Raw genomic sequence first — 57,671 nt, forward strand, 5'->3', positions numbered from 1 at the left:
GGAATGCGGGAACGACCAATACACTAAGGTGCGCCTGGAACGAAGGCAGGTTTGATTGTTTTTGCCGGCGATGTATTGAAGTGTATTGTTGCTGTAATGATTTGCACCAACACATTTGAGAAGGCTTATCCGGATATGACTTATCTTCTTAAAATGTATGCGGCAGCAGAAATTTATACTTGGACATAACTTTCCTTTTTACTTGAATTTTAAAGGGGGTGGGGCATTGCGGCTACAGCAGGCTTAATTTTATCCTTTCATCCCAACTTTTTAGTGGTAGGTGTTGTTATGTTCTTCGGTGCCTTTTTGCTGACCCATTATGTATCCATGGGATCTTTGCTTGTTTATGCGGCATTTATGACTCAGATTGTAGTATCGGAATGACTCGGATTATTCAATTGAGATGAGCCAGTCGCTGCTTCTGGAAATGTATGCGATTGCTTTATTTTTGACAGCAATGGCATACTATAAGCACAGAGAGAATATCGTGCGTCTGCTAATAAAGGGAAGAAAGAAAAACCTATCTGTTTAAAAGGGTGAAGTCATAGCAGAAATATTGAAAAAATGTAACTGTGAGGATACTGAACAGTTACAAAAAAAAAAAATAATGTTTGGAGGTAAAGAAATGGCCGAATGTAAAGGTAACATTATTGAATTTACTTGGAAGTTGGGGAACGGCTTTATGAGCATTGCTTCATAAAAACGGACATAAAAAAAAGGTTACTGTATGGTCGATTGTGGAATCAGAAGTTGAGATGCTGAATAGGGAAAGAGAACATAAGGATAAGCTCCCGGAGTGTGCGCGAAACTGCCGGAGGATATGATATTTACCACAGATCTTGCAGAGGCGGTAAAAGGGAAAGATGTACTCGTTCTTGCGGTACCTTCGCCTTATACGAGAAGCACCACACACATGTTAAAAGAATATGTGGAAGAAGGGCAGATTATCGTCAATGTAGCAAAAGGGATCGAAGAGGATACCCTTCTTACCTTATCCCAGATTATCGAAGAAGAGATTCCTGCAGGCTTGTGTCTGCGTAGCACCAGGTCCCTCTCATGCAGAGGAGGTCGGCAAGGGAATCCCTACCACGATTGTTGTTGGCTCTCATAAGAAGGAAACGGCGGAATATTTACAGAACCTATTTATGAATGAGGTGTTCCGTGTATATATTAGTCCGGATGTACTCGGCATTGAGCTTGGAGCTGCGTTAAAGAATGTAGTGGCTCTTGCAGCAGTGTTAAGATGGACTTGGATATGGAGATAATACGAAGGCTGGCTCTTATTACGAGAGGAATTACAGAAATCTCCAGACTTGGTATTGCTATGGGCGGCCGCTTTGAGACTTTCGGCGGTCTGACAGGAATCGGCGATTTGATTGTTACTTGTGCATCCATGCATTCGAGAAATAGAAGAGCCGGTATTTTGGATTGGAAAAAGGATATACGATGGAAGAGGCTATGAAGGAAGTGAGGAAGATGGTCGTTGAACAGAGAGCGTGTATTCTGCAAAAAGCGGCTATAAGTCTTGCGAAGAAGTACGATGTACAGCTTCCGATTATCGAACAGGTCAATCAGGTATTATTTGAAGAGGAAAGCCGGCGGATGCTGCAGTAAAAGAGCTGATGATGTCTAAGAGATAAGAAGCTGGAAAACTCTTCACTGGAAAGTGGAAGCGTAACGCATATGAGCGGACAGAACAAAGGATTTGCCGGCACTTCAGGAATATGTAGCTTCCGAACAATTGATGGCGAGCATAAATGTAGCGGTAGCGCTGCAAAAGCCACTGTTAATTAAAGGAGAAAGCACGGAACCGGTAAGACGATGCTCGCAGAGGCGGTTGCGAAAGTCAACAGGGAAGAAATTAATTATATGGAATATTAAGTCTACGAGAGAGCAAAAGGCACAGGATGGTTTATATGTATACGATACGATTCAGCAGCAGCACATGATGGACAATTCGGGGAAGAAGGGGTAGATGATATTTCCCGTTATATCAAGCTCGGTAAGTTAGGAGAAGCCTTCGATAGCGAAGAACAAGTTGTTCTATTAATCGATGAAATCGATAAGGCGGATCTGGAGTTTCCTAATGATTTGTTATAGGAATTGGATCAAATGGAATTCTATATCCATGAGACGAAGAGAACGGTGAAAAGCGAAACAACGGCCAATTGTTATTGTTACGTCCAACGCGGAGAAGGAATTGCCGGATGCCTTTTTAGAAGATGTATGTATCTTTCACTATATCGATTTTGGATGAAGAGTTAATGGAAGAAATCGTAAAAGCACATTTTCCCGGATATCGAAGATAACCTGTTAAAAAATGCGATGGAGGGGGGGAAGTATTCTATTGGGTTCGCTCCATTAGGGATGTCCGTAAAAAACCGAGTACCTCGGAGTTAAATCGGTGGATCAATGCATTGCGTATCGGAGGTATTCCTTTTGGATACCTTACGAAATAAACTTCCGTTTCTCGGTGTGATCGTAAAGAAGGATGAGGATCTTGTTACTGTTAAGGAACAGTGTGAATTAATGAGAGTATAAAGGATACATGAGGGACTGATATGTTTGTCGAATTCTTTGATATATTAAAGGCGAAAGGACTTAAAGTTACCTTAAGCGAATGGTTGACGTTGCAGGAAGCCTTGGATAAAGGGCTGTGTAACAGCAGCTTGACCGAATTCTATTACGTTGCCCGAATGATATTGGTGAAAAGTGAAACCGAATACGATAAGTTCGATTTGGCATTTGAGGAATGCTTTAAAGGGATTACGTCGGATAATGAAATAACTGCTAATGGCTTAGATGGCTGGATAAATCCAGATCTTGAATGAACTGTTTCACGAAGAAGAACGTCATCAGATGAATCCGGTCAGAAGACTTACAAATCGATAAAGACGACGTAGAAGAGAAGTTCAAGAAAGCAGCGCCTTAAGGATCAAGACAGCCGAGCATAACGGCGGCAGTTATTGGATCGGCACTATGGGGAAACACTTCTTTTGGCAATACGGGAGGCAATATCGGAGGAATTCGCGTCGGAGGAACTACCGGCTATCAATCGGCTTTTCCGGGTAATCGGGCCAGGAAGTACAGAGATTTTCGCGATGATAAAATTATCGATCAACAGGCAGTTTCAACTGGCCCTTCGAAGACTTCGCCAATTCTCCACCAAGCTGGATATCCCGAAAACGGAGCTCGATATTGACGGCACCATCGATAAGACTTTTAATAATGGCGGCTGCCTGCGAATGGTAATGGAGAAACCGAGGAAGAATTCGGTGAAGCTTTTTGCTATTGATGGATTCCGGAGGAACGATGATTCCTTATACTAAAATTATTGAATAAATTATTTCAATCGGTTCATAAATCCAATCATTATAAGGATGTGAAAACTTATTATTTTCACAACTGTATTTACCAGTAAGCTATATAGAACACCGGAGATGTGAGAATGGGGACTGGATTGATACGGAATGGATGTTCAGGAATCTGGACAGCGATTATAAAGGGGGGGAAATGATTATTGTAGGCGATGCAGCGATGGCACCTGAGGAATTATATTCCGATACGGGTAATTACAGGGGGCCTAACGGAGGTCTTTCGGGAATGGATTGGCTGCTTCTTATGAAGGAAGAATTATAAAAAGATTGTCTGGATGAATCCTAAGATGGCATACGGACACGCACCTTGGAGAGAAGCGGAGACGGCGATTAAAAATCTGCTCCCTATGTATTAAGCTTACGGTAGACGGATTATGAATCAGGCGATGAGAAACATGTCTGATGGTCAATAAATATGAAAACTGCTATTGACAAGAAAAAAGAAGTGAGGGCTGGTACAGGTAATTTAAGAGATAAAAGCGATGAACAGAATAAGTAGTGAGCAAGGATAACACAGAAAGTAACCGGTCGATGAGAGGTGCAAGGGAATTTGCTTATGAATACATCTGGGAGCTTCATAGCAGAAGAAAGTTTTCTAGAGATTTTTGGTAGGCTATGACGTGTTTCCCCGCGTTATGGAGGAGGAGTATCGCCGCTTGACGGTGGCCGTACTTGCGAAGGCAGATGATGTGAGTCATTTGTGAAGTTAGGTGGTACCGCGGATTATTTCCGTCCTATTATGAGTTTTCATAGTAGGGCGGTTTTTTATGTAATAGAAAAAAGTTTCCTATTACATAATAATGGATGCGCAGTTGGCAAAGGAGAAAATAGCCGTAAACGGCACTGCTGGCGCGCGAAGAATCTGCGGAGCACATTCTTTATTTTAAAAAAGGAGAAGAAAAATGACTATTTTTGATGAATTAAAGGCGAGAGAACTTCTGGCTCCAGCTTACCGATGAAGAGGAGATTAAAGGAATGTTAATAATGGAAAGGCAACTTTTTATATCGGATTCGATCCGACGGCTGACAGCTTTCATGTAGGACACTTCATGGCACTTTGTCTTATGAAGAGATTACAGATGGCAGGAAATAAGCCAATAGCTCTTCTTGGCGGAGGGACGGGTATGATCGAGGAGACCCTTCGGGGAGAAGCGATATGCGTACGATGATGACGCCTGAGATTATTCAGCATAACTGCGATTGTTTCAAGGAACAAATGAGTAAATTTATTGATTTCTCCGAAGGAAAGGCCATATGGTGAACAATGCGGACTGGTTAATGGATCTGAATTACATCGAGATGCTCCGCGAAGTGGGTTCTCATTTCAGTGTAAATCGTATGCTTACGGTGGAATGCTACAAGCAGCGCATGGAGAAGGGACTTAGCTTCCTGCAATTCAACTACATGATTATGCAAAGCTAGCTATGACTTCTACGTGTTATACCAAAAGTACGGCTGCAATATGCAGTTCGGAGGGGATGACCAGTGGAGCAATATGCTGGGAGGAACGGAACTTATCCGCCGGAAGTTAGGTAAGAATGCATATGCTATGACAATTACTCTGCTTCTTAACTCGGAAGGAAATAAGATGGAGCCAAAACACAAAAGGGTGCGGTATATGCTCGATCCGAATAAGACTACTCACTTTTGAATTCTTCCAGTATTGGAGAAATATAGCGGATGCGGATGTATTGAAATGTATTCGTATGCTTACCCGGCTTCCTGCCTCTTGAGGAAATCGAACAGATGGATCAATGGGAAGGAAGCCAGTTAAGCATAAGGCGAAAGAGATTCTTGCTTTTGAATTGACAAAGATGATTCATGGAGAAGAGGAAGCGAATAAATCGCACTGGAAAGTGCACGTGCTTTATTTACAGACGGCAACGCGGCACAGATGCCTACAGTTGTTCTGAAGAGGAAGATTTTGAAGAAAACAAGATAGATATTTTATCGATGTTAGTTGCTTCCGGACTTGTAGCTTCTCGTTCCGAGGACGCCGTGCAGTAGAACGGGGCGGCGTGACTGCGGATGGAGAGAAGGTTGCAGATATTAAAGCGGTATTTGAGAAAGAGCAGCTTGCCGGAGATGGTATCGTATTAAAGCGCGGTAAGAAAAACTTTAAAGAGAATTACTTGCTAAAATTAATAGAATAATGTTTTTTCCCCTTGCATATATTGTAACAGCAAATATGGAAGGGAAACTTTTTTATGGACGCTTCACATACATACACATAACTTATACAAAGATATACAATTACGTACTGGAGGAGAAATCTACATAGGGGTGGTAGGTCCGGTAAGAACTGGAAAATCCACTTTCATCAAACGTTTTATGGATGTAATGGTACTTCCCTATATGACGCAAAGAGCATGAAAGAATGCGCGCTCGGGATGAGCTTCCGCAGAGCTCGGGCGGGAAAACGATTACGACAACAGAAGCCGAAGTTCATCGAAAGAAGCTGCTAAGATTACATTAGGAGAGGATATTAATGTTAATGTCCGCTTGATTGACTGTGTTGGTTATATGGTGGAAGGTGCCAGCGGACACATGGAAGAAAGATGTGGAAAAGATGGTGAAGACCCCTTGGTCATCACAGGAGATTCCCTTCACTCAGGCGGCAGAGATAGGAACGAAAAAGGTAATCAATGATCACTCTACAATCGGTATCGTGATTACTTGTGACGGAAGCTTTGGAGAGATTCCGAGGGATAAGCTATCTTGCGGCAGAAGAACGTACCATTGAAGAACTTAAGAAAATACCATAAGCCTTTTATTGTGCTCGTGAATACAGAAAAGCCATATTCAGAGTGCTATAAGGCTTTCAGAAGAAGATCGGCAGGAAATATCAAGTGAGCACCATGCCGGTTAACTGCGAACAGTTAAAAAAAGAAGATATCAATGCCATTATGGAAAAGATTTTATATGAATTCCCTCTCTCACTATGGATTTGAATTCTATATGCCTAAATGGAGTGGAGATGCTTCCGAATACCCATCGGATGAAAGCTGATATTATAGGAAAGATTAAAGAACTAATGGGGCAGATCGGCTGTGTTAAGGATGTGGCGGCAAATGGCATCCCAATGGAGAGCGATTATATCCGTAAAATGTAAAGTGGATGGAATCAATATGGCTAATGGATGTGTAACGGTATCCATGGAAGTGGACGATTCCTACTACTATGAAATGTTAAGTGATTTAATCGGAGAAAATATGCTAGCGAATATCAATTGCTATCGGTACTTCAGCAGATGGCTAAAGATGAGAACGGAATATGTAAAGGTTCTTCATGCGGTAGATTCTGTACGGGGCAAAGGATATGGTGTGAAGCAACGCCGGAGAGGATGAAATTACCTTGGATAAACCGGAGATGATTCGCCATGGTAATAAGTTCAGGGTTAAGATTAGGGCAGAAAGCCGAGTATTCATATGATACGGGCGAATATAGAGACAGAGATTTCGCCGATCGTAGGAACGGAAGAACAGGCACAGGATTTAATTCGTTATATTTCCGAAGCAGAGAACGGGCGAAGAAGGTATGTGAGGAAACCAATATTTTTCGGCAAAACGGTGGAACAACTTGTAAATGACAGAATTATGGGAAAAATTGCACAATGATAATGGAGACGAGCCAAGTGAAGCTGCAGGAGACAATGCAGAAAATTGTCAATGACAGCAACGGTGGAATGGTTTTGCATCATTATATAAATTAGGGAGGTGACTGTTTGGCTTTTCGAGCTGGGCAGTTACTTTTTAAGGATGAAATGTGTACAAAATTATGAACTCGTGTTATATTTACTTTATTGATAGTTTAGTAACTATTCAGCAGATCTGCGCATTTACTGCGTGGATCGTATGGATCGTGAAAATTGGGAGGTATATATGATGAATGCGAATTATGAAAAATTACAAAAATGCTTGGAAAGTATTAAGGAGAAAATAGATTTTAAGCCGAAGGTGGCTATTGTGCTCGGCTCAGGTCTCGGAGATTTTGCTAACACGATCGAGGTAGAAAGCGGAGCTTTCCTACAGTGAAATCGAAGGCTTTCCTGTATCTACGGTTCAAGGACACATGCCGGCAAGTTCATTTTCGTATGTAGGGAATGTGCCTGTAGTATGTATGAAGGAAGAGTACATTTTTATGAAGGATATCTCCGATTTCAGATGTAGTGCTTCCGATTCGTCTGATGAGATTGATGGGTGCTGATACTTTGTTCTTAACGAAAAGATGCTTCCGGCGGTGTGAATAATGAGTTCAAGGCAGGAGATTTAATGATGATTACCGACCAGATTTCTTGCTTTGCTCCGAATCCGCTTATTGGGGCGAATATGGACGAGCTGGGGAACTCGTTTTCCGGATATGAGTACTGTATATGATAAGGGGTACAGGATATTTTTAAGGGAGACGGCGAAAGAAAACCACATTCCGATGAAAGAAGGGGTATACTTACAGTTAACAGGATTACCTCCTTCGAGTCGCCGGCAAAATCCGCATGATTCGTACTTTGGGTGCGGATGCGGTAGGTATGAGTACCGTAGTGGAAGCAATTGTAGCAAATCATATGGGAATGAGAATTTGCGGCATTTCCTGTGTATGCAACCTGGCTGCAGGAATGACGGAGAATCCCTTGACTCACGAAGAAGTACAGGAAGCAGCGGATCAGGCAGCGCACCACTTTTCACGAAGCTCGTATCCGAAGCAGTAGGAAGAAATTCTAACGAGGTATAAAAAGTGATAGAACAAAATAAAGATAAAGCAATTAATCGCCAATCCAGCTCTTAAGGCCAGGGAGTTTTCTATGTGCCATATTCTCATTTTGCGGTAGGGGCAGCTCTCTTCTTACGAAGGAAGGGGATGTTTATTCGGGTTGCAATGTGGAAAATGCTGCCTACGGCCCTACCAACTGCGCGGAGCGGACAGCCTTTTTAAGGCGGTGAGCGAAGGTGTGAAGGAGTTTGCTGCAATTGCAATTGTCGGATCGTTACAAGGAGAGAAATGTAAGCGGGTATGCTGCTCCTTGTGGTGTATGCCGTCAAGTGATGGCTGAGATTTGCGGACCATGATTCCCGATATTATCGTTTGCGAGAACGACAGAGGACTATTATATGAAATCCCCTAAAGGAAATGCTGCCGGAGAGTTTTGGACCGGCTAATCTGGCTTGATAAAGGGAAATGGGAAGGAGAACCTGCCGCTATGAATATTCGTTTATGGAATGCGAGAATATTAACGATGGAGGAAACTGTACCGATCTTCGAAGGTGAGATATGGGTACAGCAGGATAGAATTACTTATGTAGGTGCCGGCAAGGAAGAAGAAGTACCTGTATGGGATATGGAGATCCGATTGTAGGGAGAGGAACCTTTTAATGCCGAGAACTTTAAAAATGCGCATACGCATTCGGGGATGACACTTCTTCGTTCTTATGCGGATGACCTTCCATTGCATGAGTGGCTGCATGGTCAAGTGTTTCCGGTAAGAAGCTAAAATGAGATCAGGAAGATATTTACTATTTGACGAAGCTGGCGGTGCTGGAATATCTGACAAGCGGAGTTACCTCCATGCTTCGATATGTATTTGACGCCGGAATCCATAGCGAGCGCTTGTTCGGACACCGGAATGCGCTGCGTGTTGGACCAGGAAGCAGATTCAATAATTTTAGTCAGTCGGTACCAGGCAGATGGAGTCATGGTATGAAAAAATTTAATGAAAAAGAATCTCTCGTAGCTTTCTTCCCGGTTTTTCATGCGGAGTATACTTCTTCGAAAGAAGTTAATGGCGCAAATTGCCTTTCTTTAGCGCATCGATTGAAAAGCCCCGTCTATGTACATCTTTCGGGAGACGAAAGAGGAAGTGGAAGGATGCGTAGAACGTTATGGTATGACGCCCGGAATCTTCCTCGATTCTCTCGGAATATCATTTGAATATGGTGGCGGCATTTATCATGGTGTGTATTTGACAGAAGAAGAAATCGCCCTTTTCAAGAAGAAGAATATCCATGTAGTTACCAATCCCGGTTCGAATACGAAGCTTGCAAGCGAGAGTATCCCGCACCGATTCAAGATTTCTTAAAAGCAGGGAACTCAATGTGGCGATTAAGGGACGAGATGGTCCGGCAAGCAACAATTCTCTGGATATGTTTCGCTGAGATGTTCCTGGTTACCGGACACTTGCTAAGTTAAAGAGAAAAAAGATGCTTCAGCGGTAGATGCGATGGAAGTTCTGAAAATGGCCACAGTAAACGGAGCAAAGGGCGATGTGTCTTGAAGATGCGGATGTACTGGCACCGAGGAAACTGGCCGATCTTATTATGATCGATTTGCAGCAACCCTAATATGCAGCCGATTAATAATATTGCCAAGAATATCGTGTATAGCGGAAGTAAGCAGAATGTGAAGATGACGATGATTAACGGTCGTATTCTTTTATCGCGATGGAAAGTTTTATGTGGGGAAGAAGCACATGATATCTATGAAAAGGCTAATGAAATAATTAACCGCCTTAAATAGTAGATGTGAAATGAAGGGATTGTAGGAATTTCATGCACGATTTTAATGAATCTTCACATGTAACTGAGAAGGAACGGAACAGTTACAAGGTAACTATATTTATCACAGCTTGGATTTGCTGTGGAACTTGAAGACTTGTGTTCTCCTATTCGATCGTATTATAAAGGTGAACTGTTTCTAGTTGGGAAGAGAAGCCGATATATATATTCGTATCCCATAAGCATGGTGACCATTTTCAGTCTTAAAATATTTGACCTGGTCAGTCAATATGACAACGTTCACTTTTTTCCTATCGAGCAGTGATGTGAAATTGAGCGAAAAATATCTGGAAAAAAATCATATCTCCCCTGCCGTGAAGGAGAAAATAACTACGATTAGGAAAAATCCAGAAGCTATCTTTTCCGGTTGTAGGAGCTGAAACGAAGATGATTCACCTTAACAATCGAGACCTTACGCTCTACCGATGAAGGAGTGGCCTTTATTATAGAGATAGAAGGAAGAAGACACTGTATCATGCAGGTGATTTAAATTGGTGGCACTGGGAAGGGAACCATCTCCTTTTAATGAGAATATGGAGAGGGACTATAAAAAGAGATCGATCGATGATAAATGGAAGGAATTTTGATTTAGCCTTTGTGCCGCTCGATCAAGGCTCCAGGAAGACGCTTACGGAGGCAGCATGGATTATTTTCTCTCTCCCATACAGAAGCAAAACGGATTTTCCCCTAATATGCATTTGTGGGAGGAATACGGCTATATCAGGAAAGTATAAAAGCACAGAAATCGGTAGCAGATTTAATGAAAATATTATTGAGATTTCTGCACCGGGACAGAAGGAATTTGAATTATGGAATATATAGTATTTGCCTTGACGGTACTTGTTTTTCTTTTTGTTGATTATGGCCAAGGGGATTTGGGATGAGAAAAGAAAAAGGCTGAGTTTATTCGATGGCTTCATGAAAACTATGGAGCGCTTCCCAGGCAGACAGCACAGACCGTGGAAGATACCTCCAAAGGATTGCCAGTTACTTTAAAAAGCTTGCGGTAAGGAAGACTTTTGGATCGAAGTGATATTACGTGGAATGATTTAAATATGGATGCCGTGTTCCGACAAATGAACTACGCTTATTCTGCGGCAGGGGAGGAATATTTATATTATCTTCTGCGCAGTCCGAAGGGCAAAAAGTAGGAGAGCTTAAGCGGATGGAAGGAAGCACGTACGCATTTTCATGGAGAATAAAGAAGGCCGAATACAATGCAGATATTTTTTGCAGAGGCGGGAAAGACTGGAAAAGTATTCTATTTATGAAGCTATTTGGACCATTTAGAGCTTCTCGGGGAGAGGAAAAATACTACTCATTATCTCGGGAACCTGCTCACTCTTAGCTTCTATAGTATTGATAGTTTGCGTCAGTTCCTGTAGGGTGTCACTTTCTTTTACTGACTGTTATTTTGTTCTGGAATATTATCACTTATTTTAGGGTAAAGGGTGAAATTGACACCTTATATTATAAGCTTCAGCTATATTCTGAGATTGCTGCGAAGTGCAAAACGTAATGAGTAAGCTGCCGATGCGCAGGAAGAGGTTCGAGGGGAGTTTGAGGAATTGAAAAACTGCCTTAAGAGGATGAATAAATTTCAAGCCGGTTCTTATATTATTATGTCGCCCGGCAAGAATGAGAATGCATCCAATAATCCGATTGAGCTTCTGCTCGATTATATACGTATGACCTTTCATTTCAGATTTTGATAAAGAGTTCAATAATATGCTGGCAGAAGTAAGGAAAAATAAAGGAAATAAATCGACCGTTGCTAGCAACTTTCTCTTGTATTAGCGGATTATATGGAGGCGGTGATTGCCATCGGTGCATACCGCGCATCTTTGTCCTCTTACTGTTTGCCGGAACTAACGGAGGAAAGGACACTTCAGGATTGGAGAATGTGTATCATCCGTTAATTGAACATCCGGTTAAAAACAGTAAATTGATACGGAAGCGGGGCGTACTGCTTACAGGATCTAACGCTTCCCGGTAAGTCAACCCTTTTTAAGGACGGTGGCGATCAATGCCATTTTAGCGCAGACCATTCATACTTGCCTTGCGGATTATTCTATAGGGGGACTCTATGCCGCGTCCTTTCTTCCATGTCACTTAAGGATGACCTGGCCGGCGGGGGACAGCTATTATATTGTTGAAATTAAAGTCATTGAAGAGAATTCTGAATCAAGCGGCAGAACAAGAAATCATCAAATACTTTGTTTTGTAGATGAGGTACTGCGGGGAACGAACACGGTGGAGCGTATTGCGGCATCCACTCAGATTTTAAAAAGCCTTTCCAAAGACAATGTCATTTTGTTTTGCGGCAACTCACGATATCAATTAACTTATCTTTTGGAAGAGAAATATAACAACTTCCACTTTGAAGAAGAAATAAGAGGATGACGTAGTGTTCAACTATCGTCTGATGGAAGGACGGGCGACAACAAGAAATGCTATCAAGCTTTTTGCGCGTTATGGGATATGAAGAGAATATTATTCTGGATGCAGAAGAATTTGGCAGAACACTTTTTACAAAGTGGTGTGTGGACAAAATAAAGAGCAAGGAAATAGAAAGAATGAAGGTAACAATTTATACGGACGGAGCAGCAAGGGGAATCCAGGAAGGACCTGGAGGCTATGGAACGGTATTGCAATATATTGATGCAAAAGGAATGCTGCATGAGAGGAATATTCGGCAGGATATAAGAAAACGACGAATAACCGAATGGAGCTAATGGCAGTTATTATCGGCCTGGAGGCACTCACTAAACCTTGTGAGGTAGAGGTTATCTCTGATTCCAAATATGTAACTGATGCCTTTAACCAGCACTGGATTGATGGCTGGCTTAAGAAGAACTGGAAGACAAGTACAAATAAACCGGTGAAGAATATAGATCTATGGAAGCGCTTATTGGCAGCAAAAGGACAGCACCTGGTGACCTTTACATGGGTAAAGGGGCATGATGGCCATCCGGAAAACGAACGGTGTGATATGCTGGCGACAACGGCAGCTGATGGAAGTGAACTGCTTGACGATTATGTACAGGAAATGGTATGATAAAGGACAGATGGACAGACGTATTTGAACGAGGAGGCTTGGGATGACAAATTTGATTTTATTCATGAATGCTTTCTTATCCTATCTTTTGTGGTTGTAATAATTACGATATTAGTGATTGTGGCATGTATTCTCGGAGTGAAATGGAAGAAGAGTTCAGAAATGAAGGACAAGGGGCGCGCACAGGAGTGAAATGCTTAAGGGTGTTCAAGTATGAACGCCTTTTTGTATGGAAATTTGCATGGAGATTAAGGAAGAAAAAGGGGTCAATATGGGAACATTTAAGATTATATTATGGGATGTGGATCAGACTCTGCTCGATTTCAAAAAGTCGGAAAGCTATGCAGTTGCACATTGTTTTGAGCAATTTGAATTTGACAGCTACGGAAGAAATAATCGAATTATATTCAGGAATTAATGAAAGCTTTTGGAAACGTATTGAAAAGGGGGAAATCGCCAAAAAGATGCGCTCATAGAACGCTTTTGTACTTTGTTCGATAAAGTTGGGATAAAGAATATAAATCCGGAAGTATTTCAAGAAAAATATGCTGATGCTTTAGGAAGTGTATATTACTTTCAGGATGATTCTTATGAGTTATTAAAGAGCTTAAAGGGACGTTATCGGCAATATCTTGTTACGAATGGGATTTCTTATACACAGAGGAAGAAGTTGGGTTTATCCGGATTTGATCAACTCGTCGAAGATATCTTCGTATCGGAAGAGATCGGAGTACCTAAGCCGCAGAAAGAATACTTTGATTATTGTTTCTCACGTATTCCTGATTTTAGATTGGAGCAAACGATTATTGTAGGTGATTCCTTAAGCAGCGATATGTTGGGCGGCAATCAGGCCGGAATTACAACTTGCTGGTATAATCCGAATGGCTTTAAGAATAATTCCGATATAAAAATTGATTATGAGATCAGAAATTTACAAGAAATCAAAACAATTTTATAATTGTAATAAACTGTAAAAATATGGATGAATTTTTTGGTGCGTTTTTATACCAGCCTCTTATTGACACAAACTGTTTAATATTCTATACTATGGATACCACAAAATGTTGAATGATTTTACATGTTTGTTACAATATATAGTATTTATATATGATAAAACGAATGTGTATACGCATTGCGGGTGTGTTTGTTATTCGACACACGCTATGCGTATTTTTATCATTAAATGAAGGGAAAGGGATGGTGATTAATATGGACAGGGATGTTGTAGTGGAATTTGATTATGGCGAAGCATTTAAGCCGCCAAGAGAAGTAAAAGTCATTAAAAAAGACGGAAGCCTGGAAGCATTCAACGTACAGAAGGTAGTGGATGCAGTAGGTAAAAGTGCATACCGTGCATTGACGAAGTTTACGGAAGAAGAAAAGCAGCATATTTGTAAATATGTGGTGGATAAAGTAATGGGGTTGGGACAGGATGAAATCCCGATTCCGATTATGCATAATATCGTGGAGAAGGCTTTGGAAGATATTAAGCCGATCGTTGCCAAGAGTTACCGTGATTACCGCAATTATAAGCAGGATTTCGTGCGCATGATGGACGATGTATATAAGAAGAGCCAATCCATTATGTATGTGGGAGACAAGGAGAATGCTAATACGGATAGTGCTCTTGTATCCACTAAGAGAAGTCTTATTTTCAATCAGTTCAATAAGGAATTGTATCAGAAGTTCTTTATGACGACGGAGGAGATCCAGGCATGCCGCGATGGTTATATTTACGTCCATGATATGTCGGCTCGCCGTGATACGATGAATTGTTGTCTTTTCGATGTGGCTAATGTTCTGACCGGCGGCTTCGAGATGGGAAATATATGGTATAACGAGCCTAAGTCTCTGGACGTGGCGTTCGATGTTATTGGTGATATCGTATTGAGCGCGGCCAGCCAGCAGTATGGCGGTTTCACGGTACCGGAAGTCGATAAGATTTTAGAACCCTATGCGGAGAAAACTTATAAAAATAGCTTAGAGAAATATCAAAGACTTGGTATTAGTGAAGAAAAGGCTATGGAAGAAGCGAATGCGGATGTGTTGCGCGAATTCGAACAAGGATTTCAGGGATGGGAATATAAATTTAATACCGTAGCGAGCAGCCGTGGTGATTATCCTTTCATTACGGTAACTGCAGGTATCGGTACGGGACGTTTTGCTAAACTGGCGACAATCTGTTTATTGGATGTAAGAAGAAAAGGGCAGGGGAAGAAGGGCGTAAGAAGCCGGTACTGTTCCCTAAGATCGTATTTTTATATGATGAGAACCTTCATGGACCGGGCAAGGAACTCGAGGATGTTTTTGAAGCAGGCGTAAGATGTTCCGCTAAGACAATGTATCCTGATTGGCTGAGCCTCACCGGAAAAGGGTATATTGCCAGCATGTATAAGCAATATAATAAAGTGATTTCACCTATGGGTTGCCGTGCCTTTTTATCTCCTTGGTATGAAAGGGGGGGAATGAATCCTGCGGATGATAAGGATACTCCCTATATTCGTAGGCCGTTTCAATATCGGTGCAGTATCTTTGCACCTTCCGATGATTCTCGCTAAAGCAAGGCAGGAAAGTAGAGATTTCTATGAGGTATTAGATTACTATTTGAATCTGATTCGTCAGCTCCATAGGCGTACCTATGCCTATTTGGGAGAAATGAGAGCCTCTACCAATCCTCTGGCATATTGTGAAGGAGGATTCCTCGGCGGTAATTTGAAGCTTTCAGATAAAATTAAGCCTATTTTAAAAGCGGCAACAGCAAGCTTCGGAATTACGGCATTCAATGAATTGCAGGAACTGTACAATGGAAAATCGCTGGTAGAGGATGGTCAATTTGCTCTTGAAGTATTAGAACACATCAATAAAGAGAGTGATGGAATACAAGCAGGCGGATGGCAATCTGTATGCGGTATATGGCACGCCGGCAGAAAACTTATGCGGTCTGCAGGTAAAGCAGTTCCGTGCAAAATACGGTATTGTGGAAGGGGTATCGGATAAGGAATATGTTTCCAACAGTTTCCATTGCCATGTGACGGAAGATATTACGCCGATTGAAAAGCAAGATTTGGAATACCGATTCTGGGAATTGACCAATGGCGGCAAAATTCAATATGTGAAATATCCGATCGATTACAATATGGAAGCCATTAAGACGTTGATTCGAAGAGCCATGGATATGGGCTTCTATGAAGGGGTGAACTTGTCCTTAGCGTATTGTGATGACTGTGGTCATCAGGAGCTGGAAATGGATGTATGCCCTAATTGCGGAAGCAAAAATCTGACGAAGATTGACCGTATGAACGGTTACTTGTCCTATTCTCGTGTGCATGGAGATACAAGACTTAACGATGCGAAAATGGCAGAAATTGCGGAAAGGAAGAGTATGTAATTGCATGTGACCGAAAGTTACATACTTTAGGAAAGTAAATATAAATGAGATATCATAATATAACCAAGGACGATATGCTGAATGGGGACGGTCTTCGGGTCGTTTTATGGGTCTCTGGCTGTGCGCACTGTTGCAGGGAATGCCACAATTCTGTTACTTGGGATCCGGATGGAGGGCTGCTTTTCGATGACAATGCAAAAAAAGAAATCTTCGAGCAGTTGGACAAATCCTATATTTCCGGTATTACTTTTTCAGGAGGCGATCCGTTGCATGTGGCCAACCGCTCGGATGTACGCGAATTCATGAAGGAGATTAAGGAGAAATATCCGACGAAAACTATCTGGCTCTATACCGGAGATTCGTGGGAGGATATCTATCACTATCCGCTTCTTCAGTTTGTGGATGTGCTTGTGGACGGCGAGTTCAAGGTAGAGTTAAAAGATCCTAAGCTTCTGTGGAAGGGGAGCAGCAACCAGAGAGTAATCGATGTGAAGCGCAGTTTGTTGAAGGAAGATGCGAACATCCCGGTCCTTCACTGTGAAAACTATTCCAGCTAAGGAACAGACAAAAGAACGACAGGAGAATAAATGCGTGAAAACGATAAAAATTAAATATTTTACGGATGAAATTGACAAATTAACTTATATTGAGGGAAAATCCGATTGGATTGATCTACGTGCCGCTCAGGCTGTAGACTTAAAGGCGGGGGAATTCAAGTTAATTCCCCTCGGTGTGGCAATGGAACTTCCGAAAGGTTATGAAGCACACATTGTACCAAGGAGCAGCACTTTTAAAAATTTTGGTATTATTCAGACCAATCATCAGGGTGTAGTTGACTGCTCCTATTGCGGAGATAATGATCAATGGTTTATGCCCGCATATGCTCTTAGAGATACACATATTTCAGTAAATGAAAGAATTTGTCAGTTTCGTATCGTAGAAAATCAGCCAATAGTGCATTTCGAAGAAATGGAATCTCTTGAAATGAAGATAGAGGCGGAATCGGCAGTACAGGAAACAATAAGGTATTCAAAGACAGAGAATTTGTATAAAAGCTCTTTCCAAGACATAATAGAATGTGATTATAATTCATGCACATTTTATGATGAAATGGAAGGAGCTTTTTTATGGAGACAGAGTCAAAGGGAACAAGAAGCGGAGGAGAACAAATCAAAAAAGGGACAATATCCGCTTCCCTTGAAGAGAATATGGCATACTTAAATAAAGAATTGGGAATACCGGAGAACTTTGATATGGTATACCGGGTAATACAAATAGGCGGAAGAAGCGCTTGTCTTTATTTTATTGACGGTTTTGTAAAGATGAGCTGATGCAGAAGCTGCTGCAGCATTTCATGTCCTTAAAGCCGGAAGATATGGCTGAGGATGCCCATGGGATGTCAAAGAAGAACATACCATATGTGGAAGTGAACTTAGTGGATGAGTGGGAGCAAATCATTTATTTTATTATGTCAGGTGTCTTTGTCATTATGATAGATGGCTATGATCAATGCTTGTTGATCGACTCGAGAACTTATCCTGCAAGAAGTGTATCGGAGCCGGAAAAGGATAAATCCCTGAGAGGTTCTAAGGATGGATTTGTGGAAACTATAATTTTTAATACTGCTTTGATTCGAAGACGCATTAGAAGTACGGATCTTCGCATGGAGGTTTTTCTGCAGGAGAGGCTTCAAAGACGGATATCGTGCTTTGTTATATGGCTTCCAGAGTGGATAAGGATTTCCTGAATGAATTACAGGAGAAAATTCGTAGAATTCATGTGGATGCATTGACTATGAATCAGGAAAGCTTGGCGGAATGTCTATATGATAAGAAGTGGTTCAATCCTTTTCCCAAGTTTAAATTTACAGAGCGGCCCGATACTGCGGCTGCACAGATTTTGGAAGGAGATATTGTTATTTTAGTGGATAATTCTCCATCAGCTATGATTACTCCAACTTCTATTTTTGATGTGATAGAAGAGGCGGATGACTATTATTTCCCTCCGATTACCGGTTCTTATCTTCGCTTAACGCGCCTTATTATTGCGCTCTTAACTTATTTTGTGACGCCCACCTTCCTTCTGCTGATGAACAATCCTACTTGGGTACCGGATAGTTTTCAATTTATTTCGGTAAAAGAGGTAAGTAACGTTCCTTTAATCTGGCAATTTCTTATATTAGAGCTTGCGATAGACGGCTTGCGTCTTGCAGCGGTCAATACGCCCAATATGTTAAGCACACCTCTTAGTATTATGGCGGCACTTGTCTTAGGAGAATTTTCAGTAAATAGCGGTTGGTTTAATAGTGAAGTAATGCTATATATGGCGTTTGTAGCAATTGCCGGCTATACGCAGCCTAACTATGAGTTGAGCTATGCGCTTAAATTTATGAGGATATTAAATCTGATCTTGACACAACTTTTTGGTATTTACGGATATATTGCAGCAATTATTGTTTGTATAGTGTCAATTTTATCGAATAAAACTATTTCAGGAAAGAGCTATGCGTATCCTCTCGTTCCATTTAATCTTAAACAATTAGGAAAAAGAATATTACGTTATCGACTTCCTCATTCTGAAAAACAATAAATTGAATTTTTCTGAGAGGAATGGTAAAATAGTGAAAATGGAAAAGATAAGGAGGAAAGGTGCTTGGCAGATTTTAAAATTATAACAAATACTACGGCAGATTTGCCATTAAGCTATATTGAAGAAAACAATTTGGGCCTGATGGTTTTTAATTATACTATTAAGGGAGAAACTTACGGTAAGGGGCATGAACTTGATTGGAAGGAATTTTACGAGTTGATGCGTCAGGGGAACATGACAATGACTTCTCAAGTGAATCCCGAAGAGTGTAAAGAATATTTTGAGGAATATTTAAAAGAAACGAAGGAATTATTGTATTTATGCTTTTCCTCGGGACTGAGCGGGACGTATAGCAGTGCTTGTCTTGCGGCAGAAATGGTGATGGAAGATAATCCCGGCTGCAAGATTACCGTGGTGGATACGAAGTGTGCATCGATGGGTGAAGGACTTCTCGTTGACAAAGCGGTACAACTAAAGAAGAACGGAAAATCCATGGAGGAGACAGTTGCCTGGGTAGAGGAAAATATTCCTCACCTGGTACATATTTTTACAGTGGATGATTTGAATCATTTATACCGCGGTGGGCGCGTAAGCAAGGCGGCGGCAGTCGTTGGAACGATTGTAGGAGTAAAGCCGGTGCTTCATGTGGATGATGAAGGTCATCTAATTCCGATTTCCAAAGTGAGAGGACGTAAAAAGTCTCTGAATGCATTGGTAGATTTTATGGAAGAAAAGATTGGAAAATATCGGGATGAGAATGATATTATTTTTATTAGTCATGGAGATTCATTGGAGGATGCGGAGTTTGTCCGGGATGAGGTCAAGGCGAGATTTGGAATTGACAATTTCATGATTAACCATATAGGTCCGACAGTAGGTGCCCATGCAGGTCCGGGAACGATAGCACTTTTCTTTATGGGAGAAACGAGATAGAAAAATAGCAGTGATATAGAAAACAGAAAACGACCGTTCTTATCCTGAAGGGATAAAAGCGCGGTCGTTTTCTGTTTTATGAAGTATTTAATCATTATAACTTAACTTTTTTGATTTAGATTATAACGTTTAAGCTGTGAAAAGCTGTGACCAATAAGGAGTGTTATTGGATACATAATAACCTACACCGATGGAAGTGAAGCTCTTATTTAATATATTAGCGCGGTGTCCTTCGGAGTTCATCCATGCGGTTACGACTTCTTCAGGTGTGGACTGTCCCCATGCAATATTTTCACCGGCAGTTCGATAGCTGATATTATTCTCTTTAAGAACAGTAGCGAAGGAAGTGCCGTTCGGTCTCGTGTGGGAGAAGGATTGGGTCGTTTCTTTCGCGCGGATCAATGCGGCAGCATTTAGATCATCCTTCATCGTAAGGGCAGAAAGTCCCGCTTTTTCACGCTCAGCATTTACAAGGTCCAGCACTTGCTCTACATAGCTCTTATTAGCGTTGCTTTCAGAGTTAGAACCTCCATTTCCCGGAGTATTGGTATCAGGAGCTTTAGTACCGCTGTCAGGGGTATTAGTACCTGGATTCTTAGTGCCGCTATCAGGGGTATTAGTACCCGGATTCTTAGTGCTGTTATCAGGAGTACTCGTACCCGGATTCTTAGTACCGCTGTCAGGAGTATTAGTATCGGGAGCTTTAGTACCGCTGTCAGGGGTATTAGTACCTGGATTCTTAGTACCGCTGTCAGGAGTATTGGTATCAGGAACCTTAGTACCACTATCGGGGGTATTGGTATCGGGAACTTTTATGTCGCAGTCGGGAGTATTAATATTAGGAGTTTCCGTGCCTGTTCCGGGAACCTTGATATCAGGAGCGTTGGCTTCGGGTTGAGTCGTTTCCGGCAGACAGTCCTTGATGGAACTAGCGTCAACACCCAATTGGTTCAAAATAGATTCCAAATCGGAAGCGCTTCCTACAATTGTCTGCTGTGTGGTGCGGTTACTATTCAGTTGGTTCTGTAATTGATTTTGCAGCTGGCTAGTATCAGGACAGGCGTTAGAAGAAAAGCTTCCTCCTCCGATTATGGTAGTGGCTACAAGTAAACTTGGTAATAGGTTCATATTTTTCCTCACTTTCCTTTTGTGAACTTTTTCATGAATTACTGTAATTTCTGTGAAATGAATCAGATGTAATGATACATTTCGCAAATATTACAAATATGTTACAAATATGTTACAAGCAGATATTATCATAAAAAAAATTCAATTACAATGGAAGTTCATGGCAGCATTACCAATTGAAGAAAAATAAATAGATAAGTATGAAATATGAAATAGATGTTGAATAAGTATTTTTGAAATGGTAGAATTCATATATGTGGTAATAGTAATCCAATATAATAAGAAAAAACAGGAGGTAGTGTTATGCTTAACAAAGAAATTGCGGCGAAAATAACGGATCAGATCAATTATGAATTATTCTCTGCATATTTATACCTTGATATTTCCAATTACTATGCGGACAACAATCTAAATGGTTTTGCCAATTGGTTCAAGATCCAGGCTCAGGAAGAGCGCGACCATGCGATGCTGTTCATGGATTATATGTTGAATAATGGCGAGAAAATACAACTCAAAGATATAAAGGCTCCGAATAAGACCTATAGCGATTTCAGAGAGCCTACTGTTGCTGCGTTCGAACACGAATTAAAGGTGACGGAGAGAATTCATGAAATTTATGGTCTTGCACATGAACAAAAGGATTATAGAACGATGCAATTTTTGAACTGGTTTGTTCAGGAACAGAACGAAGAAGAGAAGAATGCCGAAGAAAATATTAAAAAATATGATTTGTTCGGAACGGATGCTAAGGGATTATATCTTTTAGATTCAGAGCTTGCTGCCCGTGTTTATAGCCCGCCGTCTCTTACATTATAAAGAGCGTGGCAAGAAATCTTGCCGGAAAAGTTAAAATTTTCATAAAATTTAAGATAGCTATAGCATTTTTGGAGAATTTTCATTATAATAGACGAGGTGTATGTTTATTCTTAGTATAATCAACGAAAAAAACTCCCATTTAATTGTAAGTCGCGGGAATTATAGTCATTTTGCTGATACTGCTTAAATAGGGAGAAAATTATAAAAAGGAGATTAATATGACAGAGAACAAGAAGTTACTAGAGTGGGTTAAAGAAATGGCCGACATGTGTCAACCAGATGATATTTATTGGTGTGACGGTTCTGCGGAAGAAAACGAACGTCTGCTTCAGATGATGGTTGACAGCGGGATGGCAATCAAATTAAATGAGGAGAAACGTCCCGGATGTTATTTGTTCAGAAGTGATGCTTCTGACGTAGCACGTGTAGAAGATAGAACTTTCATTGCTTCTAAGGCTAAAGAAGATGCAGGAGCTACGAATAATTGGGTAGAACCTGATGAACTTAAAGCAACGATGAAGGGAGCATATAAAGGCTGCATGAAAGGCAGAACAATGTATGTAATCCCTTATTCTATGGGACCGATTGGCTCCCCGATATCCAAAATTGGAATTGAATTGACAGATAGTGCATATGTAGTTATCAACATGCGTATTATGACTCGTATCGGTGCTGAAGTATTAAAAGTATTAGGCGCTGACGGTGAATTTGTTCCTTGTCTGCATTCCGTTGGATCTCCTTTGGCAGAAGGACAAGAAGATTCTACATGGCCTTGTGCACCGATCGATAAGAAATATATCAGCCACTTCCCAGAAGAAAGACTTATCTGGTCTTATGGTTCCGGATACGGCGGAAACGCTCTTTTAGGTAAAAAATGCTTTGCTCTTCGAATCGCTTCTGTTATTGCACGCGATGAAGGCTGGCTGGCAGAACATATGCTGATCCTTAAGCTGACAAGCCCGGAAGGGGAGACTAAATATGTTTGCGGCGCTTTCCCAAGTGCTTGCGGTAAGACGAATCTTGCAATGCTCGTTCCTACAATTCCCGGATGGAAGGTAGAGACAGTTGGAGATGATATTGCGTGGATGAAATTCGGATCAGACGGACGTTTATATGCGATCAACCCGGAAGCAGGCTTCTTCGGCGTAGCTCCCGGTACATCCCTCGATTCCAATCCCAACGCTATGCACAGCATTGAGAAGAATACTATTTTCACTAACGTAGCTCTTACCGATGATGGAGATGTATGGTGGGAAGGCATTGGAACACCGGCTCCTGATCATCTTATTGACTGGAAAGGCAATGACTGGACACCGGATTCCAAGGAACCGGCTGCTCATCCGAATGCTCGTTTTACAGCACCGGCTTATCAGTGTCCTTCCATCGCTTCCGATTGGGAAGACCCTGCAGGCGTTCCGATTTCTGCTATCTTAATCGGTGGACGTCGTCCTAAGACGATTCCTCTTATTCATGAAAGCTTCGATTGGAAACATGGTGTATTCCTTGGTTCCATCATGGGTTCTGAGATTACAGCAGCAGCTATCTCTAACAATATCGGACAGGTTCGCCGCGATCCTTTCGCAATGCTTCCTTTCTTCGGATACAATGTATGTAACTACTTAAAACATTGGCTCGCAATCGGAGAGAAGTCCAGCGAAGATAAATTACCTAAAATATTCTATGTTAACTGGTTCCGCAAAGATGATGACGGCAAATGGTTATGGCCTGGATTCGGCGAGAACAGCCGTGTTCTGAAATGGATTTTCGAAAGAACGAATGGAAAAGATAATGCAGTAGAGACTCCTATCGGATTCATGCCTGCAAAGGATGCTTTAGATATCAGCGGACTTGAAGGCGTAAGCGAACACGATATGGAAGAACTGCTTAAGGTAAACAAAGATGAATGGTTGAGCGAAGTAGCGTCCGTTAAGGAGCATTATGCTAAGTTCGGCGATGAGCTTCCGAAGGAACTTCACAATCAGCTTGAAGCGTTAGAAAAGAGATTAAATGCATAATTTGCATTAGCTCATTGGACAAAATAAGTACAGCAAAACGGATTTCAATTCTACAAGATTTGAAATCCGTTTTTTATTCTATAAGAAATAACTCGCGACCTTTTTGCGTATAACAAGAATTGCGGTTATTTCGGACACCGGTCAAAGGCAGGATTGAAGGCATAGAAGTTCTTGGAATCCAGCTTATCCTGGACAATTCTCAAAGCTTCTCCGAACCGTTGGAAATGTACAATCTCCCTGGCGCGAAGGAAGCGAATCGGTTCGGCTACGTCATGGTCATGAATCAGTCGTAAAATGTTATCATAGGTCGATCTGGCCTTTTGTTCTGCAGCCATATCTTCCACTAAATCAGTGATGGGATCACCTTTTGACTGGAATTCACAAGAGTTGAAAGGAATACCTCCCGCCGCCATGGGCCATATTCCTACGGTATGATCCACATAATAATTAGCGAAGCCGGAATTCTCAATTTCTTCCATAGAGAGATTTCTCGTTAATTGGTGTACGATAGTAGATACCATCTCGAGATGTGCCAGTTCCTCTGTTCCTATATCAGTTAACAGGGCAGCGACCTCGTTGTAAGGCATCGCATATCTTTGTGAGATATAACGCATGGATGCACTCAGCTCGCCATCGGGACCGCCAAACTGGCTCATGATTACTTGGGCAAGTTTTGCATTGAAATTTGGGTGATTTTCACAGGAAACTGCAATCGTTTTTCATAATTCCACATTTACTAACATCCTCCTTCCCAAGGCATCGGTTGCACTGCCCATTTCCACTCTTTACAGCTTGTGTCTGCGACAGAAAGAGAAAGAGGTCCGTATTTGTTTGCATAATCACGCATCATCTGGTTTTTATGCGCATATAATGGTTAAAATATTCCATGGCCTCTCTGTCCATTGGGTGAGTGTCAAGATACAGCGTCATTTCTACCGTAACGAAATCGATAACGCCGATATTATGCAGCATATTTTCCTGCTCTGCACTCATTTTTTGATTCATTTTACGCATCTCCTTCCCGTGAAAGGTTTTGTCAGTTCCGGGAAAATGGTTCCAAGACAATAAGCTTTATCCAAGTCCTCGTAGATTTGAGTTAAATGCTGCCAGGGCACATATGCCATAGCTACAGGAAAGCGGTCAAAATATTCATTAAAATTATAGTCCTGCATAAAACTCCCTTCATTAAATTAGAATATATTTGATACATTATATGACAGGTACTTCTTGACGTGTTTGTATATATGCATATTTATCGAACATTCGGAATAGTACAATAAATCATAAGAAAACAAGACAAAAATATCATAAAAAGAGAAAAAATGCCTTGATTTCCTCGGGGGTTTATGTAAAAATAGTACATGCTGATAATGATAAAATGTTAACAATATTGTTTTAATTGTTATATGAGATGCGGGAATTTCCCGTTTGAGGATAAGGAGAACGTTATGAGAGGTATCGATACGCAAGTCCGAAAAATCAGAAGACGCATATTCAAGGAGGTTTCTAATTTAGCCTATCATTCAACGGATTTAATTAATGATGTGGAGGCGTTGCCTTACAAGATTGTGGATTATGATGAATCCCCATATGGAAATGTTTATAGGGAACGTGCGGTAGTAAGAGAGATGATCCGGTTGGCGATGGGACTTTCGCTTCGTCCGGAGGATGCACCGGTTCACGTAACACAGGGATTGGCAGAAAGCGATATCGATGAGAAATATTATGAACCTCCGTTAATGCAGGTGATTCCTTCTGCTTGTAACGCCTGCCCGGAGAATCGTTATGAAGTAACGGATAAGTGCATGGGTTGTCTCGCTCATCCTTGCCGGGAGGTATGCCCCAAGGAAGCGGTATCCATGAGGAATGGTAAGTCTGTAATCGATCAGGAGAAATGTATTAAATGCGGTAAATGCAAGGCAGTATGCCCTTATGATGCGATTTCTCATCAGACGAGACCTTGTCTCGATGCCTGTGGAGTGAATGCAATTAAAAATGACTATAGAGGAAGAGCGCTCATCGATAACGATTTGTGCGTTTCCTGCGGACAGTGTATGGTAAGCTGTCCTTTCGGTGCTATTGCCGATAAATCACAGATTTTTCAATTAATTCGTGCGATGCAGTCCGGTAGAAAGATTGTAGCTCAGGTAGCACCTGCTTTTGTGGGACAGTTCGGGCCGAAGGTATCGCCTGATAGAATTAAGGCATCCTTAAAGGAACTGGGATTTTATGATATTTATGAGACGGCTATCGGTGCCGATATGGGAGCGATGGCAGAAGCAGAGCACTATGTGCATGAAGTAGCAACGGGAGAGCTTCCTTTTCTGTTAACTTCATGTTGTCCATCATGGTCAATGTTGGCCAAGAAGTTCTTCCCTGAGACCATTGATAAAATATCAAATGCGCTGACGCCTATGGTAGCCACAGCCAGAAAGATAAAAGAAGATCATCCCGATGCCAGCGTTGTCTTCATTGGACCTTGTGCATCTAAGAAACTGGAGGCTTCCAGAAGAACGGTACGTTCTGATGTGGATTTTGTTATTACCTTTGAAGAACTTGCCGGAATGTTCGAAGCGAAGGGCATTGATTTGAATGAATTCAGCGAAATGGATAAGATGGAAGATGCTACAGGAGCCGGACGTGGATATGGTGTGGCCGGCGGCGTGGCAAGTGCCATCGAGGAATGTATTCGTGAGTATTATCCTGATACAGAAGTTAAGATTGAACATGCAGAAAGTCTTACAGAATGTAAAAAGATGTTGATGCTGGCGAAAGCAGGCAAGAAAAATGGCTGCCTGATCGAGGGGATGGCTTGTCCGGGCGGATGTATTGCCGGTGCAGGAACGAATATTGCCATTCCGCAGGCGGCAAAAGAAGTGGCCGGTTTCAAGGCCGCTGCGGCGAAGAAAATACCGGATAAAGAATAGAAGTAAAGGAGCAAGATTATAATTATGGATAAAATAAGAACGAGATATGCGCCGAGTCCTACAGGACGCATGCATGTAGGCAATTTAAGGACAGCATTGTATGCTTATTTAATTGCAAAGCATGAAGGAGGAGATTTCCTTCTTCGTATTGAGGATACTGATCAGGAACGTTATGTGGAAGGCGCAGTGGAAATCATCTACCGTACGATGGAAAAGACGGGACTGATTCACGATGAAGGCCCTGATAAGGATAAGGGAGTAGGTCCTTATGTTCAGAGCGAACGTCAGGCACAAGGAATTTATCTGGAATATGCGAAGCTGCTAATTGAAAGAGGAGAGGCCTATTATTGCTTTTGTGATAAGGAAAGACTTTCTTCTTTAACCCAGACTGTAGCCGGTAAAGAGATTAATATATATGATAAACACTGCTTACATTTATCCAAAGAAGAAGCGGAAGGGAAGCTCAAATCAGGAATTCCCTATGTTATCAGGCAGAACAATCCCACGGAAGGAACAACGACCTTTCATGATGAAATATATGGAGATATTACCGTAGATAATACGGAACTTGATGATATGATACTCATTAAGTCCGACGGCTACCCGACTTACAATTTCGCTAACGTTGTGGATGATCACTTGATGGGAATTACACACGTAGTAAGAGGAAATGAATATCTTTCTTCTTCTCCGAAATATAACCGTCTTTATGAGGCGTTTGGCTGGGAAGTGCCTGTTTATGTACACTGTCCGCTTATTACCGATGAGGACCATCATAAGCTGTCCAAACGCAGCGGTCACTCTTCGTATGAAGATTTGGTAGAACAAGGATTCTTATCGGAAGCAATCGTTAACTTCGTTGCGTTGCTCGGATGGAGTCCGGAAGGTACAGAGGAAATATTCTCGTTAGAGGATTTGATTCGGGTATTTGACTATAAGCATCTATCCAAATCCCCTGCCGTGTTCGACTATACGAAGTTAAAGTGGATGAATGGCGAATATATGAAAGCAATGGACTTCGACAGGTTTTATCAGATGGCGGAGCCATATTTGAAGAAGGTCATTAAGAAGAGCCTGGATTTAAAAAGATTGCTGAGATGGTAAAAACGAGAATTGAAGTATTTCCCGATATCGAAGGAATGATAGACTTTTTCGAAGAGTTGCCAGCCTACGATACTTCTATGTATATTCATAAGAAAATGAAAACAACAGAGGAATCATCGCTGGAAGTATTGGAAGAACTGCTTCCCCTTGTTGAAGAGCAGGAAGCTTTCAATAACGATTCTCTCTACCAGATGCTTGTTTCTTATGTGGAGAAAAAGGGCTGTAAAAACGGTTATGCGATGTGGCCGATTCGAACAGCGGTATCCGGCAAACAGATGACGCCTGCCGGAGCGACGGAGATTATGGAGATTCTCGGGAAAGAGGAGTCCATCCGTCGGATTCAGAAAGGTATTGAGCTGTTAAAAGATGCTGGCAGCAAATGAAAATAAGGCGCAGACCTTAGCAATAGAGCACGCTTCCGGTCCCCTGCAAGTTCTTGCAGGGCCGGGGAGCGGCAAAACATATCTTACTATCCGTCGAATTCGTCATCTGATTCGGCATCATGGGATATCTCCCGATCATATTCTTGTGATTACATTTACAAAAGCAGCGGCAATGGAGATGAAGGAACGTTTTTCTGCTCTGACACAGCAGGCTTATCCCGAAGTCCGTTTCGGTACTTTTCATGCGATCTATTATCATATTCTCAAACAATCGGGCTATTCAGGCCTGAGAATAATTACCCTCAAGGAAAAGCGAAACTATATCAACCATATTTTGCGTGAAATAAAAAGTGGAGAAGCAGAAAACGCAGAACTATGTAACGAACTGATTAAAAGTATCGCTCATATTAAAATAAATGGCGGATGTTCTGAAGATATGGAGAGTGTAAGTTTCTTTTATGATTTTGAAGAAAAGATAAAGGAACAATTTCCATTTATCTATAACGAATATTGTCGTATGATGAGAGAGGAGAATAAAATTGACTTCGATGATATGATTCTTTTATGTGATAAACTGTTAGAAGAAAGACCTGAAATCCTTTCCTTTTGGCAGAATACTTTTACTCATATTTTAGTCGACGAATTCCAGGATATTTCCCCTATGCAGTACCGTATTTTATGCCGACTTGCACTTCCTCAGAATAATTTGTTTGTAGTGGGAGATGATGACCAATCAATTTATGGGTTTCGCGGTGCAGGTCCCGGTATTATGAAGCAGTTTATGGAAGACTATGCACAGGCTTCACAGTTAACGCTTACTATCAACTACCGAAGTGGTCCTCATATTGTAGAAGCTGCAGGAATGGTCATTAATGGTAATAAGGAACGTTTTTGAAGGAGCTGAAAGCAAATAAGGCCGAGGGAGGCACGGTTAGCATCATTTCTTTTTCTACGAGAGAAGAGGAGCTTGCCTATCTTTCCGGTCAATTGCGAGGTAAAACAATAGAAGAACTTACTCAAAGTGCAATTATTTATCGCACCAATGCAGAGGTTGGTGCTTTATCCCGAACGCTAGCCTCCCTTCGGATTCCTTTTCATATGAAAGAGAGAGGAACGCATCTCTTTCAGCATGCGGTGGCGAAAGATATGATAGCGGTTCTTTCTTTTGCCAGGGATGTTTTTATAGGGGGTAAAAAGGGTGGAAATCGGAGTGATTTCCTTCGTTTCATGAATAAGCCATCCAGGTATATTAGCAGACAAGCAATTCCCGATCCACTGATAACGGAGCAATTATTACTCGATTATTATAAAGGCTTGGGAAGCTCTTCGCACTCCAATATGGGAATGCAAGAGACTGTAAAGCAATTATGGAGGGATCTTAAGAGAATTTCTTCGCTCCGCCCTTATCTTGCTATCGATTATATTTGCAAGAATATGGATTATAAAAAGTACATATGTGAAGGCAAAGACAAAGAAGAGAGAAAAGAAATGGAAGAAATCTTACAGGAACTGCAAAAGGAAGCGATAAAATATCGTAGTTTTTCTGCATGGAAAGAGGCGATCGATGAATATGTATCGCTGATGGAACGGGCAGGGAAAGAACCGGAACAAAGGGAAGGTGTTCAGCTTCTGACGATGCATGTTTCCAAAGGATTGGAATATAATAATGTCTATCTTCTGGATATCGGAGAAGGGAAGATGCCCGGGAAACGAGCGATAAAACCGGAGGAAATAGAAGAGGAGCGAAGGCTTCTTTATGTGGCTATGACAAGAGCCAAGGAACATCTTGAAATTCTATATTGCAACGAGCCATCGGCATTTATCGTCAAATTAAAAAAGACTCTTGACGGCAAATGAACTGAACTGCTCGTAAAAAGTCTTTTTATTCTATGGGAAATTTATATTATTCTACAACTTCATCAAATTCTACATTGTCCAAATATTCATCAAATGCATCGGCAACAATTTCATATTCTTCATCGGATTCAATGAATGAAAGTTCCGGTTCTGCATTTTCATCATCCTTATCTTCGATGTAACGATAGAACCATACTTCTCCATCTGTATTCTTTCCGTTTTCATCTAACGGTAAAAGAACAATATAATCTTTTTCCTGCACTTCAAGAATTGTAATAACCGCACAGACAACATGGGAACCGTCTTCTAAGTCTAGTTCGACAGTTATTTCCTCATCATCAAATTCTTCGCCTTCTACCTGGCTGTTCCGTTCTTTTTCCATAAAAACTCCTTTCTTTTCCGGTAGTTCAGATTTTATTAACATTGATAGCATGTTATATGTCTTTATTGTACTAGTGCACCAAACATTAATCAATAATTTTTTCCGTATTTTTACACATAAAAAATTTTTTATGATATACTTTAAAAATGACACAGGCAGAATATGCAGAAAAATGCGGATATTAGCGGATGGAGGAAAATATGTATACAATTGACAGAAATGCAATAGGCAGACCGTATCCGTTAGGAGTGACAATAGAGAATAATCGTACTTATTTTTCGGTTGCTATGAAAAGTGAGATGGAGTGTGAAACATTTTGTACGATAAAAATGTAAAAGAAGAGACGAGAATTCCTTTTGACAGGATAAATAAATTCGGCTCTATATTTTGTATGGTAATTAAAAACCTGGATGCTAAAAGATATGAGTATAATTTTTATGATGGAGGACGTATTGTTACAGATCCCTATGCCAAAGTCATCTGTGGCCATTCTAAATGGGGAACTTGTGATGAGGTGCTCAGAGGTGGATTTCTCATAGATTCTTATGACTGGGAGGAAGATGTTCTTTGAAGATTCCTTATTCAAACAGCATCTTGTACTGTTTGAATGTGCGGGCCTTCACGAAGCATAGGTCATCGGGAATCGCTCATAAAGGAACTTATCAGGGCCTTATAGAAAAAATTCCTCATTTAAAAGAACTCGGCATTACGGCGGTGGAACTAATGCCTGCTTATGAATTTAATGAGGTGAGAAGTAAAGAGGAGCGTGTCTATTCTTCTCAGGCAGCTACAATGGAAGAAGCGATACAAAGACTTGCCCTTCCTATGGAAGGCTTGAAAGAAGAAGGCTCCGAAAAGAAGAACGATATAATTGCTGGGGATATATAGAAGGCTATTATTTTGCTCCCAAAGCAGCATTTAGTTTTCATAAGGATGCTTCCATAGAAGTAAAGGATATGGTAAAGGAGCTGCACCGGAATGGAATAGAAGTGATTCTACAATTCTATTTTCCGAAATCTGTAAAGCCGGGACTTATTCTGGATGCCATCAAATATTGGGTGTTGGAATATCACATTGATGGCGTACATCTAAAGGGGGAGAGAATTCCGCTTCATGTTATAGCCACAGATCCTTTACTTTGCGAGACTAAGATATTCTATGATTATTTTCCTTTCGATGATATTTATGGAACACAGGAACCGGCATATAAAAATCTTGCCATTTATAAGGATGATTATATGTATGCGGCACGGCGTTTCTTAAAGGGTGATGATAATGCTCTTTCCTATTTTATGGAGTTACAGCGTCAGAACCCTTCTCGTCACGGTATCATTAATTATGTGACGAATTATTACGGGTTTACGTTGACCGATATGGTTTCCTACGATAGGAAGCATAATGAAGACAATGGGGAAGACAATGAGGATGGGAATGATTATAACTTCACATGGAATTGTGGTGTCGAGGGAATTACGAGAAAGAAGACAGTTCAGGAGCTTCGCCTCAGACAGATAAAAAATGCGCTTGTTATGCTTTTTTCGGCCCAGGGAACTCCGCTTATTTATAGTGGAGATGAGCTGGGGAATACGAGATATGGGAACAATAATCCCTATTGTCAGGATAATGAGATTGGTTTTATAAAATGGAATATGACCGGAATGGGGAAGAAAATTTTTTCTTATATGAAGGAACTGATTGCGTTGAGAAGGCAACATCCGGTGCTTCGCAATGAGAAGGAATTTAAGATTCTCGATACGATGGGCTGCGGCTATCCCGATATTTCTTACCATGGAGAAGAAGCGTGGCGGCCGGATTTCGGAGGTCACAGCCGTTATGCAGGAGTGATGTACTGCGGATTCTATGGGAAAACTGCGGAAAAAAAAGATGACAATTTCTTTTATATCGCCTATAATATGTATTGGCTTCCCAGCACTTTCGCGCTTCCGAAGCTACCCAAAGATATGGAATGGTGTCTGCTTACGGATACGAGCGAAACCAGCAATAAAATAGAAGAAGAAATGCAGATACAGGGAGGAGCAAGACCGCGCATCGAAGTACCTCCGCGTACAGTTCATATTTACATTTCAAGACAAAAGAAAGGACGTCACATCAAAAAAGGCAGTTAGAATTATGAAAATATGGAAGCATTTTAAAACAATTACTTATCATAGATATCTTGTGATGAAAGGCTGCTTTCGAGTGGGCCTTTATTGGCAGGGATTGGTTCATGACTTGTCCAAGTATAGCCTCACAGAATTCCTTGTAGGGGCGAAATATTATCAAGGGGATAGAAGCCCGAACAATGCGGAGCGGGAAAATATCGGATATTCCAGCGCTTGGCTCCATCATAAGGGAAGAAATAAACACCACTATGAATACTGGCTTGACTATAGTACGAAGAATATTGCCGGAGGCATGGCACCGGCGCCTATGCCTAATCGCTATATTGTAGAGATGCTGATGGATCGTATTGCAGCGTGTAAAGTATACCGTAAAGGAAATTATACAGACCGGGCACCTCTCGAATATTATCTGAAAGGCAAGGATCCGGCACCGCTCCATGAGAAGACAAAGGTGCTATTAGAGAAGCTTCTTCATATGCTTGCGGAAAAGGGAGAAGCAGAAACATTCGCTTACATTAGAAAAAAGGTCTTAAATTAAACATTGAAAAAGTAACCCTTTATGAGATGGCACATAAAATAAAGCATATCATAAAGGAGTTGAAAAATATGAATTGTCTTATTTTATTACTTTTACTTTGTTGCTGTGGCAATAATAATGGTGTGGGCGGCGATACGGATTGGAACCGGAAACCTTGCGGACGAAATGATGACGTACGTAGAGGTAATGCAGGCTGCAATGATACAGGCCGTGGAAATGTTTCGGGCAACAGAGGCAGTACATGGGGATGCAGTGAGGATATTCCGGACAAAAAGCCTTGTGAAGATGATAGAGGGTCACGTCCGGAGCAGCGCTTTGATAACAGACAGATGAATGAATTCTATGGTGATGATTTGCGCAGAGGATATAATCCCTATGCTCAGGGAACTACATGTGGATGTGAAGAGTAGCCTTGTTCGAAGGAAATAAAGTAAAAGTGAAAATCCGGGACGGTGTCTCGGATTTTTCATATCATAGGGAGTTCCTTCCTTGACGAATTCTTGCCGCAATGCTACACTTATTACATTCGAAAAATGCATATACTTAAACTTTGGAGGCAATATCATGATAGATGGTAAAAAGATACTTTTCAGCGGAATGCAGGCAACGGGAACCTTGACTCTCGGTAATTATCTGGGTGCACTTAAGAATTGGGTGACCTTAAGCGACGAATATGAATGTTTTTATTCCGTTGTAGACTTACATTCCATAACAGTCCGCCAGGACCCGGCGGAGCTTCGCAAAAGAGCGAGGAACTTACTGACCTTATACATTGCGGCAGGTTTGGATCCGAAGAAGAATTGTATTTACTATCAATCTCATGTATCCGGACATACAGAACTTTCATGGATATTGAATTGTTTTACTTATATGGGTGAGCTGAACCGCATGACACAGTTCAAAGACAAGTCTTCCAAACATGCGGATAATATCAATGCCGGCCTTTTCACTTATCCGGTACTTATGGCTGCTGATATTTTATTATATCAGTCGGATGTAGTTCCTGTTGGAAAGGATCAATTACAGCATTTGGAAATCACAAGAGATATCGCACAACGCTTTAATGCGATTTACGGAGATGTATTCACCGTTCCGGAGCCTTATATCGGCAAATCGGGCGCTAAAATTATGAGTCTGCAAGATCCGGTTAAGAAAATGTCCAAATCCGATGAGAATCCTAATGCGAGTATTTATTTGATGGACGATCCGGATACGATTATCCGCAAATTCAAGCGAGCGGTAACGGATTCGGAAGGGGCTGTAAGATATAGGGAGGAACAGCCGGGTATTCGTAATCTTATCGATATTTATTCCACATGTACCGGAAAGAGCGCAGAGGAAGTGGAGAAGGAGTTCGACGGCAAGGGATACGGCGATTTCAAGCTTGCGGTAGGCGAATCCGTAGTGAGTGTGTTAAAGCCTGTGCAAGAATGTTATCAGGAACTGCTTCAGGATAAAACATATATCGATGCCGTAATCAAAGAGAATGCGGATAAGGCGAATTATTATGCGACTAAGACCTTGCGTAAGGTTCAGAAAAAAGTAGGATTCCCTGAAAGAATCCGCTAAATAAAACGCAATTATGGATGAAAAGCGATTTGAAGAAGCAAAAAATAAAATAATCGGTATCCAAAGAAGCCGCGCAGGAATCGGAACTTTACAGGAAAAAACGGTACATGCAGTTTTAAAGAATTATTATGCTCCGGACGAAACAACACATGAGATTGTGTTGGAGCATTATGTTGCGGATATTTTCACGGGTAAGGAAATCATAGAGATCCAAAATGGGAATTTCAATAAAATACGTACGAAATTAGAGGTATTTTTGGAACGACATCCGGTAACAGTCGTCTATCCGATTCCTCATACGAAGTGGCTTATTTGGATCGATGAAGAGACGGGAGAATTTTCGAAGAAGAGAAAGAGTCCGCGGACAGGCAGCGCTTATCAGGCATTTAAGGAACTCTACCGTATTAAATCCTACTTAAAGCATGGAAACCTGAAGTTTTGTTTTCCCTTAATGGATGTGGAGGAATATCGCCTGTTAAACGGATGGAGTGCCGATAAAAAGAAGGGTTCTTGCCGCTATGACAGGATTCCGGTGGCCTTATTCGATGAAGTAATTATCGAAAGAAGGGAAGATTATCTGCAGTTTCTGCCTTATGAGCTTCCTGTTACTTTCACTTCAGCGGATTTGGTGCAAACGGCTAGGATTCCGCTAAAAACGGCTCATCTTGTTCTAAATATTCTTTATTTTATGGAGGTGGTAGAGCGGATCGGGAAAAGCGGCCGCTCTTATTTATATAAAATTGCCGATGATTTGTCTTGAGATGGAAGGGAACATTCGGGCAAAACAAGAAAAAATGATGTGACTGTGAGGGTACTGAACAGTTACAAAATGATTATGATATACGTCAGAAATTAGAAGAGGAGTAAGAGATTTTTATGACACAACAGACAGAAAAGGACCGCCAGTTTCTCTTTATAGAACAAGCGAAGGAATATGTGGATAAACTGGCAGAGCAGCTTGGGAGAAGACCTCTCTGCAATGTAACAACATTTGGTTGTCAGATGAATGCCAGGGACTCTGAAAAATTGTCCGGTATTTTAGAGCAAGTAGGCTATGAGCTGGTGGATACGGAAGATGCCGACTTTGTTATTTACAATACATGTACTGTTCGGGATAATGCGAATCAGAGAGTGTATGGGCGGCTTGGATTTTTAAATAGCATGAAAAAGAAGAAGCCTCATATGAAAATTGCGTTATGCGGGTGCATGATGCAGGAAGACTTAGTGATCGAAAAGATTAAGAAGAGTTACCGTTTTGTAGATTTGATTTTCGGCACTCATAATATTTTTAAATTTGCGGAACTATTGTGTACGATGTTTGAATCTGACGATATGGTAATCGATATATGGAAAGATACGGATCAGATTGTAGAAGATTTGCCGGTGGAACGAAAATACTCGTTTAAATCGGGGATTAATATTATGTTCGGCTGCAATAATTTCTGCAGCTATTGTATTGTTCCTTATGTAAGGGGAAGAGAACGAAGCCGTAATCCGAAGGATATTATAAGGGAAATAGAGAATCTGGCGGCCGATGGCGTAGTAGAAATTATGTTGCTCGGACAGAATGTAAACTCATATGGAAAAACGTTAGAGGAACCGATGAGTTTTGCTCAACTTCTTCGCGAAGTGGAGAAAGTGGATGGTATTGAGAGAATCCGTTTTATGACCTCTCACCCTAAGGATTTATCGGAGGAATTGATTCAGGTAATGAAGGAGTCCAAGAAGATATGTCGTCATCTTCACCTTCCTCTCCAATCGGGTTCCACCCGTATACTAGATGCGATGAATCGCCGTTATACGAAGGAACAATATCTTGCGATAGCGGAGAAGATAAGAAAAGAAATTCCTGATATGGCCATTACGACGGATATTATTGTCGGTTTCCCGGGAGAGACACTTGCGGATGTGGAAGAGACGATAGAGGTAGTGAAAAGAGTGAAGTATGATAACGCCTTTACCTTTATTTATTCCAAGCGCACAGGAACACCTGCCGCAGCGATGGATAATCAAGTATCACAGGAAGTGGTAAAAGAAGGATTCGATAAGCTTTTAAAAATTGTACAGGAAACGGCGAGAGAGCGTGCGAGTATGTTGGAGGGGCTTACAGTCTCTGCATTGGTGGAAGAAATAAACGAACAGGATTCCTCCCTCGTAACAGGAAGACTTTCGAATAATACGATCGTACATTTTCCGGGCAATCAATCTTTCATCGGGAAAATTATGAATGTGAAATTAAAAGAATGCCGCGGTTTTTATTATACAGGGGAATTGGTTGATTGATAATGAGTAACTGTTCAGTTACGCTAATAAACTTATGAGAAACAGAGGGGAAGAAAAGTGGCAGAGTTAACTCCTATGATGCAACAATATATGGATACGAAAAGAGAATACAAAGATTGTATTCTCTTTTACCGGCTTGGTGATTTCTATGAAATGTTTTTCGAAGATGCGTTAACCGCTTCTAAGGAATTGGAAATCACTTTAACTGGGAAAAACTGCGGGCAGGAGGAGCGGGCTCCTATGTGCGGAGTGCCTTATCATGCGGTGGAAGGATATTTGAATAAGCTAGTATCCAAAGGCTATAAGGTGGCTATCTGCGAGCAAGTAGAGGACCCAAAGCTCGCAAAGGGCATTGTAAAAAGAGAGGTAGTTCGTGTTGTAACGCCCGGTACGAATTTAAATGTTCAAGGTTTAGAGGAGACACAGAATAACTATTTGATGTGTATTTCTTATTTTCCCAATGCAATAGGAATTTCTATCGCCGATGTTACGACCGGTGATTACTATTTAACGGAAGTCGATGATCTGCGCAGGCTTTTGGATGAAATTAACAAGTATATGCCGTCGGAAATTATATGCAACGATGCTTTTTTAGTGAGCGGTGCAGATATTGATGATTTAAAGAATCGTTTAGGCATTACGGTATATTCGCTGGAATCCCATTATTTTGACGATGATGCTTGCAGAAAATGTCTGATGAAGCATTTCCAAGTTCAGATGCTGACAGGACTGGGAATTGAGGATTTTCCCGTAGGACTGATTGCGGCGGGTGCGCTTTTGCAGTATTTGTACGAGACGCAGAAGACCTCTCTTTCTCATTTCCTTCATCTATACCCGTACCTTACGAATAAATATATGCTCCTCGACAGTTCCACAAGGCGAAATCTTGAATTAACTGAGACCTTGCGCGAAAAGCAAAAAAGGGGTTCTTTGCTATGGGTACTGGATAAGACGAAAACAGCTATGGGCGCGAGAACGCTTCGAACTTATATCGAACAGCCCTTAATCGATTTACAGGAGCTTACGATGCGCCAGGATGCTATCGAGATTCTTTGCACCCATTCGGTATCCAGGGATGAAATCAGAGAGTATTTGAATCCCGTTTATGACTTGGAACGTCTGCTTAGTAAAGTGAGTTATAAGACGGCCAACCCGAGAGACTTGATTGCTTTTCGTAATTCGCTCGAAATGTTGCCCCATATGAAGACGGTATTGCAGGATTTGGATAGTGGACTGCTGAAGAAAATAGACAGCGATATCGATGGCCTTGAAGATATCTGTCAGTTAATCGAACAGGCGATTGCGGAAGAATCGCCTATCGCTGTAAAAGAAGGCGGTATCATAAAGGAAGGATTCGATGAAACAATCGATCATCTGCGCCATGCGAAGACGGAAGGTAAGAATTGGCTGGCACAGTTGGAGCATGACGACAGAGAGCGGACAGGAATTAAAAACCTCCGTATCAAATATAATAAAGTCTTCGGCTATTATTTCGAAGTCACTAATTCTTATATAAGCATGGTACCTGAGGATTATATTCGCAAGCAGACCCTTGCCAATGCCGAGAGATACACGACCCCTCGGTTAAAGGAACTGGAAGACACTATCCTGAATGCGGAAGATAAATTATACGCGTTGGAATACGAGATGTTCTGTAAGGTGAGAGATGCGATTGCTGGTGAAATTGAGAGGATTCAGAAGACTGCAAAGGCGGTGGCTGCCCTCGATGTATTCGCCTCGCTATCATTGGTGGCAGAGAGGAATCAATATGTTCGTCCGAAAATAAATGAAAAGGGTCTTATCGATATAAAGGACGGGCGTCATCCCGTGGTAGAGAAAATGATCGTGAATGATATGTTTATTTCAAACGATACCTACTTGGACAATAATAAAAATTGTATTTCTGTCATTACAGGCCCTAATATGGCAGGAAAGTCCACCTATATGCGGCAGGCGGCGCTTATCGTGTTGATGGCGCAGATTGGAAGTTTTGTTCCTGCTTCCAGTGCCAATATCGGCATTGTAGATCGGATATTTACAAGGGTAGGAGCTTCCGATGACTTAGCCAGTGGGCAAAGTACCTTTATGGTGGAGATGAACGAAGTGGCAAATATTCTAAGGAATGCCACACAAAATAGCCTTCTTGTGCTGGATGAAATCGGGAGAGGAACCTCTACCTTCGATGGACTTAGTATCGCCTGGGCCGTTATTGAGCATATTAGTAATCGCAAGTATCTCGGTGCCAAAACCTTATTCGCTACCCATTATCATGAATTGACCGAATTGGAAGGTAAGATGAATAATGTAAATAATTATTGCATTGCGGTGAAGGAAAAGGGCGATGATATCGTATTTCTTCGAAAGATCGTTAAAGGCGGTGCGGATAAAAGTTATGGTATTCAGGTGGCAAAGCTGGCCGGTGTCCCGGATATTGTGATTGATCGTGCGAAAGAAATCGTGGAGCAGCTTAGTGATAACGATATTATGGAGAAGATACAGCATATTGCTGTGGATTATAAAACGGATAAAAAGCCAGTAAAGAAATACGATGAAGTGGATTTGGAACAGATTTCTCTGTTCGATACAGTGAGTGATGAAGATGTTCTAAGGGAGTTGAAAGAAGTGGATGTTAGCAATTTGACACCGCTGGATGCTCTCAATATTTTGTATCGTTTGCAAAACAAGCTGAAGAACCGTTGGTAACAGGTTAGCAAAAGGAAGGGACGTGCCATGGCGCAAATTAATGTACTGAGTAAAGAAACCATAGATAAAATTGCTGCAGGCGAGGTAGTGGAACGTCCGTCCAGTGTGGTGAAGGAACTGCTTGAGAACGCATTGGATGCAGGAGCAACGGTTGTTACTGTGGAGATTAAGGAAGGGGGTATATCCTTTCTTCGAGTGACGGACAACGGCTGCGGTATTGAGAAAGATCAGGTGTCAAAAGCTTTTTTGCGGCATGCCACGAGTAAAATTAATACAGTAGAGGATTTAATACATATTGCGAGCCTTGGATTTCGCGGAGAGGCTCTATCCAGTATTGCTGCGGTATCAAAGCTTGAACTGATAACAAAAGTGGGAAGAGATCTTACGGGTATCCGCTATCTTATTGAGGGTGGAGTAGAAAAGGAAGCAGAAGAAATAGGGGCACCGGATGGGACCACAATTATCGTTAGAAATCTTTTCTTTAATACCCCTGTGCGGAAGAAATTCTTAAAGCAGCCTCAAACCGAGGGCAGTTATATTTCTGACTTAATGGAGCATATGGTGTTATCGCATCCTCATGTCTCCTTTCAATATATCAACAACGGACAGAGCCGGTTTCATACTTCAGGAAATGGTAATTTACAGGAAATTATTTATCGTATTTATGGCAGGGATATTTCCCGGTCGCTGCTTCCTGTGGATATTGAAGAAAATGGAATCCGTATGTCCGGCTTTATCGGTAAGCCGGATATCAATCGGGCGAACCGAAGCTTTGAGATTTATTTTGTGAACGGACGCTTTATTAAGAGTAGTGTGATAGGCAAAGCGATTGAAGAAGGATATAAGAAATATGTAATGCAGCATAAGTTTCCTTTTGTTGTCCTGCATTTCCAAATAAATTCTGAAGAGATAGATGTAAATGTACACCCTACCAAAATGGAAGTACGTTTCACCGAACAAAAGAAGCTTTACGATTTTATTGCAGGGCATATCGAGCGAAATCTTCATAGGACGGAATTGATTCCTGAAGTTTCTTTGCAGGAGCCTAAAAAGGAAGTGACGCAAACCGTTAGACCCAGTGCCGTCCCGGAACCTTTTGAAGTGAACAGGAGGCTGCAAGATCAGAAGAATCAGGTGGATAGAAGGGAAGCCCTTCCGACTCCCGGCATTACTGCATCTGTGAAAAGCTTATCTATTGTAAAAGAAGAGCTGCCCTATGAAGGAAAGAATGAAAATGCAGAATCTGAGGAAGACTTCTTTATAGAAAGCCGGACTCCTTCGCATAAAGAAGAACCTACCCAAAGAATAGAGGTCGGAGAATCGCAGGATGCCAAAGAGCAGGATGAACCTTCTTATCACGCCATGAAAGAGGATGAGATCCTTGTTACGGAGAAGCCGGAACAGCTTAACTTATTTGAAGAAAAGCTGCTAAGCGAGGAAGCTCGGGCACATTATCGTATTCTGGGACAGATTTTCGACACTTATTGGCTTGTGGCATTTTCCGATAAGCTGTTTATTATCGATCAGCATGCAGCCCACGAGAAAGTAAAATATGAGAAGTTTATCAAAGAATTGGAAGAGCGTCAGGTACAGTCTCAGTTAGTGCTTCCACCCGTTATTGTAACTCTTTCAGGGCGTGAAGAGAATGTTTTAAAAGAATTCATGGATAGCTTTGCGAATATGGGATTTGAGATAGAGCTTTTCGGCGGTAATGAATATGCCATAAGAAGTGTGCCGACAGACTTATACGGCTGCAGTGAAAGCAGCTTGTTTACTGAAATGTTGGATGAATTAGCGGATGGCCCTCCCAAAGGTGCTCCCGCTGTCATTAACAGAAGGATTGCAACGATGGCGTGTAAGGCGGCGGTTAAGGGAAATATGTCGTTTAGTTTTGCAGAGATGGAAGCCTTAATCGATGAACTGCTTTTGTTGGATGATCCTTATCACTGCCCTCATGGGAGGCCGACTATTATTTCTATGAGTAAATATGAAATAGAGAAAAAGTTCAAACGAATTGTATAGAAGAAGATAAAGGACAATAGCGTATGAAGAAGACAAATAAACCTCTTATTATTTTAACAGGTCCCACGGCAGTGGGGAAGAGCGCATTATCCATTCAGTTGGCGAAAGAAGTGGGCGGGGAGATTATCTCCGCCGATTCCATGCAAGTATATCGCCATATGGATATCGGTTCTGCGAAAATACGACCGGAGGAAATGGGAGGCATCCCTCATCATATGGTAAATATCCTGGAGCCGAAAGAAGAATTCAATGTGGTTCTTTTTCAGAAGATTGCAAAAGAGTGTATGGAGGGAATCTATCAAAAGGGTAGGGTTCCTATTATCGTAGGAGGAACCGGGTTTTATATCCAATCCATTCTTTATGATATTGATTTTACAAAAAATGAAGAAAATACAGCTTATAGGCAGAGATTAGAGGAGCTTGTAAGGACAAAAGGAAATGGAGTGCTCCATCAGATGCTGGAAGAAGTGGATAAGGCTGCCGCTGATGCCATTCATGAAAACAATGTGAAGCGGGTGATACGAGCGCTGGAATTTCACATGCTCACCGGTCATAAGATATCGGAACACAACGAATTGCAGCGTGAAAAGATTTCTGCATACTGTTCCTGTTATTTCGTGTTAAATGATAGAAGGGATTTGCTTTATGAGAGAATCGATAAGCGGGTAGACCTTATGATGCAGGAAGGCTTGGTCGATGAAGTGAAAAGACTGCAAGAGATGGGATGCAATAAAAATATGGTATCTATGCAAGGACTTGGCTATAAGGAGATATTAAGTGCCTTGGAAGGAGAGATATCTCTGGAAGAAGCGGTATATTTGATCAAAAGAGATACCAGGCATTTTGCTAAGCGGCAGCTTACTTGGTTTCGCAGAGAAAAAGATGTGATATGGATGAACAAGGATGAATTTTCCTATGATGAAAGAGCCATTTTGGATGCAATGATGAAAAAATATGAGGAGATAATTAACAATGTCTGAAACGATGGAGATGTATGAAGCTCTTGGAATATCGAAGGTTGTGTATTCCTATGGGGAAAAGATATGGAAGGAACTGATACAGCGTTTTGAGGAAGTGGATAGAATAGCTGAATATAATCAGCTTAAAGTCGTTAAAGCGATGCAGGAAGCAAAGGTGAGTGAAGCCTGTCTGCTCGGTACTACGGGCTATGGATATAACGATATGGGACGGGATACTCTGGAAACGATCTACGCTCATATTTTTCATACGGAAGATGCTCTGGTACGTCCTCAGATTACATGCGGCACTCATGCATTGGCCTTGGCTCTTCTTAGCAATCTAAGGCCCGGAGATGAACTTCTTTCTCCGGTAGGAAAGCCCTATGATACTTTAGAAGAGGTAATAGGTATCCGCCCGTCCAGAGGTTCTTTGGCGGAATATGGCATTACCTATAGACAGGTGGATTTGCTTTCCGACGGAGAATTTGATTATGAGGGAATCCGAAAGGCTATTCATGATAAGACGAAGTTAGTTACTATTCAGCGCTCCAAAGGATATCAGACAAGGCCCACGCTGTCGGTGAAGAGAATCGGAGAGCTGATTTCCTTTATTAAAGATATCAGGCCGGATATTATATGCATGGTGGACAACTGTTATGGAGAGTTCGTGGAGACGATAGAACCTTCGGATGTAGGTGCGGATATGGTGGTAGGTTCTTTGATTAAGAATCCGGGCGGCGGTCTGGCTCCTACAGGAGGATATATTGCCGGAAAAAGGGAATGTGTAGAAAACGCTTCGTGCCGCCTCACATCTCCCGGACTATCTAAAGAAGTAGGCGCTTCTCTGGGAATATTACCGTCCTTTTATCAAGGACTTTTTCTCGCACCTACGGTAACAGCAAGTGCTCTGAAGGGAGCTGTCTTTGCGGCCAATTTATATGAGCGCTTTGGCTTTGATGTGGTGCCGGGGGGTGCACAATCCCGGCATGATATTATACAAGCGGTGACGTTTGGAACGCCTGAAGGTGTAATTTCTTTTTGTAAAGGAATTCAGGCAGCGGCTCCGGTGGATAGCTTTGTTACGCCGGAACCATGGGATATGCCCGGTTATGACAGCCAAGTTATTATGGCAGCCGGGGCTTTCGTCTCCGGTTCCTCTATCGAACTATCGGCAGACGGACCGATTAAGCCGCCTTTTGCCGTATATTTTCAGGGCGGTTTGACATGGCCGCATGCGAAGTTCGGTATTCTGAAAACGGTACAGCAGCTTCTGGATGACGGTGTAATCTCCATGGATAATTTAAAGTGAATTTTGTCGTTTTTACTAAAGAAATCTGATTATTTAAAGAAAAGTTAAGAAAAAAATATTGGAATTTTATGTACATAAAATGCGATGTGTGATATTATGAATGGTAGTTATGCTATTATTTATGGAGGCTTTGTATGCGTAAGAAAAATAACTGGACTTGTCTTTTGTTAATCCTTGCCGGTATTGTTCTCGGTGGATTTGTCGGAAGCCTTTTTCCTAATTCGTGGGTGAATTTTGGACAGACCTTCGGGTTGACCAGCCCGGTTATCTTGGACCTCGGTATTTTGAGCATTACCTTTGCTCTGACCATTAAGATAACGATAGCGAGCATTATCGGTATTTTTGCAGGTATTGTTATTTTCCGTTTTATATAGGCAATGCTTCTCTTATAATAATCTTTTCCTTTTGCCCGGAGAGCGCTTGGGAAAGAAGTGTAAAATGAATAGTAAAAGTCTGATCCAGACATCATCCAACAATGCAGAGCTGCCTTATGAGAAATTCTTAAGACGGGGAGCGGGAGCATTAACAGAGGCGGAACTTCTTGCCATTATCATTCGCACAGGTACTGTGGAAAGTTCTCCGGTGGAACTGGGAGAAGAGATACTTGGACTTGCTTCTGTGAAAGAAAACGGACTTAACGGTCTTCATAACGTGACAGTTAAGGAGTTGATGAGTATTAAGGGAATCGGAGAGGTGAAGGCGGTAAAAATCAAATGCCTTGCTGAGCTTTCTATGCGTATGGCTATGGCCAGAGCCGGGGAAAAGCTGCAATTTCTTAATCCATCTTCGGTGGCAGGTTATTACATGGAGAAGCTTAGGCATGAGAAGAAAGAAAGAGTAATGCTTCTTCTTTTGGATAATCGTTCCTGCCTTTTGGAAGAATGTCTTTTGTCTATAGGTACAGTGAATACCTCATTGCTTTCACCGAGAGAAGTATTTGTGACAGCGCTGAAAGCGGAGGCTGTTTATATCATGCTTCTTCACAATCACCCGAGTGGAGACCCAGCTCCAAGCAAGCAGGATATGATGATTACGGACAAGATAAAAAGGATAGGCAGTATGATCGATATCGAGCTTCTCGATCATATCATTATCGGAGATAACAAATATATGAGCTTTAAAGAAGCTGGTTTACTATAGAAAGGGGTTCGTCACTTTGGGAAACAATTCATTCGGTATTGACTTGGGAACAAGCAATATCAAAATCTACAGTAAGAACGATGACAATGTTATAACAGAAAAGAATATGATTGCCATCGAAAATAAAAACACACTTTTTGCTTATGGAAATTCCGCTTTTGAAATGTACGAAAAGGCACCTGCAAATATTCATATTTCTTATCCGCTGAGCAATGGTGTAATTGCCGATATTAAGAATATGCAGACATTGATAAAATATTTTATCGGTGACTTAGTAAAGGGGAATTTAAAGCCTTCCGATTACTATATTGCGGTACCTACCGATGTAACCGAGGTGGAAAAAAGAGCTTTTTATGATTTGATTAAAGATGCCAATGTGAAATCCAGAAAGATTATGGTGGTGGAAAAAGCCGTAGCCGATGGACTTGGCATGGATATCGATGTGAAGAATTCACAAGGTGTTCTCGTTGTAAATGTAGGTTATGATACGACAGAAATTTCTATCCTTTCCTTAGGCGGTATTGTGCTCAGTCGATTGATCAAGGTGGGCGGACAGAAGTTTGACGATGCTATTCGTGCGGCAGTGCGCCGTGAATTCAGCCTGATTATCGGTGGGAAAACAGCAGAGAATGTAAAGATTGCTTTACGTGACTTAGACAAGGAACAAAAAGATGCGATTGTATATGGAAGAGATATCGTGACTGGTCTTCCGGTAGAACGGGCTATTCCTACTGCTTTAGTGGATGAATCTTTAAAAGAAAACTTCAATACAATTATTGATAACATAAAAGTTATTTTGGAGAGAACTCCTCCGGAACTTGCAGCAGATATATACAAGCATGGAATTTATTTAACAGGAGGTGCTTCACAAGTGAATCATCTGGCAGAGCTGATGAGCAACGGTACGGGGCTCAAGGTACAAGTTTCTGAGAATCCGATGACGAGCGTAGCGCTGGGACTTTCCAAAATTATTAAAGAAGATAATTATAAATCAGTAGCATATGCGATTGAAGGAATGAGCAAATGAGTCCAATAATAAAGAAAAGAGGAGAGAAGTTTACATTACCAAGTAAATATCTCCTTTTTATTTTAACAATTCTTTGTGCAGGCAGTATTATCCTCACATTTAATACGAATATTTTCAGCGGCCCGCTAAATACTGCGGTAGGTTATGTTATTGTACCCTTCGAACGGGGGATCAGTTCCGCGGGAAAATGGTTGTCCAGCCGCTCAGAAGAATTAGCGCAGATTAGAGATCTTCTGAGGGAAAATAAGGAACTGAAGGCTCAAATCGATGAGCTTACTATCGACAATACAACGCTGCAGCAGGATAGGTATGAGCTTACTAATTTAAGAGAGCTTTATAAGCTCGATGCTCAGTATGAAGGCTATGAGAAAGTTGGGGCCAGAATTATCGCAAGGGATGCGGGTAATTGGTTTCATTCCTTTGTCATCGATAAGGGAGAAGCGGATGGCATTCAGGTGGATATGAATGTAATAGCCGGAAGCGGCCTGGTAGGACGTGTCGTAGATGTGGGTCCTAATTGGGCTAAAGTCTCCTCTATTATTGCGGATAATTCCAATGTCAGCGGTCAAATATTGGCGACGGCAGATAACCTTATCGTATCCGGTGATTTAGAGCTATATGCTGCCGGTGTCATTCGATTCGAACAGCTTGTGGATAGCGCAGATAAAGTGGTGGAGGGAGATAAAATCGTCACTTCCAATATTAGCGACAAATACCTCCCTAATATCTTAATCGGTTATATCAGTACCCTGACGATTGATTCCAATAATATTACGAAGTCGGGACTGCTGACTCCCGCCGTAGATTTCGAGCATTTGAAAGAGGTACTTGTAATTCTTGAACAGAAGCAGACACTGGAGTGATTTTATAATCATTTGGGAAAAAGATTTAATTAGTTGGGAAAGGAGGCATGCATAATGAAGCGCGTAGTCGTTGTGACATTTTTAATATTTATATGTTTTCTCTTGCAGTGTACGGTGTTTCAGGCCCTTGCATTCGGAGGAATTGTTCCTAATTTGCTCATTGTGCTCACTGCGTCCTTCGGATTTATGAGAGGGGAAAGGAGCGGCCTTCTTATTGGTTTTTTGAGCGGTCTTTTTATCGATATATTTTTTGGTGATGTTATTGGGTTTTATGCACTTCTTTACATGTATATAGGATATACCAACGGCAAGTTCAACCGAATTTTTTATCCTGAGGATATCAAGCTTCCCATTGTGCTCATTATCGGCAGCGATTTGTTTTATGGTCTGGTATGCTACCTCCTGCTCTTTTTGATGCGTGCCAGGTTCAATATTGTCCATTACTTCAGGCACATTATTCTTCCTGAAATTGTTTACACCATTGTTATTACGATTTTTCTGTATCCCATTATACTTTGGATTAACCGTAAACTAGAAAATAGCGAGAAAAGGGGTGCAAAGAAATTTGTTTAAGCGTTTCAAATATCTAAAAGAAAACTTTTTTAATACGGTAAATATACGTTTGCTCATATTGACTATAGTATTTATTGCACTCGGTGCCATTATGATATACCGGGTTTTTCTTCTGCAGATTGTAAATGGAGAAACCTATCTGAATGATTTTCGTTTAAAAACAACAAAAACGAGAACCCTTGCCAGTACGAGAGGAAATATTTATGATAGGAACGGTAATTATCTTGCTTATAATGAGCTGGCTTATAATGTAACCTTAGAGGATGTCTATGAATCGGGCAGAAGTAAGAATGCAAATCTTAATGAGACAATTTACAGGCTGATTCAGATGATTGAACAAAATGGGGATAGTATTGTGAGTGATTTCAATATTATTCTCGATAGTGACGGCAATTATGCCTTTGCGGTAGAGGATAGGCAGCTTAAGCGCTTTTTGGCCGATATTTATGGATATACAACTATTGATGAATTGATGGACAAGGGATATAAGTATGCTACCAAGACGGCAGATGAAGTCGTGAACGACCTATGTGCCACGGATCGTTTCGGCATCGGAACATATGAAGAACCGGGTAACAGCAAATCTTTCGTTGCACAAAAAGGGTATACGAAGGAGGAAATTATAAAGATTTTGACCATTCGCTATGCGTTAAGCACGAATAGCTTCCAGAAATATATTGCGACTACAGTAGCCTATAACGTGAGTCAGGAAACGGTGGCTGTTGTAATGGAAAATGCGAGTACATTAAATGGTGTGGATGTGGCAGAGGATACGGTGCGCCGATATGTAGACAGCGTCTATTTTTCGCAGATTATCGGTTATACCGGTAAGGTGTCCCAAGAGGAGCTTATTAGTTTACAGGCAGAAGATGGCAAATATGATCTGAACGATACGGTGGGTAAATCAGGGATTGAATATTCCATGGAACAGCAGCTTCAGGGGACGAAAGGTTCTGAGGACGTTGTTGTCGATAATATGGGGAAGGTAATTGAGACGAGTAACCGTATCGAACCGACTGCGGGCAATGACTTACATCTTACGATCGATAAAGACCTACAAGAGGCTGTTTATAATATTTTGGAATCTAAGCTGGCCAGTATTCTCCTTACGAAAATACGAAATATTAAAGAGTATACCCCGGGAGAAAACTCCGGAAGCAGCGATATTTTAATACCGATAGATGACGTTTATTTCTCCCTGCTCAACAATAATATTATAGATATGAGTGATTTTACAAAGCCCGGTGCAGGAGAAAATGAAAAGGCAGTATATGAAAGCTTCCTTAGCAAGAAGGAACTTGTAGTGGAAGAATTAAAAACGGAACTTAACGAGAAAAAAACTCCATATAGTTCTCTGCCGGTAGAGTATCAGGTATATGAAAGTTATATTACATCAATGCTTTATGCGAATGCTGTCATTATGGAAGAAGAAATCGATAAGTCAGACGCCACCTATATTGCATGGACGACGGATGAAGTAATCAGTCTTCATGAATATTTAAATTATATTATTTCTAAAAACTGGATTGATGTAACGAAGCTTGATCTTTCTAGTCAATATTCGAATTCAGATGAAATATATGCTCACTTATTAGAATACATTTTTGCAAATATCGATAATAATTCAGCATTTAATAAAAAGATATATAAATATATGATAAGAAATAACGATATATCCGGAAGGCAAATTTGCAGTATCTTGTTAGAGCAAGAGCTTGTAGAATTGGAGGAAGAAGAGCAGGAACGTTTCCAATCAGGGGTGATTTCCCCTTATGATTTTATGCTGGAGCGCATAAAACGTATGGATATTACGCCGGCCCAGCTTGCACTTGACCCTCATTCAGCGTCCTTAGTTATAACGGACGTCAATAATGGAGAAGTACTTGCTCTCGTTTCTTATCCGGGCTATGATAATAACCGGATGGCTAACGGAGTGGATGCCGATTATTTTTCATCGCTGTTAAATGACTTATCCACACCGATGATTAATTATGCAACCTATCAGAAAACTGCTCCCGGTTCTACCTTTAAGATGGTAACGGCAACCGCAGGTCTTATGGAGGGTGCCATTAATCCATCGAGTACTATCGTGTGTACCGGAACCTTCGATAAGATAGATCCTCCTCCCCATTGCTGGATATGGCCGAGAGGAAGTCATGGCTCTTTGAATGTATCGGGAGGTATACAGCATTCCTGCAATAACTTTTTTTATGAAGTAGGATACAGGCTCGGAACCTTAGGTGATCGATATGTTCCGGATATCGGGCTCCAAAAACTGACACAATATGCGGATATGTATGGATTGACGGAAGCATCCGGAGTGGAAATAGAAGAATCTTTACCGCAGGTTTCCGATGAAGATGCGGTTCGCTCTTCGATTGGACAAGGTACGAATAACTTTACAACTGTCGGACTTGCGCGATACGTTACAACAGTCGCGAACAGCGGAACGTGCTATAATTTAACATTATTAGATAAATTGACCGACCATAACAAGAATGTTTTGGAAGATTATTCAGCAGAAGTGAGAAATACGATTGATATGGATGCTTCTTATTGGGATAGCATTCATTCCGGCATGCGCAAAGTAGTGGAAGGCAAAGCTTACTACAATGATCTTAGTGTAAACGTTGCCGGAAAGACGGGTACCGCTCAGGAAAGCAAGAGCCGCCCGAATCATGCTCTCTTCATTGGCTATGCTCCTTATGAGAATCCGGAAATTGCAATTGCAGCCAGAGTGGCTAATGGCTATACTTCCGATTATACGGCCCAGATAGTAAAGGACGTTATCAAGTATTATTATAATCTGGCGGATGAAGAGGACTTAACAGGTGCTGCCCAGGCGCTTACCGGAGGCAGCATCAATACAGATTAATCGTAGAATGGAGATTTATAATGAAAAATGCTGTAATCATCAAAAGCTTTCAAAACGGGATTTCCGTATATCTGGACCCGTTACTTCCTTTTGAGGAATTATTAGAGGAGGTAGCCTTTAAGTTCAAGGAGTCCAGCCGTTTTTTCAAAAATGCGAAAATGGCAATTTCTTTGGATGGCAGGTCTTTGACGGAAGATGAAGAGCGCCGGGTTTTGGATGCGATAAGCATGAATTCAGACCTTCATATTGTATGCCTTGTAGGCAAAGATGAGGAGACGAATCAAAATTATTTGAAAGCGCTTCAGCAACTGGACTATGGCGATCTCGAACAGGAGAATGAAGGACATTTTTATCGTGGAACTTTAAGAAATGGGCAGATTTTAGAAACGGAATCAAGCATCGTAGTGTTAGGCGATGTTTACCCCGGAAGTTCCATTATTTCCACAAAAGATATCGTGATTCTGGGAGGGCTGTTTGGAAAGGCTTATGCCGGAGCAAATGGAGAGGAAGGTCATTTCGTTGTTGCACTTGAAATGTCGCCGGAGAAATTAAAAATTGGCGATTTCAAATATAAAAATAGCGATAGACAAATTAAATGGCCAATCAAACCAAAAGTACAACCGAAGATTGCTTATGTAAAAAACGACAGAGTTGTGATGGAACCCATTACTAAAGAATTACTGAGCGGCCTGGCATTATAAAATACATATACGCGCCAGGAGGACTCAGGGGACGAAATTATTCATTTTTGGAGGATAACTATGAGTGAAGTAATTGTCGTCACATCAGGAAAAGGCGGGGTAGGCAAGACCACTACCTCAGCAAATGTGGGTACAGGTCTGGCTGCGATGGGTAAAAAAGTAGTCCTTATCGATACAGATATCGGACTGAGGAATCTTGATGTTGTTATGGGACTTGAGAATCGGATTGTCTATAATCTGGTAGATGTTATTGAAGGAAAGTGTAGGGTAAAGCAAGCTCTTATCAGGGACAAGCGTCATCAGAGTCTCTATCTGATGCCCTCTGCACAGACGAGGGACAAATCTTCCGTAACGCCCCAGCAGATGATAAAGATGATTCACCAATTGAAGGAACAGTTCGACTACGTCATTTTGGATTGCCCGGCAGGAATTGAACAAGGCTTTCAAAATGCCATTGCAGGTGCCGACAGAGCGCTCGTCGTAACGACGCCGGAAGTGTCGGCGATTCGAGATGCTGACCGTATTATCGGTCTGCTGGAGGCTAATGAATTCAAACAAATCGACTTAATTATTAACCGGATGCGCTATGACATGGTGAAAAGGGGAGATATGATGAGTGCCGCAGACGTGGTGGACATCCTATCCATACCCTTAATCGGTATTGTACCAGACGATGAAAACGTAGTGATAGCAACCAATCAGGGAGAACCTCTTGTTGGAAATGATACAATGGCCGGACGAGCTTACCAGAATATCTGCGAGCGTGTGCTCGGCAAAGAAATCCCTTTCATTGATTTTGAAAAGACGGTTTCTTTCTGGACAAGAGTAACAGGTATATTCCATAAAAATTAAGGAGGTTTTTAAATGGGATTCGCGACATTTTTTAAAAGAAAGAGTTCCCGGGAAATAGCTAAAGACAGGCTGAAGATTTTATTGATATCCGACCGGGTAAATTGTTCTCCGGAAATGATGGAGATGATTAAGACGGATATTGCCAAAGTGATTTCAAAATATATGAAAATAGATGCAAAAAGCATGGAAATACAAATTACAAAGACCGGAACAAAGGGACGAGGCAAGATGCCGTCTCTGTATGCCAGCATTCCGATTATCGATGTAAATAAATAATTAAGGATTATTTTATCAACAGAAAGAAAAAACCGGGTATCCGGATTGGAGGGAAAATCTATGCTAAAACAATATAGAATACGGGATTATGACTTTAAACTTGTTCTTTTAGTGATTTCCCTTACTGTAATCGGCATTTTTGCGGTGGGCAGTGCAAAGGAGTCTATGCAAAAAACGCAAATTGCCGGTTTTATTCTCGGCTTATTTTTGATGCTTGTACTCTCACTTTTTGATTACTCTGTGTTATTAAAGCTAAATTGGTTGTTTTATATCGGCAATTTTGTTCTTCTGGCGTTAGTTGCGGTAATGGGAGAGACCAAGAATGGAGCCCAGCGCTGGATCGAATTGTTCGGAATTGAATTCCAACCGTCGGAAACTGCGAAAATCTTATTGATTCTGTTTTACGCACAGTTTATAATGAAACATAAGGAACGGCTCAACACATTTAAAAATATCGGCATATGTTGTATACTTATATTGCCGCCGCTCGCTTTTATCTTCAAACAGCCCAATCTATCGACAACGATCGTACTGGCAGTTGTTTTTTGTGTCATAATGTTTGTAGGTGGATTGCATTGGAAGATTGTATCCAGTGTGTTGGCGGTCATTGTTCCGGTATTTGTAATTACGCTGACCATAATCTTGCAGCCCGACCAATCACTAATACGTGGTTATCAGCAGACTCGTATTTTAGCCTGGCTGCATCCGGAAGAATATGCTACGACAGAGGCTTATCAACAGTTGAATTCCATCATGGCAATCGGCTCAGGGCAATTGGAGGGGAAGGGCTATAAGACGAATGTCATCAGTTCTGTGAAGAATGGTAATTTTATTTCAGAACCGCAGACAGACTTCATTTTTGCAGTTATTGGAGAAGAATTCGGCTTTGTCGGAACATGTACGGTAATTATTTTAGTGATTTTAATTACATTGGAATGCCTTTTAGTGGCACGAAGGGCCAAGGATCTTGCCGGTTCCATCATAGCTGCCGGAATGGCAGGTTTAATTGGATTTCAGGGCTTTTTGAATATAGGGGTAACTACGGGACTTCTTCCGAATACGGGAGTAACGTTGCCATTTGTAAGTTACGGTCTGACTTCACTTCTTAGCCTGTATATTGGAATCGGTTTTGTTTTAAACGTTGGCTTACAATGTAAAAGTAAATATTAACATAAGAGAGGGTATAACTATGAACATTGCACTGATTGCACATGATGCAAAAAAGAAGCTGATGCAGAACTTCTGTATCGCTTACAAGGGAATATTGAGCAAAAATGAGCTTTTTGCTACAGGAACGACAGGACGTTTAATCGAAGAAGTGACTAACTTAAATGTGCACAAATATCTTGCCGGACATCTGGGGGGGGAACAGCAGATAGGTGCGCAGATCGAACACAATGAAATGGATCTCGTTATCTTTCTTCGCGACCCATTAACACCGAAGTCACATGAGCCAGATGTTAACAATGTAGTACGTTTATGCGATGTGCATAACATTCCTTTGGCAACCAATCTCGCTTCGGCGGAACTTCTGATAAAATCCCTGGACAGAGGAGACTTAGAGTGGCGTGAGATGTATAAATAATAAAATTCTTCGTATGAATATAGGTATGGGAGCGATATGTGCCCTTCTTACGGGGTGTGGCAGCACGCCTTATAGCATGGCATATTCTCCCGATTATCCGGTTAGCAGCTACCGCATCTTTGATTTGGAAGAGAATGCGGATGTTGCCATACCTTTTGCTACTGATTTATGTGTGGTAGACGGTACTATTACCGGAGATGCAGAGATTACCAATTCCAGTTCAGCCGCTCTTTTTTCTTTATCTTCTGATGAAACATTGTATGCGAAAAATGTGCATGAGAAGCTGGCGCCAGCCAGCCTTACCAAGGTGATGACAGCGCTCGTAGCGTTAAAGTACGGTTCTCCTGATGAAGTTCTGACAGCATCATCAAATGTTAAGATTACGGAATCAGGGGCTCAGATGGCAGGCATCAAGGAGGGAGATCAGATGACTTTAATACAAGCACTTCATCTTCTTCTTATTAATTCTGCCAACGATGCTGCCGTTATGGTGGCAGAAGGAATTGGCGGAAGTGTGGAAGGCTTCAGCGAACTGATGAATCAGGAGGCGAAAGTGATCGGTGCTACTAATAGTAATTTTGTGAATCCTCATGGACTTACAGCAGATAATCATTATGTAACGGCATATGATATGTACCTTATATTCAATGCGGCTTTAGGCTATGAGCTGTTCAATGAGATTATTTCCATGCCTACCTATACTACCGTTTATAAGGATAGGAATGGGAATGACAAAGAGATTTCCGTGAATACGACAAATCTCTATTTGCAGGGAGAGACGAATGCTCCCGATGCGATAACTGTAATCGGAGGTAAGACCGGTACGACTAATGCTGCAGGACACTGTTTAATATTGCTTTCCAGAGACTCTTCAAGCAAGCCGTATATTTCTGTAATTCTCCGCTCCGAAGGGAGAGATACTCTCTATGGGGATATGACCGAATTGTTAAGCGAAATAAAGAATTAACAGTTGTTTTTTAATATAATATAAACTATAATATAGCTAGGCCTATTTAAAGATTTTTATAGGCCGAATTTACTATAGGAGGGTTCACCAATGGTTCGATTAATAGTAGGTAATAAGGGAAAAGGCAAAACAAAACATTTACTTGATATGGTAAATGCCGAAGTGAAAACAGCATCAGGAAATATTACATATTTAGACAAAAGCACGAAGCATATGTATGAATTGAACAATAAGATTCGTTTAATTAATGCAATGGATTACATGATTACGAACAGCGATGAATTTGTTGGTTTTATCTGCGGTATTATCTCTCAGGATCACGATTTGCAGCAGATGTATTTTGACAGCTTTTTGAAAATAGCATGTCTGGAGGATCAAGAAGTCCTTCCTACGATTGAGAAATTGGAAAAAATTGGAGAATCGTTTGGCGTACATTTCGTTTTAAGTATTTCCATAGAGGAAAATGAATTACCGGAAAGTCTGAAATCGAAGGTTGTTGTAGCTCTTTAATTATAATTGTATTGAAATCAGGAAAAATTGTAACTAGTTACAAAGAATTTTAAAACAGGCCTCGGATACATTACCGGGGCTTTTCCTGTGGTATGCTGGAAGACTTGGGAGGATTGGAATTGGCGAATCAAACTTCTAATAAGATAACCAAATACAGAAAACCGTTAAATCTCAATATCGGAATGATTATTTTTGCCGTTATTTTCATTTATATTGTTATTTGTATCTTTATGTATATGACTTCTAAGCATATCATAGCTTATGAGGTGAAGGCGGGCTCTTTATCTACCAATAATATTTATAAAGCGGTAGCTCTTAGAGACGAGACCGTTATAACGGCTGAAGATGCCGGCTATATCAACTATTTTGCCAGAGAAGGGGGAAAGGTTGCAGCCGGGGACCTCGTATATGCCGTGGATGAATCCGGTAAACTTGCTGATTATATTCAGTCGGGCTCATCGGGCGAGAATTCCCTGTCTCAAACGGACCTTTCTGAACTAAAAACAGAAATCGTAGGATTTGCGAGCACCTTTGAGCCGAAGAATTTTTCGTCCACCTATGATTTCAAATATAATATGCAAGGTACTGTTTTAAAACTTGCTAATTATAATATTCTGGAAAGTATCGATGCTATTGATGCTTCCGGTCTTGCGGGGCTGGTAAAGCAATGTATTTCGCCTATTTCAGGCATCGTTGTTTACTCCACAGATGGTTATGAGACATTGACGTTGGAACAGATGACCAAGGAACTGATTGCACCGAAGGACTATGAAAAGAATCAGTTAATCGGTAATGATTTGGTTGCGGTAGGCGATCCTGTTTATAAGCTGTCTACGAACGAAGACTGGTCTCTTGTTATCGAAGTGGATAAGGACAGGGAGATGGAACTTTTAGAAGCCGAATATGTGAAGGTACGCTTTTTGAAAAATCAGGAAACTTCCTGGGGCAAAGTAGATTCCTATACGAACGAAGCGGGAGATATTTTTGTAAAACTTACTTTTACCAACTCTATGATTACCTTCTGTACCGACCGATTTGTAGATATAGAGTTAATTTTAGCGGATGAACAAGGGCTAAAGATTCCTAATTCCTCCGTTGTGGAAAAGGAGTTCTTTATCGTTCCTAAACGCTTTATCACAAAGGGTGGTAACAGCAATGTGGATGGCGTATTGAGAGAAGCTTATACAGAGGATGGGACAGCGACGACGGAATTTATTGAGACTACTATTTATAATGAGGAAGACGATGAATACTATGTGGATGATGCTACACTCCGAATCGGCGATTATCTCGTTCTTCCTGAAGGGATGGAGAAATACGCCATAAGTAAGCGTGGAAGCTTAATTGGTGTGTATAACATTAATAAAGGATATGCAGATTTCAAACAGATTAATATCTTGTACAGCAATGATGAATATTCCATCGTACAATCCAATACAGCATATGGATTAAATGTGTACGACTACATTGTTTTGGATGCAGGATCGGTTAGCGAGGATGAGTTAATCTATGAGTAAAAAAGAGATACATGATAACTTAATGATAGTTGAAAAGAAGATACAGATAGCTTGCCGGAAGGCAGAACGTGCACCTGAGGAAGTACAACTGATTGCAGTAAGTAAAACGATGCCGGTATCTGTGCTCTTAGAGGCATATGAATGTGGATGCCGGCACTTTGGCGAAAATAAAGTACAGGAGCTTGTGGAAAAATATGAGCAGATGCCAAAGGATATTAAGTGGCATATGATAGGTCATCTCCAGAGAAATAAAGTGAAGTATATTATCGACAAGGTCGCTCTTATCCATAGCGTGGATTCCTTAAAATTAGCGGAGGAAATTAGTAAAGAAGCAGTGAAGAAAAATGTCATCGCCCATATCCTTATTGAAGTAAATATCGCTCAGGAAGAGACAAAGTTCGGGGTGGCAAAAGATGAGGCTGCAGCCCTAATTGAAAGCATTGCAAAGCTGCCGTCGATTAAGGTCGAAGGGTTGATGACGATAGCTCCATATGTTGAAAATCCTGAGGAAAACAGGCGATACTTTGCCGGCTTACGGCAATTATCTGTTGACATAATGGAAAAAAACAATGATAATGTTAATATGAATGTTTTATCAATGGGTATGACGGGCGATTATGAGGTCGCAGTTGAGGAAGGGGCAACTTATGCCCGTGTGGGGACAGGCATATTTGGTAGCAGGCATTATAATGGTTAAGGAGATTTTTAATAATGGGAGTAATGGATAAGTTTCTAAATTATATGAAATTAAATGATGAAGATGAAGATTATTATGAT

59 protein-coding genes, 12 pseudogenes and 1 other annotated feature (1 of these 72 running past the window's edge) are annotated in these 57,671 nt (G+C 41.2%); of the genes and pseudogenes, 66 read left to right on the forward strand and 5 right to left on the reverse strand.

Going from position 1 to position 57,671, the window contains the following annotated elements:
* Positions 1 to 51 precede the first annotated feature (51 nt).
* The 31 genes and pseudogenes from RBB56_RS00005 to RBB56_RS00145 all read left to right on the forward strand — a co-directional run bounded on the left by RBB56_RS00005 (position 52) and on the right by RBB56_RS00145 (position 19,890).
* Complete coding sequence (locus RBB56_RS00005; RefSeq protein WP_306720351.1) at positions 52 to 189, forward strand: hypothetical protein; 138 nt, start codon at positions 52 to 54, stop codon at positions 187 to 189.
* Positions 190 to 273: 84 nt separating this feature from the next.
* Positions 274 to 384, forward strand: coding sequence for a hypothetical protein (locus tag RBB56_RS18185; protein WP_334307466.1), 111 nt, complete (start codon positions 274 to 276; stop codon positions 382 to 384).
* Between the two features lie 19 nt (positions 385 to 403).
* A complete protein-coding gene (locus tag RBB56_RS00010; protein ID WP_306720352.1) occupies positions 404 to 532 on the forward strand; it encodes a hypothetical protein in 129 nt (42 codons plus the stop codon).
* Positions 533 to 689: 157 nt separating this feature from the next.
* Positions 690 to 1,628, forward strand: a pseudogene (locus tag RBB56_RS18430) (NAD(P)H-dependent glycerol-3-phosphate dehydrogenase); the annotation flags it as partial.
* A gap of 116 nt (positions 1,629 to 1,744) precedes the next feature.
* On the forward strand, positions 1,745 to 1,975 hold the full coding sequence (locus RBB56_RS18205; protein ID WP_331526189.1) for a hypothetical protein: 231 nt from the start codon (positions 1,745 to 1,747) through the stop codon (positions 1,973 to 1,975).
* A 128-nt stretch (positions 1,976 to 2,103) separates the two neighbouring features.
* Positions 2,104 to 2,265 (forward strand): hypothetical protein, encoded by a 162-nt coding sequence (locus tag RBB56_RS18210; RefSeq protein WP_331526191.1) that lies wholly within the window; start codon positions 2,104 to 2,106, stop codon positions 2,263 to 2,265.
* 296 nt (positions 2,266 to 2,561) lie between these two features.
* Positions 2,562 to 2,831, forward strand: coding sequence for a hypothetical protein (locus RBB56_RS00025; RefSeq protein ID WP_306720353.1), 270 nt, complete (start codon positions 2,562 to 2,564; stop codon positions 2,829 to 2,831).
* A gap of 165 nt (positions 2,832 to 2,996) precedes the next feature.
* Positions 2,997 to 3,329 (forward strand): hypothetical protein, encoded by a 333-nt coding sequence (locus RBB56_RS00030; RefSeq protein WP_306720354.1) that lies wholly within the window; start codon positions 2,997 to 2,999, stop codon positions 3,327 to 3,329.
* Between the two features lie 145 nt (positions 3,330 to 3,474).
* A complete protein-coding gene (locus tag RBB56_RS00035) occupies positions 3,475 to 3,639 on the forward strand; it encodes a hypothetical protein (protein ID WP_306720355.1) in 165 nt (54 codons plus the stop codon).
* Between the two features lie 211 nt (positions 3,640 to 3,850).
* Positions 3,851 to 4,117, forward strand: a binding site (T-box leader).
* Between the two features lie 162 nt (positions 4,118 to 4,279).
* Positions 4,280 to 5,530 (forward strand): annotated as a pseudogene (gene tyrS / locus RBB56_RS18435) (tyrosine--tRNA ligase).
* A gap of 67 nt (positions 5,531 to 5,597) precedes the next feature.
* Positions 5,598 to 7,084, forward strand: a pseudogene (spoIVA, locus tag RBB56_RS18440) (stage IV sporulation protein A).
* A gap of 174 nt (positions 7,085 to 7,258) precedes the next feature.
* Positions 7,259 to 8,105, forward strand: a pseudogene (locus tag RBB56_RS18445) (purine-nucleoside phosphorylase).
* A gap of 72 nt (positions 8,106 to 8,177) precedes the next feature.
* A pseudogene (locus RBB56_RS18450) lies at positions 8,178 to 8,540 on the forward strand (cytidine deaminase).
* 31 nt (positions 8,541 to 8,571) lie between these two features.
* The gene (locus RBB56_RS00060) at positions 8,572 to 8,727 is read left to right on the forward strand and encodes a hypothetical protein (RefSeq protein ID WP_306720356.1); all 156 of its coding nucleotides are present in this window, start codon (positions 8,572 to 8,574) and stop codon (positions 8,725 to 8,727) included.
* Between the two features lie 471 nt (positions 8,728 to 9,198).
* Entirely contained in the window at positions 9,199 to 9,447 is a 249-nt protein-coding gene (locus tag RBB56_RS00065) for a hypothetical protein (protein WP_306720357.1), read from the forward strand.
* 263 nt (positions 9,448 to 9,710) lie between these two features.
* Entirely contained in the window at positions 9,711 to 9,884 is a 174-nt protein-coding gene (locus RBB56_RS00070) for a hypothetical protein (RefSeq protein WP_306720358.1), read from the forward strand.
* A gap of 602 nt (positions 9,885 to 10,486) precedes the next feature.
* Positions 10,487 to 10,744 (forward strand): hypothetical protein, encoded by a 258-nt coding sequence (locus RBB56_RS00075; RefSeq protein ID WP_306720359.1) that lies wholly within the window; start codon positions 10,487 to 10,489, stop codon positions 10,742 to 10,744.
* Positions 10,745 to 10,783: 39 nt separating this feature from the next.
* Positions 10,784 to 10,918: a hypothetical protein gene (locus RBB56_RS00080; RefSeq protein ID WP_306720360.1), complete on the forward strand. Its 135-nt coding sequence runs from the start codon at positions 10,784 to 10,786 to the stop codon at positions 10,916 to 10,918.
* Positions 10,919 to 10,941: 23 nt separating this feature from the next.
* A complete protein-coding gene (locus RBB56_RS00085) occupies positions 10,942 to 11,073 on the forward strand; it encodes a hypothetical protein (protein WP_306720361.1) in 132 nt (43 codons plus the stop codon).
* A 14-nt stretch (positions 11,074 to 11,087) separates the two neighbouring features.
* Positions 11,088 to 11,270: a hypothetical protein gene (locus RBB56_RS00090; protein ID WP_306720362.1), complete on the forward strand. Its 183-nt coding sequence runs from the start codon at positions 11,088 to 11,090 to the stop codon at positions 11,268 to 11,270.
* Between the two features lie 241 nt (positions 11,271 to 11,511).
* Positions 11,512 to 11,634: a hypothetical protein gene (locus RBB56_RS00095; protein WP_306720363.1), complete on the forward strand. Its 123-nt coding sequence runs from the start codon at positions 11,512 to 11,514 to the stop codon at positions 11,632 to 11,634.
* Positions 11,635 to 11,938: 304 nt separating this feature from the next.
* Positions 11,939 to 12,325, forward strand: a complete 387-nt coding sequence (locus RBB56_RS00100; RefSeq protein WP_306720364.1) for a hypothetical protein — start codon at positions 11,939 to 11,941, stop codon at positions 12,323 to 12,325.
* A 173-nt stretch (positions 12,326 to 12,498) separates the two neighbouring features.
* Positions 12,499 to 12,980: pseudogene (gene rnhA, locus RBB56_RS00105) on the forward strand (ribonuclease HI).
* A 24-nt stretch (positions 12,981 to 13,004) separates the two neighbouring features.
* Positions 13,005 to 13,172 carry a hypothetical protein gene (locus tag RBB56_RS00110; RefSeq protein ID WP_306720365.1) on the forward strand — a complete coding sequence of 56 codons (168 nt, stop codon included), beginning with the start codon at positions 13,005 to 13,007 and terminating at the stop codon, positions 13,170 to 13,172.
* Positions 13,173 to 13,209: 37 nt separating this feature from the next.
* Positions 13,210 to 13,398, forward strand: a complete 189-nt coding sequence (locus tag RBB56_RS00115; protein WP_306720366.1) for a hypothetical protein — start codon at positions 13,210 to 13,212, stop codon at positions 13,396 to 13,398.
* Positions 13,399 to 13,470: 72 nt separating this feature from the next.
* On the forward strand, positions 13,471 to 13,938 hold the full coding sequence (locus tag RBB56_RS00120) for an HAD-IA family hydrolase (RefSeq protein ID WP_306720367.1): 468 nt from the start codon (positions 13,471 to 13,473) through the stop codon (positions 13,936 to 13,938).
* A gap of 251 nt (positions 13,939 to 14,189) precedes the next feature.
* A pseudogene (nrdD, locus tag RBB56_RS18455) lies at positions 14,190 to 16,368 on the forward strand (anaerobic ribonucleoside-triphosphate reductase).
* A 44-nt stretch (positions 16,369 to 16,412) separates the two neighbouring features.
* Positions 16,413 to 16,925 (forward strand): anaerobic ribonucleoside-triphosphate reductase activating protein, encoded by a 513-nt coding sequence (gene nrdG, locus RBB56_RS00130; protein WP_306720323.1) that lies wholly within the window; start codon positions 16,413 to 16,415, stop codon positions 16,923 to 16,925.
* Positions 16,926 to 16,959: 34 nt separating this feature from the next.
* A pseudogene (locus tag RBB56_RS00135) lies at positions 16,960 to 17,420 on the forward strand (dUTP diphosphatase).
* 75 nt (positions 17,421 to 17,495) lie between these two features.
* Positions 17,496 to 18,957, forward strand: a pseudogene (locus tag RBB56_RS00140) (spore germination protein).
* Between the two features lie 63 nt (positions 18,958 to 19,020).
* Entirely contained in the window at positions 19,021 to 19,890 is an 870-nt protein-coding gene (locus tag RBB56_RS00145) for a DegV family protein (protein ID WP_306720326.1), read from the forward strand.
* Positions 19,891 to 20,019: 129 nt separating this feature from the next.
* On the opposite strand, the gene RBB56_RS00150 is transcribed toward RBB56_RS00145, so the two are convergent.
* Positions 20,020 to 21,018 (reverse strand): CAP domain-containing protein, encoded by a 999-nt coding sequence (locus RBB56_RS00150; RefSeq protein ID WP_306720327.1) that lies wholly within the window; start codon positions 21,016 to 21,018, stop codon positions 20,020 to 20,022.
* Positions 21,019 to 21,321: 303 nt separating this feature from the next.
* Here RBB56_RS00150 and RBB56_RS00155 point away from each other — a divergent pair, with 303 nt between their 5' ends.
* Both RBB56_RS00155 and RBB56_RS00160 read left to right on the forward strand, forming a co-directional pair.
* Positions 21,322 to 21,834, forward strand: coding sequence for a ferritin (locus RBB56_RS00155; protein ID WP_306720368.1), 513 nt, complete (start codon positions 21,322 to 21,324; stop codon positions 21,832 to 21,834).
* A gap of 218 nt (positions 21,835 to 22,052) precedes the next feature.
* A complete protein-coding gene (locus RBB56_RS00160; RefSeq protein WP_306720369.1) occupies positions 22,053 to 23,849 on the forward strand; it encodes a phosphoenolpyruvate carboxykinase (GTP) in 1,797 nt (598 codons plus the stop codon).
* A gap of 125 nt (positions 23,850 to 23,974) precedes the next feature.
* Here RBB56_RS00160 and RBB56_RS00165 read toward each other — a convergent pair.
* From RBB56_RS00165 to RBB56_RS00180, 3 genes and pseudogenes are all read right to left on the reverse strand, one after another.
* Positions 23,975 to 24,582 (reverse strand): annotated as a pseudogene (locus RBB56_RS00165) (manganese catalase family protein).
* A 3-nt stretch (positions 24,583 to 24,585) separates the two neighbouring features.
* Positions 24,586 to 24,863: pseudogene (locus RBB56_RS18575) on the reverse strand (spore coat protein CotJB).
* Complete coding sequence (locus RBB56_RS00180) at positions 24,851 to 25,021, reverse strand: spore coat associated protein CotJA (protein ID WP_306720331.1); 171 nt, start codon at positions 25,019 to 25,021, stop codon at positions 24,851 to 24,853. The pseudogene RBB56_RS18575 and the gene RBB56_RS00180 overlap by 13 nt, the downstream one beginning before the upstream one ends.
* A 276-nt stretch (positions 25,022 to 25,297) precedes the next feature.
* On the opposite strand from RBB56_RS00180, the gene RBB56_RS00185 reads away from it, so the two are divergent.
* From RBB56_RS00185 to RBB56_RS00200, 4 genes and pseudogenes are all read left to right on the forward strand, one after another.
* Entirely contained in the window at positions 25,298 to 26,776 is a 1,479-nt protein-coding gene (locus RBB56_RS00185) for a 4Fe-4S dicluster domain-containing protein (RefSeq protein WP_306720372.1), read from the forward strand.
* Positions 26,777 to 26,800: 24 nt separating this feature from the next.
* Positions 26,801 to 28,263, forward strand: a pseudogene (gltX, locus tag RBB56_RS00190) (glutamate--tRNA ligase).
* Entirely contained in the window at positions 28,247 to 29,158 is a 912-nt protein-coding gene (locus RBB56_RS00195; protein WP_306720373.1) for an ATP-dependent helicase, read from the forward strand. The pseudogene gltX and the gene RBB56_RS00195 overlap by 17 nt, the downstream one beginning before the upstream one ends.
* Positions 29,155 to 30,120 (forward strand): 3'-5' exonuclease, encoded by a 966-nt coding sequence (locus RBB56_RS00200; RefSeq protein ID WP_306720374.1) that lies wholly within the window; start codon positions 29,155 to 29,157, stop codon positions 30,118 to 30,120. Before RBB56_RS00195 ends, RBB56_RS00200 begins: the two co-directional genes overlap by 4 nt.
* Positions 30,121 to 30,166: 46 nt before the next feature.
* Here RBB56_RS00200 and RBB56_RS00205 read toward each other — a convergent pair whose 3' ends face one another.
* Positions 30,167 to 30,502, reverse strand: a complete 336-nt coding sequence (locus RBB56_RS00205) for a DUF1292 domain-containing protein (protein ID WP_306720335.1) — start codon at positions 30,500 to 30,502, stop codon at positions 30,167 to 30,169.
* A gap of 188 nt (positions 30,503 to 30,690) precedes the next feature.
* Between RBB56_RS00205 and RBB56_RS00210 the strand changes: the two genes are divergently transcribed.
* The 29 genes from RBB56_RS00210 to RBB56_RS00350 all read left to right on the forward strand — a co-directional run.
* Positions 30,691 to 30,837: a hypothetical protein gene (locus RBB56_RS00210; RefSeq protein ID WP_306720375.1), complete on the forward strand. Its 147-nt coding sequence runs from the start codon at positions 30,691 to 30,693 to the stop codon at positions 30,835 to 30,837.
* Positions 30,819 to 31,073 (forward strand): hypothetical protein, encoded by a 255-nt coding sequence (locus tag RBB56_RS00215; RefSeq protein WP_306720376.1) that lies wholly within the window; start codon positions 30,819 to 30,821, stop codon positions 31,071 to 31,073. The genes RBB56_RS00210 and RBB56_RS00215 overlap by 19 nt, the downstream gene beginning before the upstream one ends.
* Complete coding sequence (locus RBB56_RS00220; protein ID WP_306720377.1) at positions 31,070 to 31,390, forward strand: hypothetical protein; 321 nt, start codon at positions 31,070 to 31,072, stop codon at positions 31,388 to 31,390. Before RBB56_RS00215 ends, RBB56_RS00220 begins: the two co-directional genes overlap by 4 nt.
* A gap of 68 nt (positions 31,391 to 31,458) precedes the next feature.
* Positions 31,459 to 32,628, forward strand: coding sequence for a hypothetical protein (locus RBB56_RS00225; protein ID WP_306720378.1), 1,170 nt, complete (start codon positions 31,459 to 31,461; stop codon positions 32,626 to 32,628).
* A 4-nt stretch (positions 32,629 to 32,632) separates the two neighbouring features.
* Entirely contained in the window at positions 32,633 to 33,163 is a 531-nt protein-coding gene (locus RBB56_RS00230) for a DUF5662 family protein (RefSeq protein ID WP_306720379.1), read from the forward strand.
* Between the two features lie 68 nt (positions 33,164 to 33,231).
* On the forward strand, positions 33,232 to 33,573 hold the full coding sequence (locus tag RBB56_RS00235; protein ID WP_306720337.1) for a hypothetical protein: 342 nt from the start codon (positions 33,232 to 33,234) through the stop codon (positions 33,571 to 33,573).
* A 154-nt stretch (positions 33,574 to 33,727) separates the two neighbouring features.
* A complete protein-coding gene (trpS, locus tag RBB56_RS00240; protein WP_306720380.1) occupies positions 33,728 to 34,732 on the forward strand; it encodes a tryptophan--tRNA ligase in 1,005 nt (334 codons plus the stop codon).
* Positions 34,733 to 34,745: 13 nt separating this feature from the next.
* Positions 34,746 to 35,492 (forward strand): hypothetical protein, encoded by a 747-nt coding sequence (locus tag RBB56_RS00245; RefSeq protein ID WP_306720381.1) that lies wholly within the window; start codon positions 34,746 to 34,748, stop codon positions 35,490 to 35,492.
* Positions 35,493 to 35,608: 116 nt separating this feature from the next.
* Positions 35,609 to 37,015: a tRNA (N6-isopentenyl adenosine(37)-C2)-methylthiotransferase MiaB gene (gene miaB, locus RBB56_RS00250; RefSeq protein WP_306720382.1), complete on the forward strand. Its 1,407-nt coding sequence runs from the start codon at positions 35,609 to 35,611 to the stop codon at positions 37,013 to 37,015.
* A 57-nt stretch (positions 37,016 to 37,072) separates the two neighbouring features.
* Positions 37,073 to 39,718 carry a DNA mismatch repair protein MutS gene (mutS, locus tag RBB56_RS00255; RefSeq protein WP_306720383.1) on the forward strand — a complete coding sequence of 882 codons (2,646 nt, stop codon included), beginning with the start codon at positions 37,073 to 37,075 and terminating at the stop codon, positions 39,716 to 39,718.
* Positions 39,719 to 39,745: 27 nt separating this feature from the next.
* Complete coding sequence (mutL, locus tag RBB56_RS00260) at positions 39,746 to 41,740, forward strand: DNA mismatch repair endonuclease MutL (protein ID WP_306720384.1); 1,995 nt, start codon at positions 39,746 to 39,748, stop codon at positions 41,738 to 41,740.
* A 23-nt stretch (positions 41,741 to 41,763) separates the two neighbouring features.
* Positions 41,764 to 42,720 (forward strand): tRNA (adenosine(37)-N6)-dimethylallyltransferase MiaA, encoded by a 957-nt coding sequence (gene miaA / locus RBB56_RS00265; RefSeq protein ID WP_306720385.1) that lies wholly within the window; start codon positions 41,764 to 41,766, stop codon positions 42,718 to 42,720.
* The gene (locus RBB56_RS00270; RefSeq protein ID WP_306720386.1) at positions 42,713 to 44,008 is read left to right on the forward strand and encodes a methionine gamma-lyase family protein; all 1,296 of its coding nucleotides are present in this window, start codon (positions 42,713 to 42,715) and stop codon (positions 44,006 to 44,008) included. Before miaA ends, RBB56_RS00270 begins: the two co-directional genes overlap by 8 nt.
* Positions 44,009 to 44,142: 134 nt before the next feature.
* Positions 44,143 to 44,382, forward strand: coding sequence for a DUF4321 domain-containing protein (locus RBB56_RS00275; protein ID WP_306720387.1), 240 nt, complete (start codon positions 44,143 to 44,145; stop codon positions 44,380 to 44,382).
* A 64-nt stretch (positions 44,383 to 44,446) separates the two neighbouring features.
* A complete protein-coding gene (gene radC, locus RBB56_RS00280) occupies positions 44,447 to 45,148 on the forward strand; it encodes a RadC family protein (RefSeq protein WP_306720388.1) in 702 nt (233 codons plus the stop codon).
* Between the two features lie 16 nt (positions 45,149 to 45,164).
* On the forward strand, positions 45,165 to 46,175 hold the full coding sequence (mreB, locus tag RBB56_RS00285; protein WP_306720389.1) for a rod shape-determining protein: 1,011 nt from the start codon (positions 45,165 to 45,167) through the stop codon (positions 46,173 to 46,175).
* Positions 46,172 to 47,038 (forward strand): rod shape-determining protein MreC, encoded by an 867-nt coding sequence (gene mreC / locus RBB56_RS00290; protein ID WP_306720390.1) that lies wholly within the window; start codon positions 46,172 to 46,174, stop codon positions 47,036 to 47,038. Before mreB ends, mreC begins: the two co-directional genes overlap by 4 nt.
* Positions 47,039 to 47,092: 54 nt before the next feature.
* Positions 47,093 to 47,611: a rod shape-determining protein MreD gene (mreD, locus tag RBB56_RS00295; protein WP_306720391.1), complete on the forward strand. Its 519-nt coding sequence runs from the start codon at positions 47,093 to 47,095 to the stop codon at positions 47,609 to 47,611.
* Between the two features lie 58 nt (positions 47,612 to 47,669).
* On the forward strand, positions 47,670 to 50,486 hold the full coding sequence (locus RBB56_RS00300) for a penicillin-binding transpeptidase domain-containing protein (RefSeq protein ID WP_306720392.1): 2,817 nt from the start codon (positions 47,670 to 47,672) through the stop codon (positions 50,484 to 50,486).
* A gap of 20 nt (positions 50,487 to 50,506) precedes the next feature.
* Entirely contained in the window at positions 50,507 to 51,187 is a 681-nt protein-coding gene (locus tag RBB56_RS00305; RefSeq protein WP_306720393.1) for a septum site-determining protein MinC, read from the forward strand.
* 60 nt (positions 51,188 to 51,247) lie between these two features.
* A complete protein-coding gene (gene minD, locus RBB56_RS00310) occupies positions 51,248 to 52,039 on the forward strand; it encodes a septum site-determining protein MinD (protein WP_306720394.1) in 792 nt (263 codons plus the stop codon).
* Positions 52,040 to 52,051: 12 nt separating this feature from the next.
* Positions 52,052 to 52,315, forward strand: coding sequence for a cell division topological specificity factor MinE (gene minE / locus RBB56_RS00315; protein WP_306720395.1), 264 nt, complete (start codon positions 52,052 to 52,054; stop codon positions 52,313 to 52,315).
* Between the two features lie 60 nt (positions 52,316 to 52,375).
* A complete protein-coding gene (locus RBB56_RS00320; RefSeq protein ID WP_306720396.1) occupies positions 52,376 to 53,485 on the forward strand; it encodes an FtsW/RodA/SpoVE family cell cycle protein in 1,110 nt (369 codons plus the stop codon).
* Between the two features lie 19 nt (positions 53,486 to 53,504).
* Positions 53,505 to 53,900 carry a methylglyoxal synthase gene (locus RBB56_RS00325; RefSeq protein WP_306720397.1) on the forward strand — a complete coding sequence of 132 codons (396 nt, stop codon included), beginning with the start codon at positions 53,505 to 53,507 and terminating at the stop codon, positions 53,898 to 53,900.
* Positions 53,884 to 54,867, forward strand: a complete 984-nt coding sequence (locus tag RBB56_RS00330; RefSeq protein WP_306720398.1) for a D-alanyl-D-alanine carboxypeptidase family protein — start codon at positions 53,884 to 53,886, stop codon at positions 54,865 to 54,867. Before RBB56_RS00325 ends, RBB56_RS00330 begins: the two co-directional genes overlap by 17 nt.
* A 90-nt stretch (positions 54,868 to 54,957) precedes the next feature.
* Positions 54,958 to 55,377: a twitching motility protein PilT gene (locus tag RBB56_RS00335; RefSeq protein ID WP_306720399.1), complete on the forward strand. Its 420-nt coding sequence runs from the start codon at positions 54,958 to 54,960 to the stop codon at positions 55,375 to 55,377.
* A gap of 119 nt (positions 55,378 to 55,496) precedes the next feature.
* Positions 55,497 to 56,894 (forward strand): HlyD family efflux transporter periplasmic adaptor subunit, encoded by a 1,398-nt coding sequence (locus RBB56_RS00340; protein WP_306720400.1) that lies wholly within the window; start codon positions 55,497 to 55,499, stop codon positions 56,892 to 56,894.
* Positions 56,887 to 57,591, forward strand: coding sequence for a YggS family pyridoxal phosphate-dependent enzyme (locus RBB56_RS00345; RefSeq protein ID WP_306720401.1), 705 nt, complete (start codon positions 56,887 to 56,889; stop codon positions 57,589 to 57,591). Before RBB56_RS00340 ends, RBB56_RS00345 begins: the two co-directional genes overlap by 8 nt.
* 14 nt (positions 57,592 to 57,605) lie before the next feature.
* Positions 57,606 to 57,671, forward strand: the 5' portion of a protein-coding gene (locus RBB56_RS00350) for a cell division protein SepF (protein ID WP_306720402.1). Its footprint extends 429 nt past the window's final position; the window shows 66 of its 495 coding nt (coding positions 1-66); its start codon is at positions 57,606 to 57,608; the stop codon falls past the right edge of the window.

The organism is Kineothrix sp. MB12-C1 (genome assembly GCF_030863805.1).
GTDB lineage: Bacteria > Bacillota > Clostridia > Lachnospirales > Lachnospiraceae > Kineothrix.

Coding starts and splice junctions, on each gene's coding strand:
- RBB56_RS00010 (WP_306720352.1), top strand. CDS start 404: ATGAGCCAGTCGCTGCTTCTGGAAATGTATGCGATTGCTTTATTTTTG.
- RBB56_RS18205 (WP_331526189.1), top strand. CDS start 1,745: ATGGCGAGCATAAATGTAGCGGTAGCGCTGCAAAAGCCACTGTTAATT.
- RBB56_RS00025 (WP_306720353.1), top strand. CDS start 2,562: ATGTTTGTCGAATTCTTTGATATATTAAAGGCGAAAGGACTTAAAGTT.
- RBB56_RS00035 (WP_306720355.1), top strand. CDS start 3,475: ATGTTCAGGAATCTGGACAGCGATTATAAAGGGGGGGAAATGATTATT.
- RBB56_RS00060 (WP_306720356.1), top strand. CDS start 8,572: ATGAATATTCGTTTATGGAATGCGAGAATATTAACGATGGAGGAAACT.
- RBB56_RS00065 (WP_306720357.1), top strand. CDS start 9,199: ATGTACATCTTTCGGGAGACGAAAGAGGAAGTGGAAGGATGCGTAGAA.
- RBB56_RS00070 (WP_306720358.1), top strand. CDS start 9,711: ATGCAGCCGATTAATAATATTGCCAAGAATATCGTGTATAGCGGAAGT.
- RBB56_RS00075 (WP_306720359.1), top strand. CDS start 10,487: ATGATAAATGGAAGGAATTTTGATTTAGCCTTTGTGCCGCTCGATCAA.
- RBB56_RS00080 (WP_306720360.1), top strand. CDS start 10,784: ATGGCCAAGGGGATTTGGGATGAGAAAAGAAAAAGGCTGAGTTTATTC.
- RBB56_RS00090 (WP_306720362.1), top strand. CDS start 11,088: ATGGAAGGAAGCACGTACGCATTTTCATGGAGAATAAAGAAGGCCGAA.
- RBB56_RS00095 (WP_306720363.1), top strand. CDS start 11,512: ATGAATAAATTTCAAGCCGGTTCTTATATTATTATGTCGCCCGGCAAG.
- RBB56_RS00115 (WP_306720366.1), top strand. CDS start 13,210: ATGGAAATTTGCATGGAGATTAAGGAAGAAAAAGGGGTCAATATGGGA.
- nrdG (WP_306720323.1), top strand. CDS start 16,413: ATGAGATATCATAATATAACCAAGGACGATATGCTGAATGGGGACGGT.
- RBB56_RS00150 (WP_306720327.1), bottom strand. CDS start 21,018: ATGAACCTATTACCAAGTTTACTTGTAGCCACTACCATAATCGGAGGA.
- RBB56_RS00155 (WP_306720368.1), top strand. CDS start 21,322: ATGCTTAACAAAGAAATTGCGGCGAAAATAACGGATCAGATCAATTAT.
- RBB56_RS00160 (WP_306720369.1), top strand. CDS start 22,053: ATGACAGAGAACAAGAAGTTACTAGAGTGGGTTAAAGAAATGGCCGAC.
- RBB56_RS00180 (WP_306720331.1), bottom strand. CDS start 25,021: ATGCAGGACTATAATTTTAATGAATATTTTGACCGCTTTCCTGTAGCT.
- RBB56_RS00185 (WP_306720372.1), top strand. CDS start 25,298: ATGAGAGGTATCGATACGCAAGTCCGAAAAATCAGAAGACGCATATTC.
- RBB56_RS00195 (WP_306720373.1), top strand. CDS start 28,247: ATGCTGGCAGCAAATGAAAATAAGGCGCAGACCTTAGCAATAGAGCAC.
- RBB56_RS00205 (WP_306720335.1), bottom strand. CDS start 30,502: ATGGAAAAAGAACGGAACAGCCAGGTAGAAGGCGAAGAATTTGATGAT.
- RBB56_RS00210 (WP_306720375.1), top strand. CDS start 30,691: ATGGAGGAAAATATGTATACAATTGACAGAAATGCAATAGGCAGACCG.
- RBB56_RS00225 (WP_306720378.1), top strand. CDS start 31,459: ATGGTAAAGGAGCTGCACCGGAATGGAATAGAAGTGATTCTACAATTC.
- RBB56_RS00230 (WP_306720379.1), top strand. CDS start 32,633: ATGAAAATATGGAAGCATTTTAAAACAATTACTTATCATAGATATCTT.
- RBB56_RS00235 (WP_306720337.1), top strand. CDS start 33,232: ATGAATTGTCTTATTTTATTACTTTTACTTTGTTGCTGTGGCAATAAT.
- trpS (WP_306720380.1), top strand. CDS start 33,728: ATGATAGATGGTAAAAAGATACTTTTCAGCGGAATGCAGGCAACGGGA.
- RBB56_RS00245 (WP_306720381.1), top strand. CDS start 34,746: ATGGATGAAAAGCGATTTGAAGAAGCAAAAAATAAAATAATCGGTATC.
- miaB (WP_306720382.1), top strand. CDS start 35,609: ATGACACAACAGACAGAAAAGGACCGCCAGTTTCTCTTTATAGAACAA.
- mutL (WP_306720384.1), top strand. CDS start 39,746: ATGGCGCAAATTAATGTACTGAGTAAAGAAACCATAGATAAAATTGCT.
- miaA (WP_306720385.1), top strand. CDS start 41,764: ATGAAGAAGACAAATAAACCTCTTATTATTTTAACAGGTCCCACGGCA.
- RBB56_RS00270 (WP_306720386.1), top strand. CDS start 42,713: ATGTCTGAAACGATGGAGATGTATGAAGCTCTTGGAATATCGAAGGTT.
- RBB56_RS00275 (WP_306720387.1), top strand. CDS start 44,143: ATGCGTAAGAAAAATAACTGGACTTGTCTTTTGTTAATCCTTGCCGGT.
- radC (WP_306720388.1), top strand. CDS start 44,447: ATGAATAGTAAAAGTCTGATCCAGACATCATCCAACAATGCAGAGCTG.
- mreC (WP_306720390.1), top strand. CDS start 46,172: ATGAGTCCAATAATAAAGAAAAGAGGAGAGAAGTTTACATTACCAAGT.
- mreD (WP_306720391.1), top strand. CDS start 47,093: ATGAAGCGCGTAGTCGTTGTGACATTTTTAATATTTATATGTTTTCTC.
- RBB56_RS00305 (WP_306720393.1), top strand. CDS start 50,507: ATGAAAAATGCTGTAATCATCAAAAGCTTTCAAAACGGGATTTCCGTA.
- minD (WP_306720394.1), top strand. CDS start 51,248: ATGAGTGAAGTAATTGTCGTCACATCAGGAAAAGGCGGGGTAGGCAAG.
- minE (WP_306720395.1), top strand. CDS start 52,052: ATGGGATTCGCGACATTTTTTAAAAGAAAGAGTTCCCGGGAAATAGCT.
- RBB56_RS00320 (WP_306720396.1), top strand. CDS start 52,376: ATGCTAAAACAATATAGAATACGGGATTATGACTTTAAACTTGTTCTT.
- RBB56_RS00325 (WP_306720397.1), top strand. CDS start 53,505: ATGAACATTGCACTGATTGCACATGATGCAAAAAAGAAGCTGATGCAG.
- RBB56_RS00335 (WP_306720399.1), top strand. CDS start 54,958: ATGGTTCGATTAATAGTAGGTAATAAGGGAAAAGGCAAAACAAAACAT.
- RBB56_RS00345 (WP_306720401.1), top strand. CDS start 56,887: ATGAGTAAAAAAGAGATACATGATAACTTAATGATAGTTGAAAAGAAG.